Source organism: Mycolicibacterium austroafricanum (assembly GCF_902705885.1).
GTDB classification, from domain to species: Bacteria; Actinomycetota; Actinomycetes; order Mycobacteriales; family Mycobacteriaceae; genus Mycobacterium; species Mycobacterium vanbaalenii_A.
The window spans coordinates 57,672-115,342 of sequence record NZ_CACSIP010000004.1 but is presented as its reverse complement, the minus strand read 5'-3'; the positions used below and the strand labels follow the sequence as shown (position 1 = coordinate 115,342).

Here is a 57,671-nt window from a genome sequence, read left to right as displayed (position 1 = left end):
GGGGTACATCCGCGATGCGTTCGAGCACCTCGGCCTGCCCGAACTGGCCGACGACCCGCGGTTCTCCGAGGTCATGCCCCTCATCGAGAATGCCGGGGCGGCAGCCGAAATGATCGCCGACTCGATCCGCAGCAAGCCGTTCGACTACTGGCGCCAGCACCTGAAGACGATGAAGGGTCAGTGGGCGCCGTTCCAGAGTCTCGTCGACCTCGGTACCGACGAGCAGGCCATCGCCAACGACATGATCGTCGAGGTCGAGGCCGGCGACGGCGGCAAGCCCTTCAAGGTGGTGAGGGGTCCGGTGCAGTTCAATCACGAGCCGTTGGAGACGACCCGTGCGCCGCAGGCCTCCGAACACACCGAGATCGTGCTGATGGAAATCGGGCTGGACTGGGATCGCATCGAAACCCTCAAGGACTGCGGCGCGATCGCCTAGCCCGCCTCACCGCCGGAACGGTATTCCAGCAGCCGAAATGCGAGTACGCCGCTGCTGGAATACCGTTCCGGCGGACATCACAACGCGTCAACCCGGACGGGCACTCCGGTCAACCAGGCCATCCCCGACAGGGATTCGACGTCGACCGGGTCACTGGACGTCAACTGATTGACGTTAGCCCCACCCGCCTGATTGGCCAGCCGCCAGCCGCCGGTGCCCTTGTGCCCCCAGCCGTGGGGCAGGGCGATCACACCGGGCATGATGTCCTTGGTCACGGTGACGGGCAGCGTGATCTGCCCGTAGGGCGAGCTGACCTGCACCTCCTCACCGTCGCCGATGTTCAGGTCCGCGGCGTCGTCGACGCTGATCAGCCCGTGCTGGCGACGGTCGCCTCGCATCAACAACGGCGAGTTGTGCATCCAGGAGTTCTCCGAACGCGGTTCGCGCATGCCGATCATCCGCAACGGAAAGGCCTCCGGGTGCGCGCCGCCGAACAGCATCGCGATCTGCTCGGCGATATCGTGGTGCACCAACTGGATTCGGCCACGCGGATAACCGACGGCCTGCTTGAGCACACCGGTCCGCAACTCGGACGCCAGCACCTTCCCGTGCGGATGGCTCCGAGTCAGCCGTCCGAAGGTCAGCCCGCCACGCCGCAGCCCGAAGCGGTTGCCGCCGTCGATGACCCGGATGATCCCGTCGGCCAGCAGCCGGAGGCTGGGCTCGACCCCGAACCGCTTCAGCAGCGTGGCTGTTGCCGCGACCGTCCGGAACACCGGGGAGTGACTGCTCAGCCGCCGCATCAAGTCGCCGACGATCTCTGCCTCCTGGCGCGCCTGCCCGACCGGCGCCACCACCGCCTCGGTGGCCTGGCGGAACGGCGTGGCCTGGAACGCCTGGAACGTCAGCGGGAAGTCGTCTCGCTCGTACATCGTGGTCACGGGCAGGACGTAGTCGCAGTGCGACGTCGTCTCGGTCAGGTAGAAGTCCAGCGCCACAGACAATTCGACGGACTCCAGAGCGTCCTCGAGTTCGCCGCCGTTGGGCACCGACAGCACCGGATTGCCGGCGCTGACGAACAGCGCCCGGATCTGCCGCTCCCCCGGCGTGAGGATCTCCTTGGCCAGCAGCGCGGCCGGTTCGGAGCCGATCACCGAACGAAACCCGCCGATGCGGGATCGTTTCCGGCGATAGTTTCGGCGCAGCAGCGCCCCCATGGCCATGTTCACCCACCTCTGCCCAGGCAGGCCCAGACTGCCGAACACCGACCCGCCCGGCTTGTCCAGATTGCCGGCGACCAAGTTCACGACGTCGATCAGGTACGACGTCAGGGTGCCGTATCTGCCGGCGCAGGTGCCCAGCCGGCCGTAGATCGCCGCCCGCGGCGTCGCTACGAGATCGCGCGCCAGCCCGCGCACCACGTCGGGTTCGATGCCGGTGTGCGCCTGCGCCGCCTCCGGTGTGAAGGGCGCAGCCAGCCCGCGAAGCCACTCGAGCCCGTCGGCCTGCGCATCGATCTGACCGGCGTCGACCAGACCTTCGGAGAACATCACCTGCAGCAGTGACAACAGCAGATGCGCGTCGGTGTCCGGGACGATCCCGCGCCACTCGAACTGAGCAGCGGTCTCGGATCGACGGGGGTCGATCACGACAACGCGACCACCGCGCCTGACGATGTCGTGCATGCTGTCCTTGATCCGCGGTGCGGTCAGGAAACTGCCGTGCGACACCACGGGGTTGGCGCCCATCACCACCAACAGATCAGTGCGGTACAGATCGGGGATGGGGACCGAGATCGGCGTCCCGTAGAGCAGCTGACTGGCCATCAGCCGGCTGTTGGTGTCCTGCGAGGACGCGGTGAAGAAATGGGTCCGCCGGCCCAGCCCTTTGATGAAGCCCAGCGCCGAGAACACATGCGCATGGCTGAACGCACCCGGGTTGCCGAAATACCAACCGACAGCACCCGATCCATGGTCTCGCAGGACCGACGACAGTCGGGTCGCGATGTCGGCCATCGCCTCTTCCCAGGTGACCTGCTCGAACCCGGTCACGGTCCGGCGCAGCGGAGTGGTGACGCGGTCGGGGTCGTTGACGACCTCGGTGAACGCAATGCCCTTCTGACAGGCGAAACCCGACGACAGCGGGTGCTCCTTGTCGGGACGCAGCGCGACGAGCTTCCCGTCCTCGACGGTAGCGATCATGCCGCACAGCGGTTCGCAGATCCGGCAGAACGTCGTCTTGTGCTCGATCTTGTCGGTCATAGTGGGTCCCCTTGCCAGCGACGCTACCGGGATAGTCTGGTCCGGATGCGTTGGATTGTCGACGGTATGAACGTCATCGGCTGCCGCCCGGACGGCTGGTGGCGCGACCGGCATCGCGCAATGGCCACCCTGGTCGAGCATTTGGAGCGCTGGGCACTGCGCGACGGGCTCGACGTGACCGTGATCTTCGAGCGGCCGCCGTCGCCGCCGATCGAGTCGGCGGCCGTCACGGTGACCCACGCGCCCGCGGCCGCCCCCGACTCCGCCGACGACGAGATTGTGAGAACGATCCGCCGCGATCCACACCCCGAACAGATCCGGGTGGCAACATCGGACCGCGGCCTGGCCGATCGCGTCCGGGCGGCGAACGCCATGGTGTACCCGGCCGAGCGCCTACGAGACCTGATCGATCCACGCTGAGGTCCGGTAAGGGATCCAGTTGCGCTTTCGATAACTGTCACCATATCCTGCGGCTGGCTACCGTGGCACAGGAGGCAGGGACGTGACCGACGCCTATTACGAGCTGATCGATCCCGACGACCCCCTCGGGGAGAGGTTCGTCGCGTCCAGCCATGTGGTCAGCACCTGGGGATCCAGCATGCAGAACGCCGCGCCGGTGTCGGCGCTGCTGGTCCGGGCACTCGAACGATGCTCACCTCGGGATGACTGCCGCATCACCCGGGTGGTCGTCGACCTGCTGGGCCCGGTGCCCGCCGCCGGCGACCTGTGGGTGCGCGCTCGGGTCGAACGGCCCGGCACCAAGATCGAACTACTGAGCGCCGAGATGGTCGCCACCGGGCCGGGCGGGGCACCGCGGCCCGTCGCCACGGCCACCGCCTGGCGGTTTCAACGCAGCGAGACCGACGACCTGCCCAGCACCCCCGTCGAACCGCTGCGCCCGGTGACCGAGGGACAGCGTCGCCTGCCCGAGGACGGCTCCGATCAGACCTACATCCAGAGCCTGGACTGGCGGTGGCTCAACGACATCCTCAACAGTGTGCAGGCCGAGTGCTGGGCCGCACCGCTGGTCGATCTCGTCGCCGCCGAGACCATGACGCCGATCCAGCGACTGTTCGCGGTGGCCGATATCGCCAACGGGATGGGCAGCCGGCTGAACCCGACCGAATGGACGTTCCTCAATACCGACCTGACGGTGCACATCCACCGGCCACCCGAGGGCCACTGGATCGGTGTGCGCTCCGAAAACCATTACGGCCGAGACGGAGTCGGCGTTTCCAGAGCGACTCTGTTTGACGAAAACGGTCCGGTCGCCGGTGTTCAGCAGGCCCAGCTGGTCCGCCGTAGGCAGACCTCGGACATTCCCAACTGACAGGCTTTACCGTACGATTTACCGTTGCGTCATTCTCAGTACTCCAACCGGCCTGATTCGAGAGGAACTCCCGAGATGCATGACGTTGCGATCATCGGTGTGGGGTTACACCCGTTCGGCAGGTTCGAAGGTAAAACCGCGATGGAGATGGGCGTAGACGCCATCACCGCCGCGATCGCCGACGCCGGCATCGCCTGGAACGACATCCAGTTCGGGGTCGGTGGCAGCTGGACGGTCGCCAACCCCGATGCCATCGTGGGCATGGTTGGATTGTCCGGCATCCCGTTCACCAACGTCTTCAACGCCTGCGCCACCGCGGCCAGCGCCACCAAGGCATGCGCCGACGGAATCCGTCTGGGCGAATACGACATCGGTATCGCCGTCGGTTTGGACAAGCACCCGCGCGGCGCCTTCACCGAGGATCCCGCTCTGGTCGGTATGCCGAGTTGGTATGCCGAGAACGGCCAGTACCTGACCACGCAGTTCTTCGGGATGAAGGCCAACCGCTACCTGCACGATCACGGCATCAGCCACCGGACACTGGCGAAGGTGGTGAACAAGAACCTGCGCAACGGAGCGTTGAACCCCAACGCCTTTCGGCGCAAGCCGATGGACGAGGACACGATTCTCAATTCCCCGATGCTCAACTACCCGCTCACCCAGTACATGTTCTGCTCTCCGGACGAGGGCGCCGCGGCGGTGGTGATGTGCCGGGCCGACCTGGCGCACAGGTACACCGACAAACCCGTGTTCGTGCGCGCGGTCGAGGTGCGCACCCGCAAGTACGGAGCCTATGAGGTCAACACCACCTTCGCGCCCGTCGAGGAGGACGTGGCACCCACCGTGTATGCCGCGCGGGCAGCCTTCGAAAAGGCGGGAATCGAACCGTCGGAGGTGGACGTGATCCAGTTGCAGGACACCGACGCCGGGGCCGAGATCATCCACATGGCCGAAGCCGGATTCTGCGCCGACGGCGATCAGGAGAAGCTGATCTCCGAGGGCGCTACCGAGATCGGCGGGACGATGCCGGTCAACACCGACGGCGGTCTGCTCGCCAACGGCGAGCCGATCGGCGCGTCGGGGCTGCGGCAACTCCACGAGATCGTCCGGCAGTTGCGCGGCGAGGCCGGTGAGCGGCAGATTCCGGGCGATCCGAAGGTGGGGTTCGCCCAGCTCTACGGAGCACCGGGAACAGCGGGCACCACGATCCTGACAACCTGAGACTCCGACTTCGACGGTCGCGGCGGCGCATCAGGCGGATTGTCTGATGGCAGGCACCGAGCGCTGATACCGGTACCCGTGCAACGGTTCGTAGACGAAAAGGTACTTGCCGCCGAAGTCGAAGATCGCGGTGAGAGCCGCCTCCAGTAGCGGGGGCCACACCGGGCGAGCGGGTTCGCCCAGCGGCAGCACCGTCGCATGGGCCGTCCCCGACGGGGTGTTGACGGGGATGCTCTCACGGGGTTCCCCGTAGACACCGGTGTGACTGCCCGCGAACAGATCGTTGACCCACCCCGCGGTGATGAGACCCGCGGCGCTGACGTTCTCGCGCTTGGAGAATCCGTTGATGACACTCTGCAAGAACTGGATCACAGTGTTTCCGCCCTGGATGTAGTCGCCATGTCTACCGTCCTCGAGGCTCACGCCGTTGAAGCGATCGGGACGGGCAAGCTGCAACTTGTCGGCCATGTCACCACCGCGGCTCCAGAAGTACCGATCCGAGGAGATGAGATAGATCGGCCGATCGTTGTCGCCCCGCAACTTCGCCAACGCATCGCTGACAAAGCGGGAGCCCGAAGGCTCCACTCCATCGAGCATGACGATGCCGACGAGATCATCGATCGCACCGTCGTCGGCCAGGAAGCCTGCGGTGCTGGTGACCAGCGTGCCGCCGGCGGAGTGGCCCACGAGGACGAACTTGTTCGGCAGTGTGATCGTGTAACCCGCTGCAGAACTGGCACTTTGGTTGAGCGCCAAGCGATCGTCGCGAAACAGGTCGGCCACCGCACGGTGCATCGTCGATCCGCCTACCCAGGCGGCGTCGGGGGCGAAGAAGTTCGATGACAAGGAGGGTGCGACGACGATGCTGTTGGTCCTCTCCGCCAGGTTGGCTGCGGTGTAGCTGTACATCGGCCCGCTTGCCAGAAAGCCGTGCTGGAGGTAGACGAACCGCGTGGAGGCTTCGACCTCTGCCGGAAAATACCAGTCCGCCTGAACTGTGCGGCCATTGCCGATCGGCAGCGTCAGCGACGACGTCCGGACGGTGACGGTGCTGTTCGGCGGAAGCACCGGCGGTCCGTCGACAAGGTGGGTGAGCCCTGCGAGCAGGTTGACGAGCACCGACCCAATGACGTTGAGCAGAGTCGGCCTGCGCGGCGATGTCTGCGCCGCGGGCTCGTCGACCTGCACCAGTGCCGTGTCGTTCTGCACTGCTGAAGCGGTCTCGCGCTGGCCGCCGGAGTCCTGCGAGTCGGCGGCGGAGACGCCCGTACCGTGAGTCTCCGCAGTGGCGCCGCCGACTGTGGTGGTCCCCGGGGAATCGGCGGCGACCGGCGCCGCCGTGGGACGATGCCGCTTCCCCACCTCGTCCGACTCAGGCTGGTCGGCCACCTGCAGAGCCGGGTCCGCGAGCGCCTCGCGCTGTGCTGCAGAGGTCTCCCGAGCGCTACCGTCGGGTTGTCGATCCCCCCCATCTGCTCGGCTCGGGCCGTCGACATCGACGTCGACGTCGACGTCGACGTCGACATCGCCCGGTGAGACATCGGGGATCGCCGGGTCGGATGACGAGCTGTCTTCCTCGATGCCGTCCAGAGAGGGAACGCTGGAGTTCTCGCCCTGACCGTCGGAGTCGTCGGTCTCTGCCTGACCGCGCGCCGGCGTCGCAGGATCAGCGTCGGAGGGGGTGGGGTCGGCCGTCGCCTCTGCGCGGCCTCCGGACGCCCCGCGAACGCGCTTGCCGTCCGCGGACGTCCGGTCCGGCGCACTTGACGAGTCTGTCGCGTCTGCGGTTTGAGACGTCGAATCCCCAGTTACTGCAACACTATTCGGCGCAAAGGCAACCGCCCCGATCGACAAGGACACCGTGACGAATCCCGCCCCGAGCAATGCCGCAATCTGTCGACCCACAGTCGCCTCCCCACGGTTGAACACGCTCGGCACAAAAAGATACACCGGCGGGCATTTGTATATTTATAGCTCCGGCGGAGCTTGAGGACAAGTCCATCGGCACGCCGCGCGGCGATAGTGTGGGCTTTGTGCAATCCGCTGCCAGACGGGACGAGAAGGCGTGCCGCGCTCAGACGACCCTGTAGAGCAACCACGCCGCGCCCGGGGGCGGCCGGTCGGCGGTGGGAACACTCCGGCAGAGACAAAGGCGGCACTGATGGACGCTGCCGAGCGATCGATTCTCCTGCGGGGTTTTCAGTCATCGACGATGACGATCATCGCGAGGGAGGCCGGCTATTCCCGCGCAGCGATCTACAAAGAATTCCCGAATCGCATGGCACTGCTGGAAGCGCTGGTGAGACGCAAGACCTTGCGGCACCGGGCCGAGATCGGCGCACGGCTTCCTCGGGAAGGTGATCTCGCCGACTTACTCGTCGAGGCGCTCGTCATCGCGGCAAGCGAGCTGATCAACGACCCGCTACTGCAGACTCTGTCCGAACAGACCGACGAGGGCACGGTTGCCTATCTGATCGCGAACAGTCTGGCGATACCAGAGCAGATCGAGCAGTTGATCACGACGATCCGTGCCGGCAACACAGGACGCCAGATGCGCGACGGGCTGCTTGCCAGAGACATCGGACATTTCATCCTCACGACCGCACTCACGTTGCTACTCGGAATCATTCCGGGGACTCAGGATCCGGAAACAGCACGCCGGTACCTACGGACCTTCTTCTTGCCAGCACTGTTTGACAATCCTCCGGCGCCCGCGGCGGTGTTCCCACCCGACACGGCCTAGCACCAACGCATCATCCCGCCTTATTGGCCACCGGCGGTGAGTAGTTGGGCTTGCCCAGACCGAGCGCGTACTGGGCGATCATGTTGCGGAACACTTCCAAGGTGCCGCCGTAGATCCCCACCAGCGGCGCAAAGCGGTAAACATACTCGGCTGCGCCGTCGTCGGCCGCGCCGTCGGCGCCGATCGGCAGTGCCGACGCGGTCCCGAGGATGTCCATCAGATCGGGCGAGATGTCCCGCATCGCCTGCGCGAGTGCCACCCGGCCGAAGATGCTCGGCGCCGACAACGCCGCCTCCATCCTGGCGACACTCCGCCCCAGGCGGTAGGCGACCGAGCCGTCGTCGATCAGCTTACGACCATTGGGATCCCGCACGGCTGACCTCGCGGCTGCCCTGTCCACCGCGGCTGCCATGAACCCGGCCTGGTGCATCATGATCGACACGTCCTGGAGGCCGTCGACGGCCGCATCCACCGCACCGTGTTCGACGTTGAGCGGCTCGCGTACCACCGCCCAGCCACCGTTGACCTCACCGAGTCGGTACCGGTCGTCCACGCGGACGTCGCTGTAGTACACGATGTTGGTGCGATCACCGTCGACGGTGCGGATGCCCTGGATCTCGATGCCTGGGGCATCGAGAGGCACCAGGAACATGGTCAGGCTCTGGTGTTTCGGCGCGGCCGGATCGGTGTTGGTGATGAGGAAGACGTACTGACAGTTGTGCGCGCCGGTGGTGAACATCTTCGACCCGTTGATGATCCAGCTCGACCCGTCCGCCTCCCGGACCGCCCGGGTCTTGCAGGTGGCGACATCCGAACCGCCCTCCGGTTCGGTGTAGCCCAGGCACAACCGTACGTGGCCGCTGTACACCCGCGGCAACACTTCGTCTTTCAGCTCCGGGGTACCGAACTTCTCCACTGAACGCGAGATCATCGCGGTGGTCCCCGCGGTCACCCACGGCACGTGGGCACGGCGCTTCTCGAGCTCCCAGATCCGGCGCTGCACCCGGGTGAAGGCTCGCTCGGAATCCGCCTTCCATTCCCGCTCCCAGTATCCGGCCGCACCGATGGCGAGATGCACACCCTCGTCGAAGTTGTCACCGGTCTCGCGGTCACGCGCCAGCACTTCTTCGGTGACGATCTCCTGCAGAAAACGCCGGACCTCGTCGAGGAACTTCTGGTCGTCGTCGTCGAGTTGCACTCGTGAGAAATCCATGCGCTCAACCCCGTCCTTCACGCTCGGCGACGATCTCGGCGATGTACTTGGCAGTGGCCCCGGGGTCGCCACCGGCGATCGCCCATCCCCTGGCCCGAACCAGGTACGCGGTCGCCGCCGCCTCGGCGGAGACCCCGAGCCCGCCCTGCACGTGGACGGCCATCGTCGCGGCTCTGGATGCCTCCTCGGCCATGAACACAAAAACCGACGGCGCCAACTCGGGCCGCTCGTCGGGTTCGTTGTCGAGGAACCACGCCGCGCGCCGGGCAAGGTTGCGGCCCCCCTGCACCGTGATGGCGATGTTGGCCAGCGGATGCGAGATGCCCTGCAGGGTCGAGATCGGCACGCCGAGGGTGTAACGCGTCTTGGCGAACTCCGCCGCGATCGTCATCGCCTCCTCGACCAGCCCGACCAACGCGGCACCAGTCAGCAGCCGCCATTCGTCCAGTGCGCGTTGGTATTCGGCGACTGCCCCGGCACCACTAGCCAGCACGGTACGACTGTCGGCCGCGGCGGGGTCCACCCAGGCCATCGGCAGCTTGCCGATGTTGTCGACCCGAGCAGGCCGTGAGGCGAAGTGCAGCAGCACGACGTCGCGACCTTCAGGGCCGTCACGCATCACGATGTGATCGGCGACCGACCCCGAGGGGATCAACCTGACCCCCGACACACAGTTCTGCTGCGGGTCCAGGCCCACCACTTGCTTGCCGCTGACCACGTCCGGATCAACGGCGCCGAGCCGACCCAGCAGTCGCGCGGCGGATACGTGGTCGATCCAAGGTACCGGCGCCAACGAACGGCCGATCTCCTCGGCCACCAACGTCAGGTCTACCAGCGTCGCCCCGTCACCACCCGATGTCTCCGGCAACGCCATGGTCGTTGCGCCCATGGCGCACAGACGTTCCCACAGACTCTTGTCGAATCCGGATTCCTCGGCAGCACGGACCGTGTCGATCGTGCACCGGGTGGCGAAGAAGTCCTTGTAGGCCGCCTGCAGGGCCTGGTGGTCTTCGGACAGGCTGTAGTCGAGCCTGCGGAGTTCGTAGCGGTCCATCGTCAATTGCCTTCCTGCCCGAAGAAGAAGTCGTTCGCGTTGTTGAAGAGGTAGTTGTCGAGCACCTCGGGAGGCAGATCCAGCGCCAGCGCCTCCGGGACGACGCGGGTCTGGCGCAGCACCGGCCAATCCGAGGCAAAGATGACCTTGTCCTTCCCGCGGGTGCGCATGTAGTGCAACAGGCTGTCCGGCAGCCGCTTCGGCGACCACGCCGACGTCATGATGCGCAGGTTGGCGTACTTGATCAGCAGCCGGATCGCAATGTCCCACCACGGGTCGGCGCCGTGGATCATGCACAGCTTCAACTCCGGGAACCGGACACACACCCGGTCCAGGTGAATGGGGTTCTGCACCTCGCCGGGGATCGGCGGGCCGGGAAGCCCGGTGTTGATGCACAGCGGCAATTCGAGTTCTGCGCATTTCGCATACAGCGGGTAGTAGACCGCGTCACTCGGGGGGTACATGCCGTCGCCCCAGAAGCTCGGTCCGACTGCGGCATACGCGATGGGCAGGTCGCGGCGGACGGCAGCGAGTTCGCGCAGCGCGGGAACAGGACGCAGCAGGTTGATGCCGCCGACCGCGAGCGCGAACCTGTCGGGGCGCTCTTCGACGAACGTGCGCGCAGTGCTCGACGGCTTCACCAGGTTGTCCATCAGGATGGCCCTGGACACACCGTGCTCGTCCATCTCCTCGAGCAGCGCCGGGAGCTCCACCTGGTCATAGAGTGACTGCGGCCCCTTGAAGTAGTCATCGCGGACCTTGAGCATGAACTCGGGTTGCTTGGCGGTTTCCCCGAAGTGGACGTTGACGAGTGCATCGATGACTCGGTTCACTCTCGGTACGGTGTGCTGCGTCATGGGCGACTCGCTTCGCTCTTCGCCCACCGGTAGTCGGCCTTGCCGTTGCCGAGCCGGCGAACCTCGTCGACGACGATGAACTCCTTGGGCGCCTTGAATCGTGCCAGCTCCTCGGTGCACGCGGCGTGCAGCGTCTCGGGTGCGAGGGTCTGCCCGGGGTCCAGTTGCACCAGCGCGACCACCTCCTGTCCCCATCGGTCGCTGTCACGTCCGACCACCAGCGCGTCGGCCACCCCCGGATGGGAGCGCAGCACAGCTTCGACCTCCTCGACGAAGACCTTCTCACCACCGGTGTTCACCACCAGCGAGTCCCTGCCGTAGAGCCGCAGCGTCCCGTCGGGCTCCAGGGACGCCCGGTCTCCGGACACCACGACGCGTTGTCCCTCCACGACCGGGAATGTTCTGCGGGTGGCTTCCGGATCGTCCAAGTAGCCCAGCGGAATCCGGCCTTTGCGCACCACCCAACCGATCTCGGGCTCCCCGGCTCTGAGGAACCGCGTCATGTCGCCGGACACCACCGTCCCCCCTTCCCGCAGGTCGAATGTCTCGCGGTGTGATCCGCGCTGGTTGTGTCCGAAACCCATGTTCCCGGTCTCCGATGAGCCGTACCCGTTGATGATCGTCAGCTGCGGAAGCTTCTCCAGCAGGGCGCTCACGTGCTTGGGATTGGTTGCCGCGCCGCCGGTTCCGATGGCGTAGATCGACGACAACTGGTAACTCTCGCGGTTGAGTTCCTCGATCAGCGGCGCCGCGTACGCGTCACCCACCATCGTCATCAGACCGACCTTGTGCTGCTCGGCCGTGCGCCACACCAACTGCGGGTCGAACCTGGCCCGATCGTCGTAGAGCACCACCGGCGACCCGGCGAGGGTTCCCGAGAACACCGTCCACAACCCCGCGGCGTGCATCAGCGGCGACACCGCAAACCACGGTGGACCGTCGTTGCGGGACACCTTGTCGTGGATCTCGGTCGCCGACTCGTGGTCAGCGCCCACCATCGACGACACGTAGGTGTCGCTCTGTCGCCACAGCACACCTTTGGGTCGGCCGGTGGTTCCGCCGGTGCAGTACATGATGACGTCATCCGGCGACGTCGAAATCCGGCGATGCGGATCACCTTGTGCCACTGCTTGATCCAGGTCGACCGATCCGGGCAGCGGGGGTACGTCGCTGCCGTCGTCCACCGCGATCATCAGCTCACAACCCGCGGGTGGAAGGACGTCGGCGAACTTCGCGCCCAGCGCGCGGTGATAGATCACCGCGCGCGGCTTGACGTAGCCGAGCAGGTCGGCGGCTTCCCGCGGGGTGTAGTGGTGGTTGACGTTGACCGGGACGGTGCGGGCCTTCAAAGCCCCGATGACCGCTTCCGGGTAGCGGTCGTTGTACATGATGAGCGCGATTCGGTCCTGCCCGCATTCCCAGTTGTCGAGCTCATCACGCTCGCGGTGCGCCCCGAAACCCCGACCGGCCAGGAAGTTCGCGAACTGACGGGTCCGCTGCGCCATGTCCGCGTAGGTGGTGCGGCGCTCCCCACACACCGTCATCGTCCGGTCACCGATGACGTCGGCGATGGCGTCGACGACATCGCCTATCGTCCACTCCCCCATGTCCTAGGCCGACGCCGCGACGTTCACACCGAGCAGTGTGAGCGCGTTGTCGCGCATCACCTTCCGAGTGTCCTCTGCGCTGAACTCGGGGAACTGGGGAATGTCGGCGGTGAACGCCATCGGGTCAGCCAGGCCCTCGCCGTGTGGCCAGTCCGAACCGAACAGGATCTTGTCCACCCCGATGGTCTCGGCGAGCAGCTTGACGTCGTCTTCGTAATAGGGGGCGATCCAGACGTTGTTGCGCAGCTGCTCCACCGGATCCTCTTTGTAGTGGTACGGCGCGTTGTTGGCGGACTTCTTCAACCGCTTGATCAACCGGTAGACGAAGTACGACCCGTTTTCGATGCTGGCGACTTTCAGGTTGGGATGCCGGGTGAACACCTGGTGCACGATCATCGACGCCATCGAGTCGTGGATCGCGCGGTCATCGAGCAGGACCTGTTCGAGCGGATCTTTCTTGCCGAATCCCTCGAACGTGGCCTTTCCGCCCCACAAGGCCGCGATCGCCAGATAACCGCTGTCGGAGAGATGGAACACCACCGGGACCCCGGCCTCGGCCAACCGCGCCCACACCGGATCGTGCACCGGATCGCCCAACGAACGCGGCTTCACCAGCCCCGGCACCGGGGCCGGCCGCACGCACACGATCTTGGCCCCACGCCCCAGGACGAACTCGACCTCTTCGATCGCTTTCTGTGGGTCTGCCAGCGAGATGATCGGCGCCGACAGGATTCGATGGTCGGGCCGGTCGAAGCCCCAGTCCTCGTCCAGCCACAGGTTGAATGCGTGCACCGTCGCCATGGTCGCGTCGATGTCGTGTTTGAGGGCTTCCTCCACACCGCAGGCGAACGTCGGCAGCATGAACACCGTCTCCAGGTTCTGCTTGTCCAGGACATTCACCCGGGCGTCCCGGTTCTGGTACTCGGGATGTTCGGGCAACCGGTCGACCTTCATCAGCGATGCCGGGTCCACGCCCTCGGGGATCTCCCCGCGGAACAGCAGGTCCAGACAGCCCGGCTCGATGATCGGATCAAACGTCGGATTCGGGATGAAGTGGTTGACCACGCCGCCCATCACCGCGAAGGTTCGCTTGCCCTCGGTGAGCATCTGCACGCCGCGGCGCTTGAACTCCTTGGGCAGGTGACGGGTGCACGAGTCGATGGTCTCGTAGTAATGGTTGTCGACGTCGATCGCCCGATAGTCCAACGGTGTCACGTTCGTCATCGGTCCTCCTTGAGCGGCGGGAAGCTGGGCTGTCTCTTCTCGAAGAAGGCGGTGATGCCTTCGATGAAGTCGAGCCGCAGCATCGACTCGTGCATCAGTTTCTCCGCCGCGGCGCTGGTCTCGTGGATGTTTCGCAATGCGTCGCCGTAGATCTGCCGTTTGATGACCGCCATGGCACTGGGTGCACAGTGTGCGGCCATGTCCTCGGCGTAGGCCAACACGCGCGGCATCAGCTCCTCGGGCGCAACGACCTCCTTGACGATGCCGAGCTCTTTGGCCTCGTCGGCATAGAACGTGCGCGCGGTCAGCAGCAGGTCGAGCGATTCACCCCACCCGACCACCCGCGGCAGGATCCAGGAGATGCCGTATTCGGCGATCAGGCCACGCCGGGAGAATGCGGTGGTGAACTTGGCGCCCTCGGCGGCGAACCTGACGTCGCACATCAACGCCTGGGTGAGGCCGATTCCCGCGCACGCTCCGTTGATGGCCGCGACGATCGGCTTGCGCAGGGCGGTCACGAAGTGGGGGTGACGTTCGCCGACCAGCTTCGTCACGTCGGTGTCCCCGGCGGCGTCGCCGGCACCGCTGATGGTGTCGAGATCGCCCATGTCGGCGCCGGCGCAGAACGCCCGACCGTTGCCGGTGAGCACGATGACCCGGACGTCGGGATCGGCGTCGGCGCGGTCGATGCACTGGTAGAACGCGGCGGGCAGCCCTCCGCCCCACGCGTTCATCCGCTCGGGACGGTTCAGAGTCACCACAGCGACGCCGCTGTCCCGGAGTTCGAAGAGCACGGGGCTCTCAACGTGGGATTCGGCAACAGACTTCGTGTTCGAGACGGTCACTGTGACCTCATCGCCCGATCGGCTCCCTCGAAAGCGGTTCCAACTGGATGTATGCACATACTGTACACCTATCGGTAGTGCCTTCTGCAAGGCGGCGAGGCCCAGCGGGTATCAGACGTCGACCAACCCGAGCCGTTGGTAGGCGGTGCGGATCTGGGTCTTGGCCGCTTCGGGCAGAATCCCTTGCGGTGGACGCGATTCCGGGTGAGAGCCGACGGGCAGCCCGAGCACCGAGGCGGCGTACTTGAACGCAGATCCCCAATGCGTGAAATAGTCCGGACGCCCAGGGTGAGACGTGTACCAGCCACCCCGATCGAGCTCGAACTGATCCATGCCCGTGGTGCGCGCGTAGTCCATCGCCTCGATCAGCTTGCCGTCCCAGATCAGTGTCCAGTATTCGGTGAACAGTCGCCGCTTCGGTGTCTCGAGCAGGTACCCCGCGGTGCCCAACTGAGCGGCGCAGACGATGCCGTCGCGCAGCCACCCGGCCCGGTAGACCGTGGTGTCACATTCCCAGATCAACAGATCGGGTGCGAGTTCGTGGAGTCGCCGACTGTTCGCGGGCCGGAACGCCCCTTCCTTGGTGGCGCACACGGCGGGGATCTCGGTGGCGATCCGCGCGCTCTCCTCGGCGGTGAGCACATAGCCCGATGACGGTGAGTTGAACATGCCCAGGGCGATGTCGGTGCGATCGGCGATGTAGCGGAAGAAGTTCAGCACACCCTCGCCACCGTGGCATTCCATCATCGGCGTCTGGATATAGACGATGTCGGCGCCGGACTCCTGCGCGTGCCGGGTGAGTTCCAGACAGTCCTTGGCCGCCGTCGCCGAGGTACAGGCCTGGATGACGACGTCCGGATTGATCGCGCGCGCCTCCTCGATCGCCACTTCGAGCAACCGCTTGCGCTCGTCGATCGTCAGCGCCCAGAACTCGGCGAGACCGCTGACGCACCAGAGCATTTGGTGGCCGAGGTCACCGACGCAGTACCGCACCAGCGTGCGGTACGCGTCCCAGTCGATGTCGTCACCTGCGTCACCGGCGAACGGGGTGTACAGCGAGTCGCCGATCCCGCGGATCGCCGCACGCGCCCACTCGCGCGCCTCTTTGGCCGTTGCCATCTGCCGCTCCCTCGGGTGATGCCGCTCAGGTGAAGTCGCTACCGCCGTCGACGTTGATGTTCGCACCGGTCATGTAGGAGTTGCGCCGGGATGCCAGGAACGCTGCGACGGGCCCGATCTCGTCCACCAGGCCGGCACGGGGCAGATGCGCCGGATGCCCGAAGTGCTCGTCGATGGCCTCCATCAAGCGGTACGGATCGGTGCCGTCGACGCCCACCGACTCGGCCCACCCCAGGAGCGCCTCCGACGAGATGCTGCCGGGCGAGACGACATTCACCAGAATCTCGTCGGGGGCCAACTGCAGGGACAGGTTCTTCGAGATGCTGTTCACCATCGCCTTGGCCGCCGTGTAGGCCGCCAGCCGGGTGCTCTGACGCTGGGTGGAATGCGCGGAGAAGTTGACGATCCGTGCCCATTCCGCGTTGCGCAACAGCGGGAGCGCCGCGCGCACGCACCGAACCATGCCCATCGCGCCGTCTTCGACGGCCGCCCGCCACTGGTCGTCGGTCAGCTCCTCGAAGGAGCCGGCGGCGCTGGGGCCCACGGTGTTGATCAGGGCGTTGAGTTGACCGTCCCAACGCTTCCCCAACTCGGCGAACACCTGCGCCAGCCGGTCGCCGTCCGCGACGTCGGCGACCACGCCCACGGCATCGGGGCTGCCCAGACGCCTCAGTTCCTCGGCGGCCTGATCCAGTACCGTCTGCGTTCGGCCGACCAGCGCCACCCGTGCGCCGTCCTCGGCCAGGCAACGCGCGGTGGCCAGGCCCATACCGCGGCCACCACCGACGACGACGGCGGTCGCGTTCGCGAACCCGAGGTCCATGCGGGTGCCTTCAGGTTCCCGTCCAGTTCGGCGCGCGTTTCTCGGCGAACGCCGTCGCGCCCTCCATCGCGTCCTTGGAGGAGAACACCGGCATGATCAATTCGCTCTGCTTCTCCCACATCTCGGCCTCGCTCCAGTCCGTCGACTGGGCGATGATCTGCTTGGTGACCGCCACCGCCAGCGGACCGTTCGCCGTGATCCGCTCGGCCAGCGCCATCGCTCCGGCCAGGGCCTCGCCGGGCTCGGTCAGCACGTTGACGAAGCCCCACTGCGAAGCTTCCTCGGCGGTGAAGTTGTCGCCCGTCAACGCCAGCTCGAGCGCCTTCTGGTACGGAATGCGATGCGGCAGCCGGAGTAGGCCGCCGCCGGCCGCCACCAGCCCACGCTTGACCTCCGGGATGCCGAACTTGGCGTTCTTGGCCGCAACCACCAGATCGGTGGCCAAAACGATCTCGGTCCCACCGGCCAACGCGTAGCCCTCGACGGCGGCGATCACGGGCTTGCGCGGCGGACGTTCGGTGAAGCCGATGCCACGACCGGGGATGGCGGGCACCTCGCCGGCCATGAAGGCCTTGAGGTCCATGCCCGCGCAGAAGGTGCCGCCGGCGCCGGTCACGATCGCCACCGAGAGCTCGTTGGTGTCGTCGAGCTCGTCCATCGCATCGGCCAAACCCTGCGCCACGGCGAGGTTGAACGCGTTGCGCGCCTCCGGCCGGTTGATGGTGATGACCAGAACGCGTCCGCGGCGTTCGGTGAGAACCTCGTCTGACACAGTGCCCCTTTCGCCTGCCGCCCAACACCATTGGCCAGATGTCGCCGGATGCTGCTGGAAAAGCTTACTATAGGCCTTACAGTAAAAGAGTGGAAGCACGGCGGTCGCTGTCTACCGGCCGCCGGACGGTAAGGTCGCGTTCACGGCTGTGCCGCGACAGGACTGCAAAGGCGCAGTTCAGACTACCCGCTGCCGGTGAGATCCCGAACACCAACCCGGCTCCCGGAGCTGCAGGACGCAGCGTCGAACGATGGAGGTGCCCGAGTGGCGAAGCAGGCGACCGCGGAGAAGCGTCAACGACGCGAACGCGGGTCCATCAATCCCGACGACATCATCAGCGGAGCGTTCGAGCTCGCCGAGCAGGTGTCGATCGACAACCTCAGCATGCCGCTGCTGGGCAAGCACCTGGGCGTCGGAGTCACGAGCATCTACTGGTACTTCCGCAAGAAGGACGACCTGCTCAACGCGATGACCGACCGCGCGCTGCGGCAGTACGTCTTCGCCACGCCGTACGTGGAGGCCAAGGACTGGCGGGAGACGCTGCGCAATCACGCCCGGTCGATGCGGAAGACCTTCCTGGGCAACCCGATTCTCGCTGACCTGATCCTGATCCGGTCGGCGCTGAGCCCACGCGCGGCCAAGATAGGGGTCCAGGAGGTGGAGAAGGCGATCAGCAGCCTGGTCGAGGCCGGGCTGTCCCCCGAGGATGCCTTCGACACCTACTCGGCGATGTCGGTGCACGTCCGCGGGTCGGTGGTGTTGAAGCGACTTCGTGACAAGAACCTGTCCGGCGAAGAGGCCCACGGCGATATCGACGAGACGATGGCGATCGACCCGGAGACCGCCCCGTTGCTGGCTGCGGTCACCCAGCAGGGCCATCATCTGAGCGCGGCCGACGACCGCAACTTCGAGTTCGGCCTCGAGTGCATCCTCGACCATGCGGGTCGGCTCATCGAGCAGAACAGCAAGCCGGCGCGCAAGGCCGCGAAGACACCTGCCCGCAAACGCTGACTTCCACGCCGCACCACGCCGCACCGGAACCACGCCACGCCGGAACCACGCCACGCCGGAACGGCGCGATGGGTGGGCGTTCCGGCGGAAGCCTAGACCTCGATGATGACGGCGCCGCCCTGCCCGCCGCCGGCACACATCGCGGCCACGCCGATGCCGCCGCCGCGGCGCTGCAGCTCGTAGACCAGGGTCGTCACCATCCGGGCTCCGGAGGCGGCGATCGGATGCCCGAGGCTGCAGCCGCTGCCGGAGAAGTTCACCAGCTCCTCGTCGATCCCGTACTCGCGGCACGCGGCGATGGGCACCGAGGCGAACGCCTCGTTGATCTCCCACAGCGCCACGTCCGATGGCTTGAGTCCGGCACGGTCGAGCACCTTGCCGATGACCTTGACCGCGCCCAGCCCGGTGTCACGCGGCGGCACGCCCGCCGCGCCCCAGGCTCTGACGGTAGCCATCACGCTGAGCCCGTTGACCGAGGCGTAGTCCCGCTCGACGAGTGCGACGCCCGCCGCAGCGTCGTTGGTCCCGCTGGCGTTGCCCGCCGTGATCGAGAACCCTTCGATCTCGGGGTGCAGCACCTTCAGCCCGGCCAGCTTGTCCAGCGTGGTGTCGCGGCGCGGGGACTCGTCGACGCTGAAGTCGATGACCGACCCGTCCGGCATCTCGACCTTCAACGCGATGATCTCGTCGACGAACTTGCCGGCATCGATGGCGTCGACGGCACGTTGGTGCGACCGTGCGGCCCAGGAGTCCATCTCCTCGCGCGTGATGCCCGCGGCCTGCGCAGTGTTCCACCCGACCGTGATGGACATGTCCTTGGCCGGCGCATCGGGCGTCTCGACGTGCGTGGGTGGCATCCACCGCTCCTCGAACTTCAGCTCGGGGCCGGGGATGCGCCAGTTCGTCAGCGGGGTCATCGACAGCGATTGCACCCCGCCGGCGATCAGGACCCGCTCCATACCGGAGCCGATCTGCGCCGACGCGTTGCCGATGGCGGTGAGGCTGCCGGCGCAATGCCGGTTGACCGACTGGCCGGGAACATGCTGAAGCCCTGTGGCGTCGGCGGCATAGCGTGCCAGATCGCCACCGCCGTAGTGGGATTCGGCGAAGATGATGTCGTCGATATCGGCGGGGTCGACTCCGGAGCGCCGGACCACCTCGGGCAGAACGGTGGTGATCAGGGTCTCCGGCGGCGTGTTGACCAGGGTGCCCTTGAACGACCGGCCGATAGCCGTTCGTGCGGCACTGACGATGACGGGTGTTGGCATACTTCTCGACCTCGATTTCAGCGTGAGCGAACTTTACAAAAGTAGCAGATAGTGTAGCGCTGGCAGTAGGTGAGGCGGGTCACTCCGGCTCGGGTACGTGAAAATGCTCGTCGCGCAGCCGGAACGCCTCCTTGGTGCCGTGCTGCGCGCGGGTCTTGACGAAGTTGAACTCACCGGGCGCGAACTGCAGGTTCGTCCCGTAGGCGTGGAAGAGGTAGCTCGCGACCTCCTCCCCCTGATAGGCCTGGCTCTGTTCGACGAGGCGGAACGCCTCCTTGGCGATGACGACGCCGTCGGCAGGCATTTTCGCGGCCTTCTCGGCCCAGTAGCGGGCCCGAGCCGAGACCGATCCGGCGTCGCAGGTGTCGGTGAAGATCCCGAGGTGCTCGATTTCACCGGCCTCGATGATGTCGCCGGTGAGCAGCATGCGCCGGGCCAGCACGGGACCCAACCGGTGGAAGAACATGTGCAGGCTCCCGAGGGCGGGTCCAAGGAACCGGGTTGCGGGCATTCCGATCCGGGTGGTGCGTCCGATGACCGAGATGTCGGTCATCAGCGCCATCTCGAAGCCTCCGCCCAGGGCGTAGCCGTCGATCTCACCGACGGTGACCTTCGGGAAGCCCATCAGGTTGTGATAAAAACCGAACGACTTTCGGTCCACCGTCAACCGCCGGCGCTGGCTCGGACGGCTCTTGGCGGGGTTGTCGGATTTGTCGCCAGAGCCGCCATACCAGCCGTAAGCGTTGTTCATGTCGGCTCCGGTACTGAACACCCCTTCGGCCCCGCGCAACAGCACGACCGTGAGGTCGTCGTCTTCGGCGACCAGATCGAGGTAACGCGCCAGCTGTTCGCGCATGGCGGCGTCATAGGAGTTGCGCTGCGCCGGGTTGTTCAAGGTGATGGTCGCGATGCGCTGGTCCCGGTCCGCGTCGAACAGCACCCGGTCATCAGCAGTGGTGGTCATGGTCTGATCCTGTCGGTCGGTTCGTCAGCGGTCGTGGCTCGAGATGAGCTTGGCCTCGATGGTCTTGGATCTGCCCGCGGCCAGGGTGTTGCGCCGCGCGGCGCCCAGATGGTCCTGCGCCAACCGCACCGCGCGCACCGCGTTGCCCTCGGCGATGGCCTCGAGGAGTCGGTTGTGGTCGCGAAGCGCCGCCCGCATCGTTTTCGGCTCCATCGGGTCGCCGGGATGGCGTTCGTCGCTCCACACCGATGATTCGTGGGCCGACCAGATCACCTCCAGGGAGCCGATCAGCAGGATCATCGGCTCGTTTCCACACCGGGAGACGAGCGCCTCGTGGAACCTGCGGGCATTGGGCACGTAACGCGACGGGGTGTCGAACTGCTCGACCTGGGCGTCGATCGCGGCCCGCAGATACGGAACGACTTCGACCGCGCGATCTTCTCGGGCAGCGCACATCCCGGCACAGATCGGCTCCAGATGTAACAACGCCTCGCTGACGTCGCCCGGGGTGGCGGAGCGGGTCTGCAGCACCATGCTGATCATGTGCGCGGTCCGTTCCGCCGAGGGCAGATGCACGACGGCGCCACCGACGTTTCCGCGGCGCACCGAGATCAGCCCATCGGACTCCAGGATGTGAATCGCCTCGCGCACTGCGGGCGGACTCACGCCGAACTCGGCGAACAGGCTCTCCTGGGAGGGCAGCACGTCGCCTTCTTTCAGCCGCCCGGTCAGGATGTCTTCGCGCAGCCTGGACGCCACCAGTTCTGCGACCCGTGGCGGCCTGATGCGCGGCGCTGTCACTGTTCCGTCGACGACCTTTCCTTGCTAAGTTGTACAGGATACTAATCGTAGTGCCAACTGTATGGCTATCTGTATAGCTTTCCGAGCAACTGACGGGTGGGAGGTGGCGGCATGGGTGACGACGGGGACGCAGGTGCAGTCCGGCACACCAGGAACGGCGCCGTCCTGAGGATCGTCATGGATCGGCCGAGTCGGCGTAACTCGCTGAGCCACACCATGGTCGACGAACTGGTCACCCTCTTCACCGCAGCCGCCACCGACGATTCACTGCGCGCCGTGCACCTGGCGGGCGGCGGTGGCGACTTCTGCGCGGGCGCGGACTGGGTAGCCACCAACAGCGACGGTGGTCGGCCGCGGACCGGGGATCTCACCCGGCGGATCCCGCACACCGCGAACCGACTGGTGGAACTCATCGCGACGATCCAGTTGCCGGTGGTGTGCAGTGTGCGCGGGTGGGCGGTCGGACTGGGCTGCAACCTCGCGCTGGCCGCGGACTTCACGGTGGCGGGAACGGACGCGACGTTGTGGGAGCCCTTCGTCGACCGCGGATTCAGTCCGGATTCCGGCGCGACCTGGCTGCTGCCTCGACTCGCCGGGCTGACCCGGGCCAAACGCATGCTGCTTCTCGGCGAGAAGGTCTCCGGCGGCCAGGCCGCCGACTGGGGGCTTATCCATCAGGCGGTGGCGACCGACGATGTCGACACCGCCACCGATGACCTGTTGGCCCGGCTGGCCTCGGGTCCGACGGTGGCGATCGGCCTGGCCAAGCAGGCGATCAACTACGGCCTGCACGCCTCCCTCGGCCAGTCGATGAACCACGAGCTGTCGAGTCTCGAATTATCCTGCCGCACGGGAGATTTCAAAGAAGGTCTGGCCGCATTCCGGGAGCGGCGCGATCCGGAATTCCAGGGCAGGTAGACGAAGGGAAGCACGTGTACGACAACATCGACTACGACGTCGACGGCCACACCGCCACCATCACGCTGAACCGCCCCCACGCACTCAACGCGCTGTCGCCTCACATGATCACCGAACTGCGCGCCGCGTACGACGAGGCCGAGAACAACGACAACATCTGGCTGACGATCGTCACCGGAACCGGGCGGGCGTTCTGCACCGGTGCCGACGTCACGGAGATTCCCGAGGACGGCAAGGTCCTCTACGAACGTCCCTACCTGTCGACCTACGACCAGTGGGAGGCGCCGCAGGAGGGCACACCGCCGTTCCGGCGGATGGCCAAACCGGTGCTCGCCGCGATCAACGGGATCTGTTGCGGCGCGGGTCTGGACTGGGTCACCACCGGTGACATCGTGATCGCTTCGGACAGGGCCACGTTCTTCGATCCGCACGTGAGCATCGGCCTGGTCGCGGCGCGCGAGATGGTCCGCCTGGCCCGCGCCCTGCCCCGGACGGTGGCGCTGCGGATGGCGCTGATGGGCAAGCACGAACGGATGAGTGCCGAACGCGCCTACGAGCTCGGCATGGTCACCGAGGTCGTCGAACATGACAAGCTTCTGGAGCGGGCCCACGAGATCGCCGGCATTGTCAACTCCAATGCGCCGCTGGCGGTCCGGGGAACCCGGCTGGCCATCCACAAGACCCTCGACCTGCCGCTGCTGGAAGGTGAGATCCTGGCCGAGACATTCCGGGAGCGGGTGGTCCGCACCGAGGACGCGCAGGAAGGGCCACTGGCCTTCATGGAGAAGCGCACACCCAACTGGCAGTGCCGATGAACGAGTTCGAGACCATCCTGATCGACCTCGACCACGACGCTCGCGTCGCCACCATCACGCTGAACCGGCCCGAGGCGCTGAACTCGTTCAACCGTAAGATGTGTCACGAGATGCGCGACATCTGGCAGCTCGTCAAGACCGATGAGGCGATCAACGCGGTGGTGCTGCGGGCTGCGGGCGACCGGGCGTTCAGTGCGGGACTCGACGTGAAATCCCGCTATGCGCAACCGGATATCGTCTGGAACCACGAAGACCCCGGGGAGCTGCTCAGCCCCAAGTGGCAGAAGATGTGGAAGCCGGTGGTATGCGCAGTGCAGGGCATGTGCACGGCGGGGGCTCTCTACTTCGTCAACGAGTCCGACGTGGTCATCTGCTCCGACAGTGCGACGTTCTTCGACTCCCACGTCAGCGCGGGTCTGGTGTCCGCGCTCGAACCGATCGGCCTGATGCGCCGCGTCGGACTCGGCGACACGCTGCGCATGGCGTTGCTGGGAAACGACGAACGGGTGTGCGCGCAGACCGCACTGCGGATCGGGTTGGTGACCGAAGTGACTGCCGAGGAGGAGCTCTGGCCGCGTGCGCATCAGATCGCCACGGCCATCGCCGCCAAACCGCCGACGGCGACCCAGGGGACCGTCAAAGCCATCTGGGAGTCACTGGACAAGCCGTACCGGGCAGCGATGGACCAGGGGCTGATCTACACCCGGCTGGGCAACCCGATCGCCAAAGCCGAGTTGGCGGCGCTCGGCGACGGCGGGACCGCCAGGAAACCACCCCGGATACGTTGATGAGCCATCGTCTCTCACAGCGCATCGATCAGGTTCTCGACCTCGACCCCGCAGCGCCGGCAATCCAATTCGAGGGCCGATGGTCCACCTGGGGGCAGGTCGCGACGCTGGCGCGCAGCATCGGGGAGGTCAGTGGCCGACGCAGCGTCGGAATCTTGCTGCGCAACGAACCCGCCCACGTCGCCGCCCTGCTCGGCGTGCTCTGTGCCGGCGGTACGGTCGTGGTGGTCAATCCGGCACGCGGGGACGACCGCACCAGAGCCGATCTCGACGCTCTCCAGCTACCGGTGCTCATCGGGCTGGAGGCCGACCTCGATGCGATGACACCGGGGACGACCGCGACCACGGTGGTGATCAGCGATCTCGACACCCCTGCTGTCGTCGCCGAAAGCGGCACCTCCGACCACACCGAACGTCCCGGTATCGCGGTTCGGATGCTGACCAGCGGCACCACCGGCCCACCCAAGCGCGTTGACCTCACCTACGACATGCTGGCCCACAGCGTCATCGGTGACACTCCCGAGAAGTCCTCAGCACCTACCGAACTCAGGCGTGGAGTCGCGATCGTCAACTCTCCGCTGGTCCACGTCGGCGGTGTGTTCCGGGTGCTGCTGTGCATCGCCGAGGCGCGTTCGTTCGTCCTGCTCCGACGTTTCGCCCTCGACCAGTGGGTCCAGGCCGTGCGCGACCACCGCCCCCGCGCGGTATCGCTGGTGCCCGCCGCGCTGCGGATGGTGCTGCACTCCGATCTCACCCGCGAGGACCTGACCGGGGTTCAGGTGGTCACCTCGGGTACCGCGCCGTTGTCGGCCGACGACGCCGATGCGTTCACCGACAAGTTCGGCATCCCGGTCCTGACCTCCTACGCTGCAACGGAGTTCGGCGGCGGAGTGGCCAGCTGGACGCTGGCAGACCATCGCGAGTACTGGCAGTCCAAGCGCGGCAGCGTGGGCAGGGCGAACCCCGGTGCGGCCCTGCGGGTGGTCGATGACGCCGGCACACCGTTGGGACCCGACGGAATCGGGCTGCTGGAGGTCAAACCGGCGCAGCTGGGAGCGCAGGCGGACTGGTTACGCACCACCGACATCGCTCGCATCGACGCCGACGGCTTCCTGTGGATCCTCGGGCGAGCGGATCAGGCGATCATCCGTGGCGGTTTCAAGGTGATGCCCGACGATGTGCGTGCCGCGCTGGAAAGCCATCCCGCGGTGCAGGGCGCAGCGGTGGTCGGACGGCCGGACCCCCGCCTCGGAGAGACTCCGGTCGCTCTGGTCGAACCACGCACCGGCACGACCGTCGGGGCGGACGAGTTGCGCAGCTTCCTCGGCACTCGGCTGGCGCGCTACGAGATTCCCACCGACATCGTGATCACCGCATCAATCCCCCGCACCCCTTCGGGGAAGCCAGACCTGACCGCCGTGCGGTCGCACTTCACATCGACATGAGCCTCGACATGAGCCGCGCGCCCCTGACCATCGCCGAAGTGCTCCGCCGGCACGCCGACCGCGGCGACAAGGCGCTGCTGGTCTGTGATGCCGAACGCCTCAGCTATGCCGATGCCGAACGACTCTCGGCGTCGCTGGCCGGCCGCTTGGTGGGCCTCGGAGTCGGAAAGGGCACCCATGTCGGGGTGCTGCACCCCAATGGGGCGCGGTTCGTCGTCGCGATGCTGGCCGTAACCAGGATCGGCGCGGTGGCCGTCCCGTTCTCGACCTTCAGTACCGCAACGGAGTTGGGCGCTCAACTGGTGGACAGCGACGTCACTGTGCTGCTCGCGACTCGTTCCTACCGGTCCCACGACTACGTCACCCGCCTCAGCGAAGTCCTGTCGGTCCCGCCGGACAGGCCCGGACCGCTGTACAGCACCGCGGCACCTGTGCTGCGCCACATCGTTTTCACCGAAGACGCCCCCTACCCCGCACCGACACCTGCCGACGACGAAGTGCTGTCCGGACTGGAGGACGATGTCGACGGCGATGACGTCCTCGCGATCATCTACACGTCGGGGTCGACGGGCACACCCAAGGGTGTCGTGCACACCCACGCCGGTCTGCTCGCTCACCAGCACAGCCTCAACGACATCCGTCGACTGACCCTGGCCGACAAGTTGTTCTGCAACTCGCCGTTCTTCTGGATCGGCGGGTTCGCCTTCGGGTTGCTCGCGACCTTGACCGCCGGGGCCACCCTGATCTGTTCGGACGCCACTGACGCGAGCGAGACACTCGACCTGCTCGAAGCCGAGAAGCCGACGCTCACCAACGGATTCGTCGCCGGGATCGCCCACTTGACCCGCCATCCGAGCTTCGCCGGCCGCGACCTGCAGTCCATCCGACGCGGCAACCTCTATCCGATCATGGCTCCCGACACCCGTCCGGCCGACCCCGAACTGCGGCACAACATGCTCGGCATGACCGAAGCCGGCAGCGTGCTGCTCCTCAGCGGGGACGACACCGACCAACCCGAGGCCCGGCGCGGTTCCTACGGTGCCCTCGCACCAGGATTCGAGGCCCGCATCATCGACCTCCGCACCGGCGGTGATGTGGAGGCCGGCACCGTCGGAGAACTGCTCATCCGCGGTCCGCACATGATGCAGGGGTACTACGGCCGCAGCCGCGAGGAGTGCTTCGATCCCGACGGCTGGTTTCACACCGGCGACCTCGTCCGGCGCGACGCCGACGGGTTCTACTACTTCCTCGGCCGAGCCGGATCGATGATCAAGACGTCCGGCGCCAACGTCGCGCCCGCGGAGGTCGAGAAGGCGCTCACCGAGACGCTCAAGGCAAGCCATCCGGACGTCACCGCACATGTCGTGGGACTTCCTGACGCCGAGCGTGGACAGATCGTGGCCGCGGTGGTGGCAACCGATGCCGGACTCGCACTCGACGACTCGGCGCTGCGGCATCAGCTGCGGGCCTCACTGTCGGCCTTCAAGATTCCGCGACGATTCCTCGTGGTGCGACATGACGATCTTCCGATGCTGTCCAGCGGCAAGATCGACGTACCCGGCCTGCAACGGCTGTTTGATGACTGACACGGTGGACAGCCTGTTGCGCGAGCACGCCGTTCGGCACAGTGACAAGCCGGCGATCATCGATCCCGACGGCCGGATCTCCTATCGCGACCTCGATCGGGGTACCCGGGCGCTCGCCGCTTCATTCGTCGAAGCGGGAATCGGCAAAGGTTCACGCGTCGGGCTGATCATGGCCAATGGTGTGGAGTGGGCGCGCATCGCTGTTGCGCTCCTCAGGATCGGGGCCGTTCTGGTTCCGCTGAGCACGCTGCTGTCACCGCGCGAACTGACGGCGCAGTTGCGCACCGCGTCGGTGCAGCACCTCATTGCAGTCGAGCAGTTCCGTGGTCGCCGCTACCTCGACACGCTGCAGATCGCCGGGCTGCCGGCGCTCAGGTCGATCCGTACCCCGGCCCAGGTCGACGTACTCACCGCCGACCCGGACGCGGTGTCGATCGTCGACTCACAGTCGCGAGGCGTCCGGCCGAGTGACCCGCTGGTGGTCATGTTCACGTCGGGCAGCAGCGGACCCCCGAAGGGCGTCCGGCACTCCCACCGCAGCGCGATCGGCGCGGTGCGGGCGGGGCTGGCGGCGCGGTGCATCGATGCCGACACCCGCCTGTATCTGCCGATGCCGTTGTTCTGGGTCGGGGGGTTCGGCGGCGGCCTGCTGTCGACTCTGGTCGCCGGAGCCACTCTGGTGACCGAGCCTGTCCCCGAGCCGGTTTCGACGCTGCGGCTGCTGGAGGCCGAGCGGGTGACGTTGTTCCGCGGGTGGCCCGACCAGGCTGCAGCACTCGCACGGCACCTCGACGAGGTCGGCGCGGACCTCACGGCGCTGCGGCCGGGCAGTCTCGAGGCCCTGCTCCCGGCGCAGCTACAGTCCCCGCCCGGCGCCCGGGCCAGACTCTTGGGGATGACCGAGTCGTTCGGACCCTACTGCGGTTTCCCCGCCGACACGGACCTGCCCGTCGCGGCCTGGGGAAGCTGCGGTCGGCCCTTCGACGGAATGCAGGTGCGCATCGTCGACGTCGAGACCGGTGATCCGGTGCCCGCAGGAACCGTGGGGGTCATTCAGATTCGCGGTCCCCATGTCCTGCGCGGGCTGTGCGGCCGCAGCAGAGAGGACGTGTTCACCCCCGACGGCTATTATCCGACAGGTGATCTCGGCCGGTTGGACGATGCCGGATTCCTGTTCTTCCAGGGGCGGTCGGATGACATGTTCAAAGTCAGCGGCGCCACCGTCTATCCCAGCGAGGTGGCGCAGGCACTGTGCAGCCTCGACGGGGTGACCGCTGCGTTCGTCACGAACGTACCCGGTCCTTCGGGCGACCGCGTCGGCGCCGCAGTGGTGTGCGGCAGAGCCACCACCGCGGAGGCACTTCGGACCGCGGCCACGGCGGTGCTGAGCAGCTTCAAGGTGCCGACGATCTGGCGGGTGCTCGACAGTGACGACGAAGTTCCGCGCGGGGCCACCGGCAAGGTCGACGTCATCGGTCTGCGCGGGATGCTCGCAGACACCTGAGGTTCACACCACCTGACGGTCCTTGAGGCCGGCGATGTCCGCGGTGGTGTAACCGATCTCGTCGAGGATCTCGTCGGTGTGTTCACCGAGGAGTGGCGCCCGCCGGCGGATGACGCCGGGCGTCGCCGACAGCCGAAACGGGGTCTGGATGATCGGCACGTCATGCGGCGCCCCCGGGAACGGAACCCGCTGCAGGTAACCCATCGCCGCGACGTGCGGGTCGTCGAGCACCTCCTGGGTTGAATGCATCGGGGCCGCAGGCATCTTCGCCGCCTCGAGGAGATCGAGCACTTCAGCCTTGGTCTTGTCGGCGCACCACTGCGACATGATGTCGTTGAGCGTGTCCCCGTTCTCCCAGCGCGAATCGTCGTCGGCGAACCGGGGGTCGTCGAACAACTCGGGCCGCCCGACCAGCCGGCACCAGCGTTTGAACATCGGCTGTCCGGCGACTTGAAGCAACACCCAGCCGTCATCGGAGGTCCGGTACAGGTCACACGGTGCCACCGATGTTCCCTGGTTGCCCATCCGCGGCTTGTCGGTGCCGAGCAGGTCGCGTTCGATCAGGAACGCGTTCGACAGCATCATCGCCGTGGGCAGTAGCGCTCCCTCGACCTGCTGTCCCTCGCCGGTGCGGTCCCGGTGATAGAGCGCCATCATCACCCCGATCGTCATCGTCAGCGCCGTGCCGAAGTCGGCGTAGGGCACCACCGTCCGGATCGGCTGGTCCGGTAGCCCCTGCCGATAGGTGGCGCCCGACATCACCTGTCCGGCACCGTCGAAACCGATGCGATCGCTGTAAGGACCACCTTCGCCGTAGGCGGTGGCACAGGCCAGGATGATGTCCGGCTTGACGCCGCGTAGCGTCTGGTAGTCCAGACCGCTGCCGCGCATCCCCGCCGCGGGCATGTTCGCGACGACGATATCGGCTCGCGCCACCAACTTGCGGGTGATCTCCTTGCCCGCATCGGTGGTCGTGTCCAGCGTCAAGGAGCGCTTGTTCCGGTTGCACTGCAGGAACGTCCCGCCCTCCCCGCCCTCGGTGACCGACTGCACCCAGCGATCCTCGCCGCCTTCCCGCTTCTCGACCCGGACCACGTCCGCACCCATGTCCGCCAGGAGCGCCGAACACCATGGCGCGGCGATGAAACGGCCATAGTCAAGCACACGCAAACCGTCGAGGACGCCCATGACCCACCTTTGCAGACACAATGACTGTAAGCCTTACAGTATTCCACGCGGCTTTGGTCGGGTCAGTCGATCACGCCGCGCCGGGTCAGGTGGTCGATCAGTGGCGCGGCCCCGGCCGCGAGGTGTTCGGACATCGCTGTGCGGGCGCGATCCTGGTCACGGTGCGCCAGCGCGTCGAGCAGGCGCCGGTGGTGTCCGTTGGATTTGTCGGGCCAGCCGTCGATGGTCGGGAACACCGACTCCGGCGCGTAGCGGGTGATCTGGGACATCAACTGCGCCAATTTGGGTGAATCAGCAGCGACGTTGATCGCGCGGTGGAATTCATGGTTGAGGCGCACCGCGCGTTCGCCGTCGTCGGCGGAATACGCGGCTTCCAACTCGGTCTGGATTTTTGTCAGCTCATCCAACGCCGTGTCGCTGATGTTGGCCGCGGCCCTGGCCGCCAACTCGCCACCGATGTGAGCTTGCACGATCGACACGTCGGTGATGTCCCGGACGGTCACCGGACACACCACGAAGCCACGCCGGGGCTGCTGGTCGAGCAGTCCCTCGGCCTTGAGTTCGAAGAGCGCTTCACGGACCGGGGTGACGCTCACTCCGAGCCCGGCGGCGAGCTGATCCAGGCGCACATATGTTCCGGCAGAGTAGGTTCCGTCGAAGATCCGTCCGCGGACGATCCGCGCCACATCCTCGGCGAGCTGTGGCCGGGCGGAGAAGTCGGGAGCGCTCACCGCGTCAGACCCGGTAGTCCGCCAGCAAACGCTTGCTGATGATGTTCTTCTGGATCTCGCTGGTCCCCTCCCCGATGAGCAGGAACGGTGCGTCCCGCATCAGTCGCTCGATCTCGTACTCCTTGGAGTATCCGTAACCGCCGTGGATCCGAAAGCTCTGCTGGGTGACCTCGGCGCACACTTCACTGGCGAAGTATTTCGCCATGCCGGCCGACACATCGTTGCGCTCACCGGAGTCCTTCAGCCGCGCCGCGTTGACCATCATCAGGTGCGCCGCCTCGACTTTGGTTGCCATCTCCGCCAACTGGAATGCGATGGCCTGGTGCTCGGCGATGGGTTTACCGAAAGTGCTGCGTTGTTGGGCATACCGGACGGCCAACTCGAACGCCCGGACGCCGACTCCGCACGCCCGAGCCGAGACGTTGACTCGCCCGACCTCGACACCGTCCATCATCTGGAAGAAACCCTGTCCGGGCGCCTCACCGAGGATGTCGGTGGCCCGGGCGCAGTAGCCGTCGAAGATCAGCTCGGTGGTGTCGATGCCCTTGTAGCCGAGTTTGTCGAGCTTGCCCGGGATGCTCAGGCCCGGTGCGACTTCACCGAACCCCGTGGGCTTCTCGATCAGGAATGCGGTCAGGTTGCGGTGCGGCTTGTCGGCGCCCTCGTCGGTGCGGACCAACGCAGCCACCAGCGTCGAACTGCCGCCGTTGGTCAACCACATCTTCTGGCCGTCGATGGTGTAGCTGCCGTCGCCGTTGTCCTTGGCCCTGGTACGGATCGCCGCGACGTCGGAACCTAGTTCGGGCTCTGACATCGAGAAGGCGCCGCGGGTCTCGCCGGTCGCCATCCGCGGCAGGTAGTGCTGCTTCTGCGCGTCGGTGCCGTGCTGACGGATCATGTACGCCACGATGAAGTGCGTGTTGATCACGCCCGACACACTCATCCAGCCGCGAGCCAGCTCCTCGACACACAACGCATAGGTGAGCAGCGACTCCCCCAGTCCGCCATACTCCTCGGGGATCATCAGCCCGAACAGACCCATCTCCCGCATCGCGTCGACGATCGCCTGTGGGTAGGTGTCGGCGTGCTCGAGCTCCTGCGCGGTCGGGATGACCTCCTTGTCGACGAATTGTCGTACCGTCGCGACGATCTCGGTCTGGAACTCGCTGAGCCCGAGTGTCTGCGCGAGTCTAGTCATGGGCGATCCCGCTCCGCTTCTCGCTGGTCATGGGCGTACCCGCTCCGCTTCTCGCTGGTCATGGGCGTACCCGCTCCGCTTCTCGCTGGTCATGGGCGAACCCTTTCGAACACAGCCGCCAGCCCCTGCCCGCCGCCGATGCACATCGTCTCGAGGCCGAACCTGGCGCCGCGGCGGTCGAGTTCGCGGGCCAGGGTGGCCAGCATCCGTCCGCCGGTCGCGCCGACCGGGTGTCCGAGGGAGATCCCCGAGCCGTGCACATTGGTGCGCTCCAGATCCGCTGCGGCGAACTTCCACTCGCGCATGCACGCCAACGCCTGGGCGGCGAAGGCCTCGTTGAGCTCGATCAGGTCCATGTCGGCCAGCGTGAGATCGGCCCGACGCAGGGCGACCTCGGTGGCGGGCACCGGCCCGATGCCCATCACCTCGGGCGCTACTCCTGCCACGCCCCACGACACCAACCGCACCAGTGGTCGCAGCCCGAGGTCGGCGGCCTTGTCCACAGTGGTCACCACGCACATCGACGCGGCGTCGTTCTGTCCGCTGGAGTTCCCCGCCGTCACAGTGGCGTCGGGATCGTTCTTTCCCAGAACCGGTTTGAGCTTGGACAGGGATTCCATCGTGGTGTCGGCTCGGGGGTGCTCGTCGGTGTCGATGACGGTGTCGCCGCCGCGCGAGGACACCGTCACCGGGATGATCGTCTCGGCCAGAAGGCCATCCGTGCGGGCCCCCACCGCCCGGCGGTGCGACAGGACAGCCAGTTCATCCTGCTCTTCACGTGGAATCGAGTACTGGCTGCGCAGGTTCTCCGCGGTCTCGAGCATCCCGCCGGGAACCGGGTGGTTCCGGCCGCCGGCGGTGACCCGGCCGCGCGCCAGTGCGTCGTGCACCTTCACTCCGCCTCGAGCGCCACCCCAGCGCATGTCGGTCGAATGGAACACCACATTGCTCATCGATTCGGCGCCACCGGCCACCACGAGATCGTCGTGGCCGCTGGCGACCTGCATGCCGGCCTGGATCACCGCCTGCAGGCCCGACCCGCAGCGTCGGTCGATCTGCATGCCGGGGACCGTCACCGGCAGCCCGGCATCCAGAGCGATCACCCGCCCGATCGCCGGCGCCTCCATGCTCGGATAACAGTGTCCGACGATCACGTCCTGCACCGAATCCGGTGCGATGCCGGTCCGTTCGAGCAAGCCCTGCAGCGCGGCGACGCCGAGGTCGACTGCGGTCAGCGACTTGAACATCCCGTTGTAGCGGCCGATCGGGGTGCGGACCGGCTCACAGATGACGGCATCGCGGATCACAAGTGCCGTCCCCCGGTGACCTCAAGGACCGTCCCGGTCATGTACGACGACAGGCCCGAGGCCAGAAAGAGCGCCACGTTGGCGACCTCGTCGGGCTCGCCCGCGCGGCCCATCGGCACCTCGGCGACCTTGGAGTCCCAAATGTGTTGCGGCATCGCCTCGGTCATCGCTGAGCGGATGAGTCCGGGCTGGATCGCATTCACCCGCACGCCGAGGTAGGCGAGCTCTTTCGAGGCGGCCTTCGTCATTCCGACTATTCCGGCCTTGGCTGCCGAATAGTTGGTCTGTCCGACCATGCCGACCTTCCCGGAGATCGACGACATGTTGACGATCGCACCACATTTGTTCTCCCGCATCACCGCCGCCGCCGACCGCAGACCGTTCCAGGTGCCTTTCAGGTGCACCGAGATCACCTGATCGAACTGCTCCTCGGTCATCTTGCGCATGGTCGCGTCACGGGTGATGCCCGCGTTGTTGACCATGATGTCCAGGCCCCCGAAGCCGTCCACCGCGGCGGCCACCAGCGCGTCGACCCGCTCGGCGCTCGTCACGTCACAGCGCACCGCGCGGGCGACGTCATCGCCGCCCAGTTGCGCGGCGGCGGCCTGGGTCGCCTCGAGGTTCACGTCACCGAGCACCACCCGCGCGCCTTCGGCGATGAAGCGCTGCGCAATCGCAAACCCAAGCCCCTGCGCACCACCGGTGACCACAGCGGTTTGACCAGTCAACAATGACACCTGTGCACCCATCCTCACTCTGTCGGACACGACCGACGCTTCTCATATCTGATATACGATATTTGCGAAGCATATCCGATAGGGAGCGCAGCCGATGACCACAGCCGAAGTCAGCGACGAGGATTTCCGAGAGGTCCTCGCCCAGACTCGCCACTTCGTCCGCACCGCCGTCGTCCCGCGGGAGCAGGAGATCCTGACCGACGACCGGGTCCCCGACGACCTGCGCGAGCAAGCCAAGAAGATGGGGTTGTTCGGATACGCCATTCCGCAGGAGTGGGGTGGCCTCGGTCTGGACCTCGCGCAGGATGTCGAACTGGCCATGGAGTTGGGCTACACGTCGTTGGCGTTGCGCTCGATGTTCGGCACCAACAACGGCATCGCCGGACAGGTGCTGGTCGGGTACGGCACCGACGAGCAGAAGTCGAGATGGCTGGAGGGCATCGCCTCCGGCGACGTCGTCGCGTCGTTCGCACTCACCGAACCCGGTGCCGGCTCCAACCCGTCAGGGTTGCGGACCAAGGCGGTCCGGGACGGCTCCCCCGACGACGACCCGGCCTGGATCATCACCGGGCAGAAGCAGTACATCACCAACGCCCCGACCGCCGACCTGTTCGTCGTGTTCGCCAGGACCAGGCCGGCCGACGCCAACGGTGCCGGCATCGCGGTGTTCCTCGTACCCGCCGAGACGCCGGGCGTCGAGGTCGGCGCCAAGGACAAGAAGATGGGTCAGGAAGGCGCCTGGACGGCCGACGTCAACTTCAGCGACGTACGCGTGCCGGGCAGCGCCCTGGTCGGCGGATCCGAGGACATCGGATACCGCGCGGCGATGACGTCACTGGCTCGCGGCCGGGTGCACATCGCGGCGCTGGCGGTCGGGACCGCGCAGCGTGCGCTCGACGAATCGGTGTCATATGCCGCGACGGCAACACAGGGCGGCACCGCGATCGGTGAATTCCAGTTGGTACAGGCGATGATCGCCGACCAGCAGACCGGGGTGCTGGCCGGCCGGGCACTGGTGCGTGACACCGCACGCAAGTGGATCACCGAAGAGGACCGCCGGATCGCGCCGTCGGCCGCGAAGCTCTTCTGCACCGAGATGGTGGGCAAAGTAGCCGACCTCGCGGTGCAGATCCACGGCGGCAGCGGCTATATGCGCGAGGTCCCGGTGGAGCGGATCTACCGCGATGTCCGACTGCTGCGCCTCTACGAGGGCACCAGCGAGATCCAGCGTCTGATCATCGGAGGCGGTCTCGTCAAAGCGGCGCAGAAGCGATGAGCGGCAGGCTCGACGGACGGGTGGCGTTCATCACCGGCGCCGCCCGGGGACAGGGACGCGCGCACGCGATACGGATGGCCACCGAGGGCGCCGACGTCATCGCCGTCGACATCGCCGGCCCGCTCCCGCCCTGTGTGCCTTACGATTCCGCAACCGAAGACGACCTTGCCGAGACGGTGAAACTCGTCGAGGAGCGCGGCGGTCGGATCCTCGCATCGGCGGTCGACACCCGTGACAGTGAGGCACTCAACGCCGCGGTCGAGGCCGGGGTGTCCGAATTCGGCAGGCTCGACATCATCGTCGCCAACGCCGGGGTCTCCGCACCCCAGGCGTGGGACCAGATCAGCACCGCGGATTTCCGCGACGTCATGGACATCAATGTCACCGGCACCTGGAACACCGTGATGGCGGGTGCACACAAGATCATCGAGGGCGGCCGCGGTGGATCCATCATCCTGATCAGCTCAGCCGCAGGAATCAAGCTGCAGCCCTTCATGATCCACTACACCGCCAGCAAGCACGCGGTCACCGGCATGGCGCGTGCGTTCGCCGCCGAACTGGGCAAGCACTCGATCCGGGTGAACAGCGTGCATCCCGGGCCGGTGGTGACCGACATGGCCACCGGCGAGATGGGTACCGCGCTGTCGGCGGCGATGGAGACCAACCCGCAGCTGTCTCACATGATGACGCCGTTCCTGCCGACCTGGGCTGTCGAGCCCGAGGATGTCGCGGACACGGTGAGCTGGCTGGCCTGTGACGAGTCGAAATTCATCACGGCGAGCGCGATCTCGATCGACCAGGGCTCCACCCACTACTGAACGCGCAGCGTCCTGCTCAGGAACGCCACCTGATCACCGACCGCTTTGTCGAACCAGTCGTGGCCCGGCCAGACGTCGAAGTGGTCACAGGGGTAGCGATGTACCTGTGCTCTGCCGTGCACGGCGGTGGCGGCGACCGCATCGGCGGGTACGTACTGGTCGAAGTCGGCAATCTGGACCAGAAGTGGACAGCTCAACTTCTTGGCAGCCGCGGTGGTGCGCACCCCGACAACCTCCAGACCGATGGCACAGTCGATCTCGTTGCGCCAGGTCGGACCCGCCAGGGACAGGTAGCTCTCGTATGCCCCGTCGAGCGCAAGCGCACCCACTCCGCCTGTCTCTGACACCAGCGGCATCAACGTCGGTTCACTCCCCCTGCCCACGGCGATCCGGCTCTTGACTCCGGTGAGGGTCCAGCGCAACGAGGTCACCAGATTGCGCGACCTCATCGCCGACCGGCTCACCGCGGCACCGCTGGTCAACGGCGTGAGCGCGATCACCGCGGAGATGTCCGCGCGTTCTGCGGCGGCCCGTAACACATGTCCTCCCGAAAACGACGCTCCCCACAGCGCAATCCGGTTCGGGTCCACTCCATCGAGCTGCCTGGCCGCCCCGACCGCAGCGTGGTAGTCGTCGATCTGCCGACGAACCGAAAGCGATTGCCGCGGTGTTCCTTCCGAAGCACCGAAACCGCGGTAGTCGAACGCCAGCACATCGACCCCGGCCGCGACAAACCGTTGCGCGAACGGCTCCAGCCCGGAGTCCTTGGTGCCGCCGAAACCGTGTGCCATCACCACCACCGGCCTTTCCGGCATGACACCGGCCGCGAAATGCCAGGCACTGCAGGCGGCGTCGCCGCTGACGAACGAGATCTCGCGCGGTGTCATCGCACCAGCTGCCGGGCCAGCCTGGCACGGTTGATCCCGGCAGGGAGCTCGCGCTTGCGCAGATCGTGTTCGTAGACGAAGTAATCCACCTGCTGAGTGTGCCGGGGCCGGTCGGTGCAGTGGCCGGCATGCAGCTGCTGATCGGCGTCGATCGTCCGTTCCATCTCGTCGACCGTCGGGAGCGCGTAACGGCCGACGGCGTAGGCCGCCAGTAGCCGCGACTGACACTCCACGAACGGGAACAGCGTCGGCACCGACTGGGCGAATCCGATGAAGGCCAGGCCGTCGATACCGGGTTTGAACATCCGCTTGTAGAGCCGGATGTGGTTGTCGGGGGCGTCGATGAAGTCCGGGTCGAAGAACGGGAAGGTGATGTTGTACCCGGTGGCGTAGAGGATCACGTCGAAATCGTCGCTGGTGCCGTCCTCGAAATGCACGGTGCGTCCGTCCAGTCGCGACACGTTCGGCTTGGGTGTGACGTCGCCTGATCCGAGTCGCAACGGCAGCTCGACCGACTGGGTGGGGTGCGCCTCGAACAGCTTGTGGTTGGCGGGGGGCAGGCCGTACATCGTCGGATCAGTTCCGAGCATCGGTGCGACCAGTTGCACTGCCTTTCGTTGCCATCTCAGCGGCAGATGCGGCGAGGTCCGCCAGAACATGTCCCCTGGACGTCCCGCGATGTATTTCGGCACGATCCACGCGCTGGAGCGGGTCGACAACGTGACCTCATTGCGCAGCGCCTTCGACGACAGTTCGACGGTGATGTCGGCGGCGCTGTTGCCGATGCCGACCACGAGGATGCGCCTACCGCTCAACTCCAGCGGGGTGGTCGGATCGATGTAGTGGTGGGAGTGCATCGTCTCGCCGGTGAACACTCCCGGGAACTCGGGCATCCGCGGGTCCCAGTGATGCCCGTTGGCCACCACCAGCATGTCGAATGACCGCTCCGCGCCGGCCTGGTCGCGGATCTGCCAGCCTCCCTGCGGTTGCCGGGCCGCGTGTACCACACCGTTGCCGAACTCGATCTGGCCGAGCAACCCGAACGCGCTCGCGTAGTCGTCGAGATAGGCCTTGACCTGGGAGTGGTGCGGAAACGACGGGAAGTGCTCCGGCATCGGGAAGTCCTTGAACGACAACCGATGCTTGGACGTGTCGATGTGCAGCGAGCGGTACGCGCTGCTGTGCCCGTTCGGGTTGCCGAAGGCCCAGTTCCCGCCGATGCGGTCGGACATCTCGAACGTCGTGTAGCGCACGCCGTAGTCCTTGAGCATTTTGCCCACGGTCAATCCGCTGATGCCCGAACCGATCACCGCGACATGCGGGTCTGCATGATCCACCGGCACTCCTCACGCCGAAAGGGAATCTACGAGCGTTTTTGACGAACGTCAACAGTCATTGACGCTCGTGAACTCCGCCTCGGCGACGGCCGGGGATCAGCCGATGAAGCGCACGATCGACTCGGCCACCGCGGCCGGCTTGTCGGAGCCCTCGATCTCGACGGTCGTGTTCAACGTCGCCTGCACCGCGCCGTCCAGTTGGGTGACCGAGGCGATCTCTGCGCGCGCCCGCAGCCTGGCGCCGACCCTGACCGGCGTGATGAAGCGGACCTTGTTGTATCCGTAGTTGATCGCCATCGCCACGTTGTCGACGCTGTAGAGCTGATGGGTGAAGTGAGGGATGAGCGACAACGTCAGCAGTCCGTGCGCGATCGTCTCGCCGAAGGGCCCGCCTGCCGCCCGCTCCGGGTCCACATGAATCCACTGATGGTCGTCGGTGGCCTCAGCGAACAAATTGACCCGCTCCTGCGTGATCTCGAGCCACTCCGTGGGACCGAGTTGGGCGCCCTCTGCGGCAATGAATTCGGCCAACCCGTTGAACTTCTTCACAGTTGTCTCCTTTGACCCGGACGCCCGCGGGAACGACCTCTCGATTGGGCGAGATTGATGGTTCGTTCCTCACAGTGCCACAGCGCTGCGGGTGCATTCGCGCCGACCTTGACCACGTAGGTGGCTTTGTGTGCGGCCCGTTGCGTCAGCAGGAATTCTGGCACGCGCTGCCGTATTGCTGTCACGTTCGGGGTTGCGCCGACGCAGAGCAGCGAACCTGTCAGCTTGACGAAGCATCATCCAGGGCCGTGCCGCAACCGTCCTCCACAGCGGTCCGTGGTGTGCGCTGTGGCGGATAATCGATGGCCGCGGCGCGGAGTCAGCGAATGCCTCCACAAAATCCAGAGCGCGTCGTCAAAGGACAAATCCCCTCGCCATCGGGTCCGTCAAATACGAATTCCACGCAACAAGACCCGTGGGATCCGATGAATTTCGGCTTGCCAAAAGTAGTGCTCGGCTTAGTCAGGCGTCCCCCGAATGCTCCGTCAATGCAGAAAGCAGAAAATATTGACCGGCTAGCTGGAATAAATGCCGTGTACAGCGACATAATGATCTTGCTCTTGCTCTATTTACTCCGAAGCCGGATAGGGCCGGATACGGAAAGTCGGCAGCAGGCGGCGCCCCTTTGTTCCGCCGGCTGCCCTACGACGGGAAAGAACCATGACAGTTTCACCGCTTGAATCCACCGAGTTCGATTTCCGTTTGGACCGGCGCCACAGCTGGTGGGATGAGGATGCGGAATGCACCTTGATCATGTCCCAGCCACGGCTCGATCCCGAGTTGTGGCTGCAGTATCTGCACGGCGCGGAGCGCAGCTATCGCAAGCACGGTGTGGAGGTTGCTCTGCAGATGGCCGACATCCGTGACGGTCACGACACCACGCTGTTCTGGACAGCGGTCGACGCAGCCGGGCGGGTGATCGGCGGGGTCCGGGCAAAGGGCCCGCTGACCTGCGCCGAAGACTCCCATGCCCTCGTCGAATGGGCCGGGCAGCCCGGGCTACCGGCAGTGCGCAAGATGATCGATGACCGGGTGCCGTTCGGAGTTCTCGAGATGAAGTCGGGGTTCGTCACCGACGATGCCGATAAGAGCAGGGGCGTGACCCGGGTGCTGGCGCGCTCTGCGTTCCACGCCATGGCTGCTGTGGACCTGCAGTTCTGCATGGCCACCTCCGCGGCCCATGTACTCGACAAGTGGCGGTCGTCAGGCGGCGTGGTGGCCTCGATCCCCGCGACGCCGTATCCGGACCCGCGCTACTGCACCAAGATGATGTGGTGGGACCGTCGCACGTTCATCAAGCACGCCGAACCCGCCCAGGTGTCGAAGATCTTCAACGAGATCCTGTCGTTGGACCAGGCGATTTCCGGAGCGAACCACAACCCGCTGCGGCGCGACGCTGCACTGTGACGTCTGAGCACCGTGGCACCCCAGCGACGGGTGTGATTTTCGCCCGCGTCTCACGATCTCGCCGCGGGCATCCGCCCTCCAACGCCACAGCAACCGTATTGTGACTGCACGATGCCTGAGAACGCTCCGCCCCGCAGCCTCGACCTGATGGTCACCTCGGTGGCCACCCAGTTGATGGCGGCAACAGCCGTGACATCGGTCGAGGTGAGCCAACGGGTGCTGGGTGACCTGGTCGCGTTCCTCGGCGTCGACGTCAGCTTCCTGCGTTACAACGACCACGCGCTGCGCGCGTCCAGACTGATCGCCGAATGGCCGATCCGGACCAACGCCCCCGACCCAGACCCTCTCGGGTTGGTGTTCTTCGCCGATGCCGATCCGGTGTTCGCCGTGTCGGAGCACGCCAAGAAGCCGGTGGTGTTGCGGCCGGAACCGGCCACCGGCGACTACCAGCGTCGGATCGAGGAGGGCCGCGCAGTGCCGGCCACGTCGATGGCGGCGGCCCCACTGGTCTCCGGTGAGGTCACCACCGGCGCTCTCGGATTCGTCAAGTTCGGCGACAGGGAGTGGAGCCAGGAGGAACTCAACGCCCTCGAGGCCATCGCCTCGCTGTTCGCGCAGGTCCAGGCACGGGTCCAGGCCGAGGAGCAGCTGCGTTACCTCGCAGAACACGACGATCTGACGGGCCTGTACAACCGTCGGGCGCTGCTGGCGCACCTCGATGAGCGGCTGGCCGAGGGCCGTCCCGGTCCGGTCTCGGCGTTGTTCTTCGACCTCGACCGGCTCAAGGCGATCAACGACTACCTCGGCCACACCGCAGGCGACTGGTTCATCCGGGTACTCGCCGAACGGCTCCGCAGGGGCGCCGACGGGCCCAACCTGATCGCCAGGCTGGGCGGCGACGAGTTCGTCGTGGTCCCGGCGCACCCGATGGACGCTGTCAGCGGAGAAGCACTCGCCTACCGGCTCCAGTCGACGCTGCGCGAACGCGTGTCCATCGACGGCGAGATGCTCACCCGCACCGTGAGCATCGGTGTCGCGCTTGGGATCCCGGGCCAAGACACCACATCGGATCTGCTCCGACGGGCCGATCAGGCGGTGCTGACCGCCAAGAGCTCCGGGGGCAACAAGATCTCGGTCTTCACCGATGACATGTCGATGGAGAACGAGTTCCGCAACGACATCGAACTGCACCTGCAGAGCGTCATTGAGAACGGCGCACTGCTTCTGCACTACCTGCCCGAGATCGACATGCGGACCGGGGACATCCTCGCTGCCGAAGCACTGGTCCGTTGGCAACACCCGACACGCGGCCTGCTCTCCCCCGATTCGTTCATCGGCGTCGCGGAATCGATCAATCTCGCCGGTGAGCTGGGACGCTGGGTGATGCGCACAGCCTGCACCGAGTTCGCCGGGTGGCGGGCCCGCGGTGTCGGCACCAACACCGTGTTGCGGATCAATGTGTCGCCGGTGCAGCTGGTCACCGATGGCTTCGTCGAATCGGTGGCAGACATCATGACCGAGTTCGGGCTGGACCACGGGTCGGTGTGTCTGGAGATCACCGAGAGCGTGGTCGTGCAGGACATCGAGACCACCAGGATCACCCTCGCCGGGTTGAAGAACGCCGGAGTGCAGGTCGCCATCGACGACTTCGGGACCGGATACAGCGCGTTGAGCCATCTGAAGTCGCTGCCCGTCGACACCCTCAAGATCGACAAGAGTTTCGTGGGTGAGCTGGGTTCCAACCCCGGTGATCTCGCGATCGTCCGGGCGATCATCGCGCTGGCAGAAGCGTTCGGCCTCGAACTGGTCGCCGAGGGCGTGGAGACCGAGGCAGCGGCGTTGACGTTGCTTCGGCACGGGTGTCACCGGGCCCAGGGCTTCCTGCTGTCACGCCCGATCGCGGCTGCGGCGATGGAGTCGCTGCTGGCCAAAGGCCGGATTCCGATCCACTTCTAGGCGGGGTCCGCGGTCAGCAACTCGACCCGGCCGAACCGGCTTGCCGACTTGCTGACCAGCGCGACCCGCATCACACCGGCGGCGGGAAGCTGTGCCGTCCCCCGGGCAGGCACACCGGCGCGGCACAACAGCACCCCGTGGCGGGCGCGAACGGCCAATGGGCCGTCCGCGGTCGTGAACACGGCCCCGACGACCTGGCCGTCCTCGAAGACCAGCCGATCCAATCGGGTCACCACTTCGACGTCCACATCCCGGCTGCGGGCTTCTGTGTCGAGCCAATCGAGCACCGACCCGGCACGGTCGCCGGGGCCCGGACTCATCGACCCGATCTCGGTGATCCCGACGGCGTCGCCGGTTGCGGAGAGCATCGCTGTGGCGGTCCAGTCCGTGACGCGCGTGTACAGGTAGCCCGACGGCGAGCGGATGCACCGAGAAGTCCACTCCCGCAATTCGGCACCGACGAACGGGGGAACCTTGCGCGCCGGCGGTGCGGCGGGTGTCGGCGCGGGCCGGACCGGCACCCCGTCGTCGAGCAGCGACAGCGCCGCGGGGTCGAGGTCGCCGGCCAACTCGGCGAGGTATGCTGCGGTCTCACTGTCACCACTGTCGATGGTGAACCACCCCGGGGGGCCGCCTGCGGCATCGGACACCTGTGGCGCCTGCACCTTCGCGACGAGTACCTCAGCCCCTGCGTCGGCCGCCGAGAGCGCGCCGGCCAGTCCGGCGACACCGGCATCGGTACACACGACGTCGACTTCGTCGTCCCATTGCAGATCCCATGTCACGGTTATTTGCCTTAAATTTGCCATTGCCGCTATATCGATTGGCCTCGTGGTACGTCTTAGTGTCTATCTGTCGCTAATAAAAGTGGCGTATACGCAATCCCCACGACCGATTCAGTGGCCCCTGGATGATTTGCCATCACGGCCGACGGCAACTGAAGAAACGTACCATCGAATGGCTTCCTGTCCGCGCGGCACCGTTCCCGACAGCCCGAATGCCGCGTCTGCGAATGGGCGCCGGTGGCGTCCGCGCCGAGTGCGTTCACCCATTCATTGTGGGCGGTGCGCGGACGTACTCGGGGGCGACTGGGGAATCGAACGCTCCCCGGAATCGGACCCGACGCCCCCTTACCTAACTAACTAGGTTTACTCTGTCCCTGACGGCGTGATGAGAAGGGAACTTCGATGGACCTGCAGTGGTCGCCCGCCGACCTCGCGTTCCGCGATGAGGTGCGCGCGTTCCTCGATGACAAGTTGACACCTGAGCTGCGTCGCGCCGGGCGCCTGATGACCAGCGTCTACGCCGACCACGACGCCAGCATGCAGTGGCAGCAGCTCCTGCACGAACACGGGTGGGCCGCACCGGCTTGGCCGGTCGCGTACGGCGGGTGCGACTGGAGCCTGACCCAGCACTACATCTTCAGCCGGGAGTCGACGTTGGCCGGCGCACCGTCGTTGTCGCCGATGGGCATCCGGATGGTGGCGCACGCGATCATCACGTTCGGCAGCGACGAGCAGAAGGACTACTTCCTGCCCCGCATCCTGACCGGAGAGGTGTTCTTCTGCCAGGGCTACTCGGAACCGGAGGCGGGATCCGACCTGGCGGCGCTGTCGATGACCGCGCGCGACGACGGGGACCATCTGGTCTGCACCGGCAGCAAGATCTGGACCACACACGCCAGGGAGGCGAACTGGATGTTCGCCTTGGTGCGCACCACCCGCACCGACAAGAAACAACGCGGCATCACCTTCGTCCTGATCGACATGTCCTCACCCGGGATCGAGATCCGTCCGTTGGTGATGACGTCGGGCGAAGAAGTGCAGAATCAGGTGTTCTTCGACGAGGTCAGGGTGCCCAAGGCCAACGTGATCGGGCAGATCGACGACGGTTGGACAGTCGCCAAGTACCTCTTGGAGTTCGAGCGCGGCGGCGGCGCCACCGCCCCCGCACTGCAGGTGATGGCCGAGGAGATCGCCACGGTGGCTGCCGAACAGCCGGGGCCGAGCGGGGGTCGGCTGCTCGACGACGTCGCCTTTGCCCGCAAGCTCGCCGATGTGCGGATTCGGACCGAAGTGCTCGAGATCCTCGAATACCAGGTGCTGGCAGTGGTGGCCGAGGGCGGCAACCCAGGCGCGAAGTCCTCGATGCTCAAGGTGCTCAGCACCGAGCTCAGTCAGTCGATCACCACCCTCGCGATGGAGGCGGCGGGACCGCGCGGACGCGTCTACCAGCCCCACGCGACATGTCCCGGTGGTCCGATCGCGGAGTTCGAGCCACCAGCGGGCGATTACGTCACCGGCGACGCCTGGCAGGCGGTCGCTCCGCTTCGCTACTTCAACGACCGGGCGGGCTCGATATACGCCGGTAGCAACGAGATTCAGCGCAACATTCTGGCCAAAGCGGCATTGGGGCTGTAAGTGGACTTCAAACTCAGCGACGAACAGGAACTGCTGCGCGGCGGCCTGAGCAAGTTCCTCGCGACCCGCTATGACCTGGAGAAGAGCAGGTCCGCAGCGAAGACGGGCAAGGGCTGGCAGCCCGACATCTGGCGGGCATTCGCCGACGAGCTCGGCATCCTGGGCGCGACCCTGCCCGAGGAGCACGGCGGCATCGGCGGCGGCCCGGTGGAGATGATGCTGATCGCCGAAGCGCTCGGGCACGCCCTGGTGATCGAACCCTACGTCGACACCGCCGTCGTGGCGGCCGGGCTGTTGCGCCGCGCCGGGGCCACCGACCTGTTGGACGGTGTTGTTGCCGGGGACTCGATCGTCACTCTGGCCGCCACCGAGCCGACTTCGGGTGAGTACTGGCAGGACGTGTCGACGACCGCCGAGCGCGACGGTGACCAGTGGGTGCTGCACGGCACGAAGATCGTCTCGGCCGGTACCCCGTTGGCCAGCCATGTGCTGGTGACCGCCCGCACGTCCGGGCGGCGCTGCGACGCCGACGGCATCTCGCTGTTAGCGGTGGACCTCGGCGCCGCCGCGCCGGGTATCGAACTGCACCACTACCGCACCATCGATGACCGCCGGGCATCCGACATCCTGCTGGACGGTCTGCGACTTCCCGCCGCCGCACTCCTCGGTGAGCAGGGCGGCGCATGGCCGTCCCTCTCACAGGCCCGCGACCAGGGGGCCGCCGCGATCTGCGCCGAAGCGGTCGGGTGCATGCGCAAGGTGCTGGCCGACACCGTCGAGTACTGCAAGCAGCGCCAGCAGTTCGGCCAGCCCATCGGCAGCTTTCAGGTACTCCAGCACCGCATGGTGGACATGTACATGGAGGTCGAACAGGCCGCGGCGGCGGTGCATCTGGCCATCCTCAACCTGGAGGCGGACGATGCCTCACGGGCGCGGGCTGTTTCGGCGGCGAAGGCAACGGTCGGGCGAGCCGCACAGTTCGTCGGGCAGCAGGCCGTGCAACTGCACGGCGGCATGGGGATGACCGAGGAACTGGCGATCGGCCACTATTTCAAGCGGCTCACGGCGCTGCAGTTCGAATTCGGCTCGACCGACCACCACATCACCCGCTACGCGCAACTCACTGCCGGCTAACTCGCCTCACCCGAGGCCTCCTGCTCCGCGCGGTGGCGGATCCCGAGCAGCATCTTCCGCTCCATCACGAAGTGCGCGATGTCGTAGATCGGGTTGCCCCCGTAACCACCGTTGCCGCGGGCCAGCAACCGGGTCCGTCGGCCCTCGGGCCGGAGGTGGAAAGACCAACTGCCCGAAGCTTTGTCACCGCGCTGCACCCGCTCGTAGTCGTCGGGCGACATCAGCACCAGGTGGGATTTCGGCACCGCGGCGGCGACCACCTGTCTCCCCCTGTCGCCGCCGCGGCGAGCCAGCCATACAGTGTCGCCGACCTGGACGTCCTGCCACTCCGGATGGATGACGTTGGCGTTGTGGATGTCTGCGCCCACCGCGCGTTCGAGAAAGCTGTAGCTGTAGAACCCACCACGGTTCTCGCCGATCTGCGCCAGCCAGGGCCAGATCGCCTCCGGACCGGCGTCGACCGAGACCGCACGGGTGGTGCGTGGTCCGTCGGTGTCGACCAGCTCGTCGCCGGGAAGCCCCTGGGCCATCTCCCCCCGCGACGCCCCCCAGAAGTACATCCACGGCCGCACGCGGGTGCGATAGCCGATGACCAAGCCCAGCAACGCCATCGCGCCGGCAAGACGACCCCTCGCAGTCATTTCCGTCGCGCCACGATCACCGGTACCCGTGCCGATTGCACCACCTGTGAACCCACCGAACCGAGAAGCATTCCGGCGAAACCGCCCCGGCCGTGGCTGCCCACGACGAGCAGCTGGGCCTGGCCGGCTTCCTCCAGGAGCCGGTGCCCGGGCCGGTCACGATGCACCACACGACGCACGGTGACGTCGGGATAGCGCTCCTGCCAACCGGCCAGCCGCTCGGCCAGCACCATCTCCTCCTCGGGCTGGATCTCACTCCAGCCGACGCCGGGCAGTTCATATCCGGCGTCGCTCCACGTGTGTACCGCGACCAGGTCGACACCCCGTCGCGATGCCTCGTCGAACGCGATCGCGGTGGCATGCTCGGAGGCCGGCGAGCCGTCGATGCCGACGACCACCGGCGCCCGGTCAGGATGTGGTATCAGCGGGTCCGCGTCGTGGATCACCGCGACAGGGCAGTGCGCGTGCTGCACCAACCCGGTGCTGACCGATCCGAGCAGCCGGCGTTCCCACTTCCCCAGTCCGCGACTGCCGACGACGATCATCTCGGCATCCTTGGTGAGGTCCGCCAACGTCCGAATGGCCTGACCGTTGACGATCTTCTGGTCGACGCGGACCGATTGCCCACCGGCGGTGGCGGCCTCGACGACGGCGACCGCGTCGGCGAGGATCTCCCGCGCCGCCCTCTGTTCGTCCGCTACAAACTCCGACGGCAGGGGAACCTGGATCCATGCTTGAACAGCCTCCCCGGGCAGCACGTGCACCAGCGTGAGCGGGACGCCCCGCAGTGCCGCGTCGCGCGCGGCCCAGTCGATGGCCACTCGCGAGCCCGCCGAGCCGTCGGCGCCGACGATGATGCCGAGAGGTGCTGATTGGGTGGACATCGGTGTGTCTCCTCACGTGAGCGGCGCGGCGATGCCGCCGATACCTCGACGCTATCGCCGGACGGCGCCGGGGCACAGGAGGCGAGGGTCCACGCTGCCGTGGGACGAAAGTCCCTCCGACGGATCCGTCCAATCCTCGCCGGGGCCTGCAACGAATCGTTCAATAGCATTGATCGAAATGCCGTCCTGTCCCTTCGAGCGCTCTCACGGTGGTGTCCATGAACTCGGTAGATGGTCAGGAGCTCGTCGTCCTGCTCGACGATGCCGGCCGCAGCATCGGAACAGCGTCGAAGTCGGAGGTCCACCACCGCGCTACGCCGCTGCACCTGGCGTTTTCCTGCTATCTGTTCGACGACACCGGCAGGGTGCTACTGACCCGCAGGGCACTGCACAAGCGCGCGTTCCCGGGGATCTGGACCAACTCGTTCTGCGGCCACCCGGGCCCCGAGGAGGCGATGAACGACGCCGTCGTGCGCCGGGCCCGCCAGGAACTGGGTGTCGAAATCGCGCGATTGCACTGCGTGCTGCCGGATTTCCGCTATCAGGCCCGTGATGCCAGCGGCATCGCGGAGAACGAGATCTGCCCGGTGTTCTGTGCCCGCACAGTCGGCCCGGTGATCGCCGACCCGGATGAGATCATGGACTCCGCATGGGTGCCCTGGGACGAATTGTGTATGGCTGCGCGGTTGCCGTGGGCACTGAGCCCCTGGGCGGTCGAACAGGTCCCGCTGCTCGATGACGCAGGTGTCGTCCCGCGGAACTAAGGCTGTCCGCGCCCGTGGCGCAATCGGGCACTCCAGGACCGGACGAGGCCGCCGGCGGCGACGGTGAGTCGCCGGGTGTTGCCGACCGTGGCCCGTTGACCGAAGATCTGGAAGTCCATCTCCTCGATGCGCTCGAGGATCCCCGAGTACAGCGTCAACGCCGCAGCCACACACGGCCGTGACGCCGGGGCCAGCATGCCGACACCCGGCTCGGCCTCGGAATACACCTTCCGCGCCGCGGCGTGCTGCTCCATCAGGGCCCGCCGCACCCGGGCCTCGGTGCGCCCATTGTCCTGGCACCAGTTCAGCAGGTCCCGGTCGACGCCGTGCGCCGCGAGCTCGTCGGCGGGCAGGTAGACCCTGCCCCGCCGCAGATCCTCGTCGACGTCCCTGATGAAGTTGGTCAGCTGGAAGGCCTTTCCGAGCGCCGCCGCGTGCGGGGCCGCGTCCTCCCGCGGCACGCAGGTGCCGAGTACGGGCAGCAGCTGGAGCCCGATCACCTCCGCGGACCCGTACATGTAGCGCTCCAGCGCAGCACGATCCGGATAGTCGGTGACGGTCAGGTCCATCCGCATCGCCGCCAGGAAATCGTCGAACAGGCCCCAGCCGATGTCGTACTTGCGTGCGGTGTACACCACCGCAGTCAGGGTCGGGTCGTCGTCACACGGTTGGTTCTGGACCAGCGCGTTGAACAGCCGGGTGGACAGTGACTGGAGTTCGTCGGCACGCGCCTCGCTGCCCCGACCGTCGAAGTCGTCGAGGATGTCGTCGGCGCGCCGGGCGAACCCGTAGAGCGCATGCACTGCCGGTCGTTGGCGAGGCGCCAGCAGCCGGGTGGCCAGAAAGAACGTCTTGCCGTGCCGGGCGTTGATCTCCCGGCATCGTCGGAACGCCTCGCGCAGTGCGGGGTCCCGCACACCGGCCGCATCGAGCTCGGATCCGATCATCGTTGATACACCTCGCGTTCCGGACGACGTGTTGCTACCCCGGTGATCCGGTCGGCTGCCAGCCGCCCGGACAGAATCGCGGTGGGCACTCCCACCCCCGGCACGGTCGACGAGCCGGCCAACACCACGTTGTCGACACCGCGAACGGTGTTCGCCGGACGGAACGGCCCGGTCTGGGCGAAGGTGTGCGCCAACGCGAAGGGAGTACCGGCGGCCATGCCCTGTCTGCCCCAGTCGGCCGGTGTCACCACGCGCAGCAACTCGACGTCGTCGCCGAGTTCGGGCAGTCGAGCGGTCACCGTTCCCAACATCTCGTCGACGTACGCCGTCTCGGTGGTGTCCCAATCCACCTGTCCCACCTCGGTGTTCGGCGCAGGAGCCAGCACATAGAGCAGATCGCGACCCGGCGGCGCGAGGCTCGGATCGCTGGCCGTGGGTCGCGTCACCAGCAGCGACGGATCCCCCATCACGCGGCCGTCGTCGATGATGTCTCGGAACGTCTGATGCCACGCGTCGCCGAAGATGATGCTGTGGTGGCCGACTCGGTCGTCGGCCGCACGACAACCGACGTGGGCCACGACCGCCGACGGAGCCGGTCGCAGTTTGAGCAGCCGGCGCGGCGTACGACCCAGCAGCCGATAGGTGTCGGGCAGTTCGGTGGTGAGCACAACAGCGTCGGCCGGCACGCGGTGGCCCGAGGTGGTGCGCACCCCACTGACCCGTGATCCACTCCATTCCAGCTCGGAAACTGATGAATCGTAGACGAATTCGACCCCCGCATCGGCCGCAGCGGCCGCCATCGCGTCCGGCAGCGCACGCATTCCGCCACGGGGAAAGTACACCCCGGCGATGGTGTCCATGTAGGCGATCACGGCGTACACCGCCAGGGCACCCTGTGGTGGCACGCCCGCGTACAACGCCTGGAAGGTGAAGACTCGTTGCAGTCGTTCGTCGGTCAGGAATCGACGAATCACCTTCTCCCAGCGCCGGAATCCGCCCAGTGCGGCCAGCCGGGCCAACTGCGGGGTCACCAGCGACAGCGGTGAGTCGAAGTTGGCGGCTATGAACCCGTCGAACTCGGTGCGGTACAACTCGGTCAACCAGGCACGCAGCCGCATGTAGGCGTCTGCTTCCCGAGGCCCGGAGAATCGGGTGACCTCGGCGAACATCGCGTCCGGATCGGTGTGCACTGCCAGCGTGTTCCCGTCGGCGAACATCGCCTGGTAGGCCGGATGTACCGGCAGCAGCTCGAGACGGTCGGTCAGTGATTCACCGACGGCGGCCATCGCGTCGTCGATGATGTCCGGCATCGTCAGCACCGTGGGACCGGTGTCCAGGCGGTAACCGGAGATGTCGGCGCGCCCCACTCGGCCACCGGGAACCGCGTCGCGTTCGACGACGGTGACATCGCGCCCTCGCCCGGCCAGGTAGAGCGCCGCGGACAAGCCGGACAATCCGGCGCCGACAACAACAACTCGATCGGTTCTACCCTCGAAACTACGCATCACGCAGCCCTTTCGGTGCACAGGACGGCCATGTCTTCGAGTGCCGCACGGGTCTTTTCGGGAATCTGGACAGAGCCGAGGCAGTCCAGCGCGTGGGTCAGACGCTCGTCGATGACCTGTTCGATCCACTGCACCGCGCCGCTGGCGGTGATCAACGTTCGCCATCGTTCGGTGTCCGCAACGCTCAGTTCCCGAGCACTCATCAGCTCGGCGAGTTGCCCCCGGAGTCCCGCGTCGGCCAGCTGATGGGCGGCGACGACGACGCTGGTCGCCTTCTGCGCCGCCAGGTCGGTGCCCACCGACTTGCCGGTGAGGGTGGGCGACCCGAACACACCGAGCATGTCATCCCGCAGTTGGAAGGCCTCACCGATGGCCGCGCCGTAGCCGCCGAGCGCGTCGACGACCTCGGGCGGGCAACCGGACATCGCGCTGCCGATCTCCAGGGGCCGACGCACCGTGTAGTTTCCCGACTTTCGCCGCAGCACGTCGAGGACCTCGTCGAGTGTCGGGAAGGCGTGCGCATCGTTGACCAGGTCGGCGAACTGGCCGATGGCGAGTTCGATGCGCATGTCGTCGTATCGGGGCCACACCCGCGCGAGGGCATCGGCGCCGATACCGCTCTCACGCAGCATCTTGCCCGCCCACACCAGGCACAGGTCACCGAGCAGCACCGCAGCCGACTCACCGAACCGGGCCGAGGCCCCCGTCAACGCTCGGTCACGGTGCCACCGGCTGAACATCACGTGGGCGGCGGGCCGCCCCCGTCGCAGGGTCGATTCGTCCATGACGTCGTCCTGCATCAGCGCGAACGCGTGGAAGAGTTCCAGGCTGGCCGACGCGCGCAGCGCCGCATCGTCCTCCTGCGCGCCACACATCCAGCCCAGGTACATGAACGTCGACCTCACGTACTTGCCGCCGTCGACGAATCCCGACAGGATCTCGCCCGCCACGTCGACCTTGGCCGCACCGAGGTCGTCGCGGCACTGTCCGGCCACGAACTCACCGAGGTGTGAGCGCACGGCGCCACGAATGTCATCGCGCCAGCGAATCGGTACCGGTGTACCGATTCGCCCACGGCGTCCGCGGATGTGCCGGTGCGACGGGACCAGCGCACGGGTCCCGCCCTCACCGCCGCTCAACACCGCGCCCTCCCGCACGAGCCCGGGCAGACACCTCGACGATGTTGATCTCGCACGTTCGGCAACTCAGCGTTCCCCAATCACACTCAGTCCGGCTTCTTGTCGGTCACCCCGTGTCCGCAGCATTGCGGACCCGGGGCCCGTAGGTCATTCGGCGCCGGGTGGGCTTTGGTTGGGTTGACGAGCAGGAAAGTTTTCGCCAGGGCCGTGAGCTGCGACTTTGGCGCGCGGCACCAACTCGCTGATCGCGATCCTGCGGTGCAGGCGGGCCAGCGGTTCCGGTGCCCACCAGTTCCAGCGCCCCATGACTCGCATGAAGGCCGGCACCAGCACCAGCCGGACCAGGGTGGCGTCGACCAGGATCGCCAGCGTCAGACCCACCCCGAACATCCGCATGAACGACACCTGTGAGGCGATCAGAGCGGCGAAGGAGATGGACATGACCAGAGCGGCCGCCGTGATGACCCGCCCGGTGTGCGCCAGGCCTAGCGCCACGCTCTCGTGGTTGTCGGCCAGGGTGCGCCCGCTTGCCAGCCAGTACTCCCGAATCCTGGCGATCAGGAAGACCTCGTAGTCCATCGACAGACCGAACGCGATGCAGAACAACAGAATGGGCATCGTGGCGACCAACGTGCCGGTGGGTGTCGTCCCGAAGGCGCCGAGGTGGCCCTCCTGAAAGATCCACACCAACGCGCCGAAGGCTGCGGTCAGCGAAAGCACGTTCATTACAAGCGCTTTGAACGGCAACAGGAGGCTGCCGGTGAGCAGGAAAAGCAGCGCGAAGGTGACCAGGGCGATCACAGCCAGCACCACCGGCACCCGAGATGTGATCGCCGCGACGCTGTCGCGGTTGACCTGCGCCATGCCGGTGAACTCGACGAGGCGACCGCCGGGCGTGGCGACCTCGTGCAGACGGTCCAGCTGAGCCTCCGATGCCGCCGAGAACAGCGGCGCCTCACTGGTCACAGTCAGGAAGGCGCTGCCGTCGGCATTCCCTGCGGCAGCCACCGGTGCGCCGATCTTGGTCCCGTCGACGAAACTCCCGGTGGGGGCGCTGACCGCGCCGACATCGACCACGGTCGACAACCGCGCGGCGTACTGCTCGATCTCCAGTGGGGCCACGCCCGCGGCATCCGGTATCACGATGGTCACCGCGGTCGCCGAGTCGTCGGTGAAGCCCTCGCGAATACGATCACCGACCTGGTGGGCCGACGCCGACTGCGGCAGCACCCGATCGTCGGGAAAGCCCCAGGTGATCCCCAGGAATGGCAGTCCCGCGACGATCAGTACCGCGGAACCGGCCAGGCCGACGGGCAACGCACGCCGCATCACCGAGACCGTCCACCGGTACCAGAAACGCTGCCGCACCGGGATGGGCGCCGGTTCGCCGCGGCCGCGGAGCCGTCGAATGCCCCGGCGTACGTCCCACGTGTCCAGACGGGCACCGAGCAACACGATCACCGCCGGCGTGACGACCAGGGCGGCCACCGCGCACAGCGCCACCGTCGCGATGCCGGCGTAGGCGAACGACTTGAGGAAATACATCGGGAACAGAACCATCGCGGCCAACGACAGCGCCACCGTCGTCGCCGAGAACACCACGGTGCGTCCCGCGGTGAGCATCGTCTGGACCAGCGCCTGCTCCCGGTGTGCGCCCGCGGCCATCTCGTCGCGGTAGCGGCTGACGATCAGCAACGTGTAGTCGATGGCCAGCGCCAGGCCCAGGGCGGTAGCCAGGTTCAGGGCGAAAATCGACACGTCGGTGACCGAGGCGATCAAACGCAGGATCGCCAACGAACCGACGATCGCCAACCCTCCGACCATCACCGGCAACGCTGCGGCCAGCAGGCCGCCGAAGACCCACACCAGCACCACAAAGCTGATGGGGATCGCGATCGCCTCCATCAGCAGCACGTCGCGGCCGGTCTGAGAGTTGATCTGCGCGAACACCATCGCCGATCCGCCCGCCTGCACGGTCACGTCGGGGTGGCGGCGCTGCACGGACTCGGTGACCGCGTCGGTGATCGCCTGAGCCCGTGCCGGTGCCAGCTGTTCGCCACCGGCGATGCCCGCGACGACCAGACCTGATTTCGCGTCGAGGCTCACCAGGTTGCCCGCTGCCGGCGAGGGGGCGGTCCAGGCGGAGATCACCGCGGTCGCATGTGGCTCGTTGTCGAGGAGCTGGGCGATCTCGGTGCCCGCGGCGCGCGCGGCCCGTCCCTGCACGCCGTCGGGGGCGGTGACCACGAAGATCAACTGGATGTCGGAGCGGCCGAACTTGTCGGTCAGCAGTTGGGCCGCGCGCGCGGATTCCGCCGCAGGATCCTGGAACCCGCCGGCCGAGAGGCTCTTGGTCACCGGTAGGGCGAACAACCCGGCGAGGATCATCAGCAACGCGGTGACGGCGAGGACGCGGCGCGGCGCGGCGATGGCCAACCCCGCGATCCGGTGCAGCACGTTCGGCCTCCCTGGGCCGGCCGCCTGGGTGGCCGCCGGATCCATGTGGTGGATTCGGCGCTGTCAGTCGTTTGGATCGGTCGCAGCGGCGCCCCGGGGCTCGCGCTCGAAATAGGAGGTGTTGGCCGGACCGCGAGCCTTGGCCCGGTACATCGCGGTATCGGCGTCCCGGAGCACTTCGGCCAGACTTCGACGGTCGGTGCCGGTCACCGTCGTGATCCCGATGCTCGCCCCGATCTGCAGAGTCAACGTCTCGATGGCGATGTCCGCGGACAGCACGGTGTGCACGCGTCCTGCGAGCGCCTCCACCTCGGCACTGCTCGTGGGTCCCATCATCAACACGACGAACTCGTCACCGCCGATACGCGCGACGAGATCGGGCGGCCTCATCACCGACTGCATCCGCTGGGCGGCGACCCGAAGCACGCCATCACCGACGGGATGGCCATGGCTGTCGTTCACCGATTTCAACCTGTCGAGATCGATGAACAGCACCGCGGAGAGTCGATCGTCTCCGGTCGTCACCAGGCTCGTCGCGGCCTGGTTGAGCGCGTGCACCCGATTGGGCAGACCGGTGAGCCAGTCGTGGGTGGCGTCGTGCCGTAGGCGTTCTCGTGCGTCGTGGTGCTCGGTGATGTCGGTGAAGGAGAACAGCACCGACGAATTGTGGGGGTCGCTCGGATCGATCAGGCAACCGCGCCCGGTGATCCACACCCGTTTGCCGTCGAGACGATCGACGCCGACGATGTCCCCACCGAGGCTCAGCCCGGTCCGCTGAATCCACCTGATCGGATGTGCGTCGAAGCTGAGCTGCTGGCCTTGGGCGTCGAATAGTGGCAGGTCCAAACCGCTGGTGCTGTGGTGAACGCCGACGAGGTCATCGGCATTGCTGCCCAGGATCCGGCGCGCCGCCGCGTTGGTGAACTCGAAGCGGCCATCGGTTCCCATGATCACCACGCCGTCGTGCAGAAGGTCGAGCACCGCCCGGAGCCGGCGCTCGGCGGTCTGCGGCGCAGATCCGCGGTGGTCGTCGATGACGGGGGCCGCCAAGGGAATTCGGTCGAAGATGACCTCGTACATCGGCCGGCCGTCGCTGATCCTCATTGCCGCGACCGAGCAGGCATCCATGGTGGTGCCGTCGACCCGCCTCAACGTGACCTCGGCAGGATCGGTGACGTCGCCGTCGCCGCGGAGATCGGCAAGACGGGTGCGTACCCCGGCCCACGAAGCGGGATCGATGAAGTCCGCGATGGGGCGTTGCACGATCTGTGTGTCCGATGCCGCCCCGAGTACCCGGATCGCTGCCGGGTTGATGTAGACCACCACCTGACCGTCGTGCACGCAGACCGGAGCCGGACTCCGATCCAGTAGCCGACGGTATTCCGCTTCGGCGCGGGCCCGGTCCTCGTGCCGAACGTGGGTTGGCGACATCAGCGCGGCGCCCCGCATCGTGTCCTCACCAGAAGCCACCTCGGCACATGCTCCCCCGTCGACGGCATGCGATTCCACACCCCTGAATCCGCTGCCTGCGGTGCCAGGCTAACAAGCGGCAGACCCCCGAACAGCGGGGCCGTCCCTTCGTTGGACGGGCCGCCCGCGGACCGAAACAAGGTTAGGCAGGCTGGATAGGTAGCTCTTGTCGGTGAGGTTAGGCTCCGCTAACCTCCGGTTGGCCCGTAGTGGCCTCCCGTCCCTTTGTGACTATTCAGGAGTTTCGCCGTGCAATTAGCCCTTCGTGCCGACGCAGACCGCAGTTTCTGGTCTGCGCCGTCGCCCTCTACCCCCCGCGACAAGAGATTGCTGCTTGCCGGCGTCGCAATCGCGGGGGCCTCGGTCATCGCCATCAACCCGGTGGCGCCGACACTGCCTGCCGCGCAGGACCGGGCTGTGGAGCTCGCGGCGTGGATCGATCCGATCGGCGTGATCGGTGAGACCGTCACCAACACCGTCGAGAACGTCGGGACCCGAGGCAACGAGTTCTTCACCGACGGCCTGCCCGCGACCTGGGAGATCATCTCCAATTCGTCGCTGTACACCGAGATCGCCGAAGCGGTCTTCAACCCGTTCCCCGGGCTGGAGCAGTTCTTCACCAACCTGCCCACCTATGCCGCCACCATCGGCGCGGGTCTCGAGGAAGCGAACGCGGGCCTGACCGACCACTTCGCGCAACTGCCGGTGGCGTTGGAAGAGGCGTGGGACTTCGTGCTGCAAGGTCAGTTCACCCAGGCGTTCGCGAAGGTGGCGGGCTGGGGCATCTTCGGCCTGGGTTATTCGGCGTGGCCGCTGGCGCCCGCGTTCGAGATCCCCGGCCAGATCGCGCGCGACTTCGGCGCGCCGACCGTCGCGACCGTCCTCGACGCGCTGTTCGTGGGCGACACAACGACAACCGGCTACGCGTACTCGCTGCTCGGCCCGCCGCTCACCGCGATCTACCAGCTGACAGACATCATGAACGTCATCTCCGGGTCGCTGTACGAAGGCGACTGGGTGACCGCGGTCAGCGAGGTGATCAACGCACCCGCGAAGGTGCTCAACGCCTTCCTCAACGGCTACCAGGCGAGCATCTCCCCGGAGTGGGAGACGTTCCCGGGCATCTTCTCCGAGGGTGGACCTATCGACGCGTTCTTCGTCCAACTCCCGAAGACGATCGCCGCGGCGCTCGCCGCGGCGGCCGAGGAGGATTCGGAGACCGAGTCCACCGAGACGACGAACGACGAGCTGCCCCAGGTGTCGTCGACCGAGCTTGCCGCCGACGGTGAGCTGGTGGCGGTGAACGTCAGTGCCGAATCGACAGAGGAAGGCGCCGAAGAGGCCGAAACCGTTCCGGCCGGTGAAGAGGTCCCGGTCACCGCCGAAGACGAGGTGACCGAGGAGGAATCCGAGGAAGGCACAGAGGAAGACGCCACCCCGGCCGACGAGGCCGACGAAAGCACTGAGGCGGAGGCCGACGACGACGCCGCTGAGGGCGCCGAGGATGAGGCCGGCGATGACAGCGCAGCCGATGACAGCGCAGCCGATGAGTCGGATGCGTCCGACGACGCGGCGGACGCCGCGGACTCCGACGACGACACGTCGACGGACAGCCGCAAGTCCGGCGACAAGAAGTCAGACGGCAAGTCCGACAGCACGTCTGAGAGCAGCACGTCGGGGAGCGCCAAGTCCGACAGCAGCGAGTCCGACAGCAAGTCGGGCAGTGACAAGTCCGACAGCGACAAGTAGCCCGGACTGATCGACGAGCGGCCCCCTCGCCGAACGAGGGGGCCGTTTCGTCGCGCGAACCGTCGTCAGCAGCGCTTCAGAGCAGGCTGAACTCATCGAACTTGACCGCCGTAGCCTGTGGATCGCGCATATCCACATACCAACTCGTCACGATGCCGGTACCGGTGTCGAACGCCTGGAACACGACCACATCGTTGTCGGCGATGTACGGCAGCGGACGACCGTCAGCATCACGAAGCGGAGAGATTGTCGGCACCACCGGATCAAGCCCGCCGGGACTCCCTTGCGCCAGATAGTTTTCGGGGTCCCACGGAGCGGGTGGAACCGGGCGGCTCTCGCCTGAAAGTGGGTGGAATGCGCCGTAACTGTTGCCGGTGTTGGACGCCTCGAGGTAGTTCACCCCGTCCGGAGAGACGAACCTGTTCCACAGGTGGCTGTGACCGTTGAAGACCAGGTCGACTCCAGCCTGCTCGAACACCGGCTCGAGGTCGCGCACCATGACGTTCTCGGCTGCCGGATATTCGTAGCGGACTCCGCCGAGCGCCGCACCATCCGCAGGCTCCTC

51 protein-coding genes (2 of these 51 cut by a window edge) are annotated in these 57,671 nt (G+C 66.6%); 20 read left to right on the top strand and 31 right to left on the bottom strand.

Annotation, left to right across the window (positions count from 1 at the left end):
- Positions 1-436, top strand: the end of a protein-coding gene (locus tag BEMPMBAN_RS04750) for a CaiB/BaiF CoA transferase family protein (RefSeq protein ID WP_159229258.1). It extends 779 nt beyond the left edge of the window; the window shows 436 of its 1,215 coding nt (coding positions 780-1,215); its start codon lies beyond the left edge, outside the window; the stop codon is at positions 434-436.
- Between the two features lie 77 nt (positions 437-513).
- Here the strand turns inward: BEMPMBAN_RS04750 and BEMPMBAN_RS04745 are convergent, their stop codons facing one another.
- A complete protein-coding gene (locus tag BEMPMBAN_RS04745; protein ID WP_159229236.1) occupies positions 514-2,697 on the bottom strand; it encodes a molybdopterin-containing oxidoreductase family protein in 2,184 nt (727 codons plus the stop codon).
- A gap of 45 nt (positions 2,698-2,742) precedes the next feature.
- Here BEMPMBAN_RS04745 and BEMPMBAN_RS04740 point away from each other — a divergent pair, with 45 nt between their 5' ends.
- The 3 genes from BEMPMBAN_RS04740 (at position 2,743) to BEMPMBAN_RS04730 (ending at position 5,248) form a co-directional block, all read left to right on the top strand.
- On the top strand, positions 2,743-3,117 hold the full coding sequence (locus tag BEMPMBAN_RS04740; protein WP_159229235.1) for an NYN domain-containing protein: 375 nt from the start codon (positions 2,743-2,745) through the stop codon (positions 3,115-3,117).
- An 82-nt stretch (positions 3,118-3,199) separates the two neighbouring features.
- Positions 3,200-4,027: a thioesterase family protein gene (locus BEMPMBAN_RS04735; RefSeq protein WP_159229234.1), complete on the top strand. Its 828-nt coding sequence runs from the start codon at positions 3,200-3,202 to the stop codon at positions 4,025-4,027.
- 75 nt (positions 4,028-4,102) lie between these two features.
- The gene (locus BEMPMBAN_RS04730; RefSeq protein ID WP_159229233.1) at positions 4,103-5,248 is read left to right on the top strand and encodes a thiolase family protein; all 1,146 of its coding nucleotides are present in this window, start codon (positions 4,103-4,105) and stop codon (positions 5,246-5,248) included.
- Between the two features lie 30 nt (positions 5,249-5,278).
- On the opposite strand, the gene BEMPMBAN_RS32465 is transcribed toward BEMPMBAN_RS04730, so the two are convergent.
- Entirely contained in the window at positions 5,279-7,153 is a 1,875-nt protein-coding gene (locus BEMPMBAN_RS32465) for an alpha/beta hydrolase family protein (protein ID WP_234897291.1), read from the bottom strand.
- Between the two features lie 256 nt (positions 7,154-7,409).
- Between BEMPMBAN_RS32465 and BEMPMBAN_RS04720 the strand changes: the two genes are divergently transcribed.
- Positions 7,410-7,991, top strand: a complete 582-nt coding sequence (locus BEMPMBAN_RS04720; protein WP_159229232.1) for a helix-turn-helix domain-containing protein — start codon at positions 7,410-7,412, stop codon at positions 7,989-7,991.
- 10 nt (positions 7,992-8,001) lie between these two features.
- On the opposite strand, the gene BEMPMBAN_RS04715 is transcribed toward BEMPMBAN_RS04720, so the two are convergent.
- The 9 genes from BEMPMBAN_RS04715 to BEMPMBAN_RS04675 form a co-directional block, all read right to left on the bottom strand.
- A complete protein-coding gene (locus BEMPMBAN_RS04715; protein WP_159229231.1) occupies positions 8,002-9,204 on the bottom strand; it encodes an acyl-CoA dehydrogenase family protein in 1,203 nt (400 codons plus the stop codon).
- A gap of 4 nt (positions 9,205-9,208) precedes the next feature.
- Entirely contained in the window at positions 9,209-10,258 is a 1,050-nt protein-coding gene (locus tag BEMPMBAN_RS04710; protein ID WP_159229257.1) for an acyl-CoA dehydrogenase family protein, read from the bottom strand.
- A gap of 2 nt (positions 10,259-10,260) precedes the next feature.
- Positions 10,261-11,115 carry an amidohydrolase family protein gene (locus BEMPMBAN_RS04705; RefSeq protein ID WP_159229230.1) on the bottom strand — a complete coding sequence of 285 codons (855 nt, stop codon included), beginning with the start codon at positions 11,113-11,115 and terminating at the stop codon, positions 10,261-10,263.
- On the bottom strand, positions 11,112-12,722 hold the full coding sequence (locus tag BEMPMBAN_RS04700) for an acyl-CoA synthetase (protein WP_159229229.1): 1,611 nt from the start codon (positions 12,720-12,722) through the stop codon (positions 11,112-11,114). Before BEMPMBAN_RS04700 ends, BEMPMBAN_RS04705 begins: the two co-directional genes overlap by 4 nt.
- Before the next feature lie 3 nt (positions 12,723-12,725).
- Positions 12,726-13,946 (bottom strand): amidohydrolase family protein, encoded by a 1,221-nt coding sequence (locus BEMPMBAN_RS04695; RefSeq protein WP_159229228.1) that lies wholly within the window; start codon positions 13,944-13,946, stop codon positions 12,726-12,728.
- Positions 13,943-14,740: an enoyl-CoA hydratase gene (locus BEMPMBAN_RS04690; protein WP_234897290.1), complete on the bottom strand. Its 798-nt coding sequence runs from the start codon at positions 14,738-14,740 to the stop codon at positions 13,943-13,945. The genes BEMPMBAN_RS04695 and BEMPMBAN_RS04690 overlap by 4 nt, the downstream gene beginning before the upstream one ends.
- 162 nt (positions 14,741-14,902) lie before the next feature.
- Positions 14,903-15,910, bottom strand: coding sequence for a dihydrodipicolinate synthase family protein (locus BEMPMBAN_RS04685; RefSeq protein WP_159229226.1), 1,008 nt, complete (start codon positions 15,908-15,910; stop codon positions 14,903-14,905).
- A 25-nt stretch (positions 15,911-15,935) separates the two neighbouring features.
- The gene (locus tag BEMPMBAN_RS04680; protein ID WP_159229225.1) at positions 15,936-16,733 is read right to left on the bottom strand and encodes an SDR family NAD(P)-dependent oxidoreductase; all 798 of its coding nucleotides are present in this window, start codon (positions 16,731-16,733) and stop codon (positions 15,936-15,938) included.
- A gap of 10 nt (positions 16,734-16,743) precedes the next feature.
- Positions 16,744-17,505, bottom strand: a complete 762-nt coding sequence (locus BEMPMBAN_RS04675; protein ID WP_159229224.1) for a crotonase/enoyl-CoA hydratase family protein — start codon at positions 17,503-17,505, stop codon at positions 16,744-16,746.
- Between the two features lie 264 nt (positions 17,506-17,769).
- Here BEMPMBAN_RS04675 and BEMPMBAN_RS04670 point away from each other — a divergent pair, with 264 nt between their 5' ends.
- Positions 17,770-18,516, top strand: coding sequence for a TetR/AcrR family transcriptional regulator (locus tag BEMPMBAN_RS04670; protein WP_159229223.1), 747 nt, complete (start codon positions 17,770-17,772; stop codon positions 18,514-18,516).
- Between the two features lie 92 nt (positions 18,517-18,608).
- On the opposite strand, the gene BEMPMBAN_RS04665 is transcribed toward BEMPMBAN_RS04670, so the two are convergent.
- From BEMPMBAN_RS04665 to BEMPMBAN_RS04655, 3 genes are all read right to left on the bottom strand, one after another.
- On the bottom strand, positions 18,609-19,784 hold the full coding sequence (locus tag BEMPMBAN_RS04665) for a thiolase family protein (protein ID WP_159229222.1): 1,176 nt from the start codon (positions 19,782-19,784) through the stop codon (positions 18,609-18,611).
- A gap of 79 nt (positions 19,785-19,863) precedes the next feature.
- Positions 19,864-20,748 carry an enoyl-CoA hydratase/isomerase family protein gene (locus BEMPMBAN_RS04660; protein ID WP_159229221.1) on the bottom strand — a complete coding sequence of 295 codons (885 nt, stop codon included), beginning with the start codon at positions 20,746-20,748 and terminating at the stop codon, positions 19,864-19,866.
- 24 nt (positions 20,749-20,772) lie between these two features.
- Complete coding sequence (locus tag BEMPMBAN_RS04655) at positions 20,773-21,549, bottom strand: FadR/GntR family transcriptional regulator (protein WP_159229220.1); 777 nt, start codon at positions 21,547-21,549, stop codon at positions 20,773-20,775.
- A 111-nt stretch (positions 21,550-21,660) separates the two neighbouring features.
- Here BEMPMBAN_RS04655 and BEMPMBAN_RS04650 point away from each other — a divergent pair, with 111 nt between their 5' ends.
- The 6 genes from BEMPMBAN_RS04650 to BEMPMBAN_RS04625 are packed head-to-tail and all read left to right on the top strand — an operon-like array spanning position 21,661 to position 28,605.
- Positions 21,661-22,467: an enoyl-CoA hydratase/isomerase family protein gene (locus BEMPMBAN_RS04650; protein ID WP_159229219.1), complete on the top strand. Its 807-nt coding sequence runs from the start codon at positions 21,661-21,663 to the stop codon at positions 22,465-22,467.
- A gap of 14 nt (positions 22,468-22,481) precedes the next feature.
- The gene (locus BEMPMBAN_RS04645; RefSeq protein WP_159229218.1) at positions 22,482-23,282 is read left to right on the top strand and encodes an enoyl-CoA hydratase/isomerase family protein; all 801 of its coding nucleotides are present in this window, start codon (positions 22,482-22,484) and stop codon (positions 23,280-23,282) included.
- Positions 23,279-24,070: an enoyl-CoA hydratase/isomerase family protein gene (locus BEMPMBAN_RS04640; RefSeq protein WP_159229217.1), complete on the top strand. Its 792-nt coding sequence runs from the start codon at positions 23,279-23,281 to the stop codon at positions 24,068-24,070. Before BEMPMBAN_RS04645 ends, BEMPMBAN_RS04640 begins: the two co-directional genes overlap by 4 nt.
- Complete coding sequence (locus BEMPMBAN_RS04635; protein WP_159229216.1) at positions 24,070-25,515, top strand: class I adenylate-forming enzyme family protein; 1,446 nt, start codon at positions 24,070-24,072, stop codon at positions 25,513-25,515. The genes BEMPMBAN_RS04640 and BEMPMBAN_RS04635 overlap by 1 nt, the downstream gene beginning before the upstream one ends.
- An 8-nt stretch (positions 25,516-25,523) precedes the next feature.
- Entirely contained in the window at positions 25,524-27,101 is a 1,578-nt protein-coding gene (locus tag BEMPMBAN_RS04630; protein WP_159229215.1) for a class I adenylate-forming enzyme family protein, read from the top strand.
- Entirely contained in the window at positions 27,094-28,605 is a 1,512-nt protein-coding gene (locus BEMPMBAN_RS04625) for a class I adenylate-forming enzyme family protein (protein ID WP_159229214.1), read from the top strand. The genes BEMPMBAN_RS04630 and BEMPMBAN_RS04625 overlap by 8 nt, the downstream gene beginning before the upstream one ends.
- A 3-nt stretch (positions 28,606-28,608) precedes the next feature.
- Here BEMPMBAN_RS04625 and BEMPMBAN_RS04620 read toward each other — a convergent pair whose 3' ends face one another.
- The 5 genes from BEMPMBAN_RS04620 to fabG all read right to left on the bottom strand — a co-directional run bounded on the left by BEMPMBAN_RS04620 (position 28,609) and on the right by fabG (position 33,766).
- Positions 28,609-29,793, bottom strand: coding sequence for a CaiB/BaiF CoA transferase family protein (locus tag BEMPMBAN_RS04620; RefSeq protein ID WP_159229213.1), 1,185 nt, complete (start codon positions 29,791-29,793; stop codon positions 28,609-28,611).
- Positions 29,794-29,855: 62 nt separating this feature from the next.
- Entirely contained in the window at positions 29,856-30,524 is a 669-nt protein-coding gene (locus BEMPMBAN_RS04615; protein ID WP_159229212.1) for a GntR family transcriptional regulator, read from the bottom strand.
- A 4-nt stretch (positions 30,525-30,528) separates the two neighbouring features.
- Positions 30,529-31,722, bottom strand: coding sequence for an acyl-CoA dehydrogenase family protein (locus BEMPMBAN_RS04610; protein ID WP_159229211.1), 1,194 nt, complete (start codon positions 31,720-31,722; stop codon positions 30,529-30,531).
- Positions 31,723-31,811: 89 nt separating this feature from the next.
- Entirely contained in the window at positions 31,812-33,026 is a 1,215-nt protein-coding gene (locus BEMPMBAN_RS04605; protein WP_159229256.1) for an acetyl-CoA C-acetyltransferase, read from the bottom strand.
- Entirely contained in the window at positions 33,026-33,766 is a 741-nt protein-coding gene (gene fabG, locus BEMPMBAN_RS04600) for a 3-oxoacyl-ACP reductase FabG (RefSeq protein WP_234897289.1), read from the bottom strand. The genes BEMPMBAN_RS04605 and fabG overlap by 1 nt, the downstream gene beginning before the upstream one ends.
- Before the next feature lie 94 nt (positions 33,767-33,860).
- Between fabG and BEMPMBAN_RS04595 the strand changes: the two genes are divergently transcribed.
- The gene (locus tag BEMPMBAN_RS04595) at positions 33,861-35,042 is read left to right on the top strand and encodes an acyl-CoA dehydrogenase family protein (RefSeq protein WP_159229210.1); all 1,182 of its coding nucleotides are present in this window, start codon (positions 33,861-33,863) and stop codon (positions 35,040-35,042) included.
- Complete coding sequence (locus BEMPMBAN_RS04590) at positions 35,039-35,860, top strand: mycofactocin-coupled SDR family oxidoreductase (protein ID WP_159229209.1); 822 nt, start codon at positions 35,039-35,041, stop codon at positions 35,858-35,860. The genes BEMPMBAN_RS04595 and BEMPMBAN_RS04590 overlap by 4 nt, the downstream gene beginning before the upstream one ends.
- On the opposite strand, the gene BEMPMBAN_RS04585 is transcribed toward BEMPMBAN_RS04590, so the two are convergent.
- From BEMPMBAN_RS04585 to BEMPMBAN_RS04575, 3 genes are all read right to left on the bottom strand, one after another.
- Positions 35,854-36,747 (bottom strand): alpha/beta hydrolase, encoded by an 894-nt coding sequence (locus BEMPMBAN_RS04585; protein WP_159229208.1) that lies wholly within the window; start codon positions 36,745-36,747, stop codon positions 35,854-35,856. The genes BEMPMBAN_RS04590 and BEMPMBAN_RS04585 overlap by 7 nt on opposite strands.
- The gene (locus BEMPMBAN_RS04580; RefSeq protein ID WP_159229207.1) at positions 36,744-38,084 is read right to left on the bottom strand and encodes a flavin-containing monooxygenase; all 1,341 of its coding nucleotides are present in this window, start codon (positions 38,082-38,084) and stop codon (positions 36,744-36,746) included. The genes BEMPMBAN_RS04585 and BEMPMBAN_RS04580 overlap by 4 nt, the downstream gene beginning before the upstream one ends.
- A gap of 96 nt (positions 38,085-38,180) precedes the next feature.
- The gene (locus BEMPMBAN_RS04575; RefSeq protein ID WP_159229206.1) at positions 38,181-38,633 is read right to left on the bottom strand and encodes a MaoC family dehydratase; all 453 of its coding nucleotides are present in this window, start codon (positions 38,631-38,633) and stop codon (positions 38,181-38,183) included.
- A 660-nt stretch (positions 38,634-39,293) separates the two neighbouring features.
- On the opposite strand from BEMPMBAN_RS04575, the gene BEMPMBAN_RS04570 reads away from it, so the two are divergent.
- Both BEMPMBAN_RS04570 and BEMPMBAN_RS04565 read left to right on the top strand, forming a co-directional pair.
- Entirely contained in the window at positions 39,294-40,040 is a 747-nt protein-coding gene (locus BEMPMBAN_RS04570; protein WP_159229205.1) for a hypothetical protein, read from the top strand.
- Positions 40,041-40,151: 111 nt separating this feature from the next.
- The gene (locus BEMPMBAN_RS04565) at positions 40,152-41,996 is read left to right on the top strand and encodes a putative bifunctional diguanylate cyclase/phosphodiesterase (protein WP_159229204.1); all 1,845 of its coding nucleotides are present in this window, start codon (positions 40,152-40,154) and stop codon (positions 41,994-41,996) included.
- On the opposite strand, the gene BEMPMBAN_RS04560 is transcribed toward BEMPMBAN_RS04565, so the two are convergent.
- Positions 41,993-42,781, bottom strand: a complete 789-nt coding sequence (locus BEMPMBAN_RS04560) for an FAD-binding protein (RefSeq protein WP_234897288.1) — start codon at positions 42,779-42,781, stop codon at positions 41,993-41,995. The two genes, BEMPMBAN_RS04565 and BEMPMBAN_RS04560, sit on opposite strands and share 4 nt — an antisense overlap.
- A gap of 402 nt (positions 42,782-43,183) precedes the next feature.
- Here BEMPMBAN_RS04560 and BEMPMBAN_RS04555 point away from each other — a divergent pair, with 402 nt between their 5' ends.
- Both BEMPMBAN_RS04555 and BEMPMBAN_RS04550 read left to right on the top strand, forming a co-directional pair.
- Positions 43,184-44,416, top strand: a complete 1,233-nt coding sequence (locus tag BEMPMBAN_RS04555) for an acyl-CoA dehydrogenase family protein (RefSeq protein WP_159229202.1) — start codon at positions 43,184-43,186, stop codon at positions 44,414-44,416.
- Positions 44,417-45,550 (top strand): acyl-CoA dehydrogenase family protein, encoded by a 1,134-nt coding sequence (locus BEMPMBAN_RS04550; RefSeq protein ID WP_159229201.1) that lies wholly within the window; start codon positions 44,417-44,419, stop codon positions 45,548-45,550.
- On the opposite strand, the gene BEMPMBAN_RS04545 is transcribed toward BEMPMBAN_RS04550, so the two are convergent.
- Positions 45,547-46,191: a hypothetical protein gene (locus tag BEMPMBAN_RS04545; RefSeq protein ID WP_159229200.1), complete on the bottom strand. Its 645-nt coding sequence runs from the start codon at positions 46,189-46,191 to the stop codon at positions 45,547-45,549. The two genes, BEMPMBAN_RS04550 and BEMPMBAN_RS04545, sit on opposite strands and share 4 nt — an antisense overlap.
- Positions 46,188-47,075, bottom strand: coding sequence for a universal stress protein (locus BEMPMBAN_RS04540; RefSeq protein WP_159229199.1), 888 nt, complete (start codon positions 47,073-47,075; stop codon positions 46,188-46,190). The genes BEMPMBAN_RS04545 and BEMPMBAN_RS04540 overlap by 4 nt, the downstream gene beginning before the upstream one ends.
- 218 nt (positions 47,076-47,293) lie before the next feature.
- Here BEMPMBAN_RS04540 and idi point away from each other — a divergent pair, with 218 nt between their 5' ends.
- Positions 47,294-47,839 (top strand): isopentenyl-diphosphate Delta-isomerase, encoded by a 546-nt coding sequence (gene idi, locus BEMPMBAN_RS04535; RefSeq protein ID WP_159229198.1) that lies wholly within the window; start codon positions 47,294-47,296, stop codon positions 47,837-47,839.
- Here idi and BEMPMBAN_RS04530 read toward each other — a convergent pair.
- The 5 genes from BEMPMBAN_RS04530 to BEMPMBAN_RS04510 form a co-directional block, all read right to left on the bottom strand.
- Positions 47,836-48,786 (bottom strand): phytoene/squalene synthase family protein, encoded by a 951-nt coding sequence (locus BEMPMBAN_RS04530; RefSeq protein WP_159229197.1) that lies wholly within the window; start codon positions 48,784-48,786, stop codon positions 47,836-47,838. The genes idi and BEMPMBAN_RS04530 overlap by 4 nt on opposite strands.
- Complete coding sequence (gene crtI / locus BEMPMBAN_RS04525; RefSeq protein ID WP_159229196.1) at positions 48,783-50,291, bottom strand: phytoene desaturase family protein; 1,509 nt, start codon at positions 50,289-50,291, stop codon at positions 48,783-48,785. The genes BEMPMBAN_RS04530 and crtI overlap by 4 nt, the downstream gene beginning before the upstream one ends.
- Positions 50,291-51,379 (bottom strand): polyprenyl synthetase family protein, encoded by a 1,089-nt coding sequence (locus tag BEMPMBAN_RS04520; protein WP_200845876.1) that lies wholly within the window; start codon positions 51,377-51,379, stop codon positions 50,291-50,293. Before BEMPMBAN_RS04520 ends, crtI begins: the two co-directional genes overlap by 1 nt.
- A gap of 198 nt (positions 51,380-51,577) precedes the next feature.
- Positions 51,578-53,887, bottom strand: a complete 2,310-nt coding sequence (locus BEMPMBAN_RS04515) for an MMPL family transporter (protein ID WP_159229253.1) — start codon at positions 53,885-53,887, stop codon at positions 51,578-51,580.
- 63 nt (positions 53,888-53,950) lie between these two features.
- Positions 53,951-55,396: a sensor domain-containing protein gene (locus tag BEMPMBAN_RS04510; RefSeq protein ID WP_159229195.1), complete on the bottom strand. Its 1,446-nt coding sequence runs from the start codon at positions 55,394-55,396 to the stop codon at positions 53,951-53,953.
- Positions 55,397-55,606: 210 nt separating this feature from the next.
- Here BEMPMBAN_RS04510 and BEMPMBAN_RS04505 point away from each other — a divergent pair, with 210 nt between their 5' ends.
- A complete protein-coding gene (locus BEMPMBAN_RS04505; RefSeq protein ID WP_159229194.1) occupies positions 55,607-57,106 on the top strand; it encodes a hypothetical protein in 1,500 nt (499 codons plus the stop codon).
- Positions 57,107-57,182: 76 nt separating this feature from the next.
- Here BEMPMBAN_RS04505 and BEMPMBAN_RS04500 read toward each other — a convergent pair whose 3' ends face one another.
- Positions 57,183-57,671, bottom strand: the 3' portion of a protein-coding gene (locus BEMPMBAN_RS04500) for a metallophosphoesterase family protein (RefSeq protein ID WP_200845874.1). The gene runs 1,392 nt beyond the window's last position; only the last 489 of its 1,881 coding nucleotides appear in the window; its start codon lies off the right edge, out of view; its stop codon occupies positions 57,183-57,185.

Bases quoted from the DNA above. Each gene is read 5' to 3' on its own strand.
- BEMPMBAN_RS04625 (WP_159229214.1), top strand. From the start codon at position 27,094: ATGACTGACACGGTGGACAGCCTGTTGCGCGAGCACGCCGTTCGGCAC.
- BEMPMBAN_RS04740 (WP_159229235.1), top strand. From the start codon at position 2,743: ATGCGTTGGATTGTCGACGGTATGAACGTCATCGGCTGCCGCCCGGAC.
- BEMPMBAN_RS04705 (WP_159229230.1), bottom strand. From the start codon at position 11,115: ATGACGCAGCACACCGTACCGAGAGTGAACCGAGTCATCGATGCACTC.
- BEMPMBAN_RS04730 (WP_159229233.1), top strand. From the start codon at position 4,103: ATGCATGACGTTGCGATCATCGGTGTGGGGTTACACCCGTTCGGCAGG.
- BEMPMBAN_RS04715 (WP_159229231.1), bottom strand. From the start codon at position 9,204: ATGGATTTCTCACGAGTGCAACTCGACGACGACGACCAGAAGTTCCTC.
- BEMPMBAN_RS04665 (WP_159229222.1), bottom strand. From the start codon at position 19,784: ATGCCAACACCCGTCATCGTCAGTGCCGCACGAACGGCTATCGGCCGG.
- BEMPMBAN_RS04565 (WP_159229204.1), top strand. From the start codon at position 40,152: ATGCCTGAGAACGCTCCGCCCCGCAGCCTCGACCTGATGGTCACCTCG.
- BEMPMBAN_RS04545 (WP_159229200.1), bottom strand. From the start codon at position 46,191: ATGACTGCGAGGGGTCGTCTTGCCGGCGCGATGGCGTTGCTGGGCTTG.
- BEMPMBAN_RS04630 (WP_159229215.1), top strand. From the start codon at position 25,524: ATGAGCCGCGCGCCCCTGACCATCGCCGAAGTGCTCCGCCGGCACGCC.
- BEMPMBAN_RS04685 (WP_159229226.1), bottom strand. From the start codon at position 15,910: ATGGCAACGGCCAAAGAGGCGCGCGAGTGGGCGCGTGCGGCGATCCGC.
- BEMPMBAN_RS04590 (WP_159229209.1), top strand. From the start codon at position 35,039: ATGAGCGGCAGGCTCGACGGACGGGTGGCGTTCATCACCGGCGCCGCC.
- BEMPMBAN_RS04540 (WP_159229199.1), bottom strand. From the start codon at position 47,075: ATGTCCACCCAATCAGCACCTCTCGGCATCATCGTCGGCGCCGACGGC.
- BEMPMBAN_RS04610 (WP_159229211.1), bottom strand. From the start codon at position 31,722: ATGACTAGACTCGCGCAGACACTCGGGCTCAGCGAGTTCCAGACCGAG.
- BEMPMBAN_RS04710 (WP_159229257.1), bottom strand. From the start codon at position 10,258: ATGGACCGCTACGAACTCCGCAGGCTCGACTACAGCCTGTCCGAAGAC.
- BEMPMBAN_RS04620 (WP_159229213.1), bottom strand. From the start codon at position 29,793: ATGGGCGTCCTCGACGGTTTGCGTGTGCTTGACTATGGCCGTTTCATC.
- BEMPMBAN_RS04660 (WP_159229221.1), bottom strand. From the start codon at position 20,748: ATGACCACCACTGCTGATGACCGGGTGCTGTTCGACGCGGACCGGGAC.
- BEMPMBAN_RS04595 (WP_159229210.1), top strand. From the start codon at position 33,861: ATGACCACAGCCGAAGTCAGCGACGAGGATTTCCGAGAGGTCCTCGCC.
- BEMPMBAN_RS04640 (WP_159229217.1), top strand. From the start codon at position 23,279: ATGAACGAGTTCGAGACCATCCTGATCGACCTCGACCACGACGCTCGC.
- BEMPMBAN_RS04635 (WP_159229216.1), top strand. From the start codon at position 24,070: ATGAGCCATCGTCTCTCACAGCGCATCGATCAGGTTCTCGACCTCGAC.
- crtI (WP_159229196.1), bottom strand. From the start codon at position 50,291: ATGCGTAGTTTCGAGGGTAGAACCGATCGAGTTGTTGTTGTCGGCGCC.
- BEMPMBAN_RS04555 (WP_159229202.1), top strand. From the start codon at position 43,184: ATGGACCTGCAGTGGTCGCCCGCCGACCTCGCGTTCCGCGATGAGGTG.
- BEMPMBAN_RS04700 (WP_159229229.1), bottom strand. From the start codon at position 12,722: ATGGGGGAGTGGACGATAGGCGATGTCGTCGACGCCATCGCCGACGTC.
- BEMPMBAN_RS04680 (WP_159229225.1), bottom strand. From the start codon at position 16,733: ATGGACCTCGGGTTCGCGAACGCGACCGCCGTCGTCGTCGGTGGTGGC.
- BEMPMBAN_RS04530 (WP_159229197.1), bottom strand. From the start codon at position 48,786: ATGATCGGATCCGAGCTCGATGCGGCCGGTGTGCGGGACCCCGCACTG.
- BEMPMBAN_RS04695 (WP_159229228.1), bottom strand. From the start codon at position 13,946: ATGACGAACGTGACACCGTTGGACTATCGGGCGATCGACGTCGACAAC.
- BEMPMBAN_RS04585 (WP_159229208.1), bottom strand. From the start codon at position 36,747: ATGACACCGCGCGAGATCTCGTTCGTCAGCGGCGACGCCGCCTGCAGT.
- BEMPMBAN_RS04650 (WP_159229219.1), top strand. From the start codon at position 21,661: ATGGGTGACGACGGGGACGCAGGTGCAGTCCGGCACACCAGGAACGGC.
- idi (WP_159229198.1), top strand. From the start codon at position 47,294: ATGAACTCGGTAGATGGTCAGGAGCTCGTCGTCCTGCTCGACGATGCC.
- BEMPMBAN_RS04570 (WP_159229205.1), top strand. From the start codon at position 39,294: ATGACAGTTTCACCGCTTGAATCCACCGAGTTCGATTTCCGTTTGGAC.
- BEMPMBAN_RS04720 (WP_159229232.1), top strand. From the start codon at position 7,410: ATGGACGCTGCCGAGCGATCGATTCTCCTGCGGGGTTTTCAGTCATCG.
- BEMPMBAN_RS04745 (WP_159229236.1), bottom strand. From the start codon at position 2,697: ATGACCGACAAGATCGAGCACAAGACGACGTTCTGCCGGATCTGCGAA.